Consider the following 54,087-nt stretch of genomic DNA (forward strand, 5'->3'; position numbering starts at 1 on the left):
CCCGGCCGCCGTCACCTGGACCGTGACGTCCAGTCTGCTCGACGGCATGGCCAACACCACCACCACCGTCATCTCCGAGAAGACCGTGGTGGGCGGCAAGACCCTGGCCCGGCCGAAGTACATGATCGCGCCGACCTCCGCCGCCACCCCTGCCGCCTGCGCGGCCGACCCGGCCACCAAGGGCTGCCGCGTCCTGCAGTTCGTCTACGCCAACACCACGACCGCGACCGGCTACAGCACCTCCAGCCAGTTCGGCGACTTCGCCGGCCAGGTCTCCACCATCAAACTGTGGGCCACCGCCCCCGGCGCGGCAAACGCCACCGCCACCGACGTCGCCACCTACCGCTATGACCTCGGCGGCTCGCTCCGCCAGACCTGGGACCCCCGGACCGGCCAGCCGACCCAGACCCAGTACTCGTACATTGCCGGTGGCGCCTCCGACGGCGCGCTGTACGCCATCCTGCCGCCCGGCATCAACGGCGGCTACCACATGGCCTACGGCAACATCGCGGCCAACCCGGCCGCCGGCGACGGCATGCTCACGAAGGTGTGGACCAACACCCTCGCCCCGGGCACCAACACCGTCAACGGCACCGCCAACACCACCATCGTGTACGGCGTTCCGACCAGCGGCAGCAAGGCGCCCGAGGAGTTGTCTGTCACCACCGGCGCGACCTGGGGCCAGACCGACCTGCCCACCGACGCCACCGCCGTCTTCCCCGCCGACCAGATCCCGGCCTCCAACAGCGGCACCGACCTGAACGCGGGCGACTACACCCGAGCCACCGTCAACTACCTGAACGCCTCCGGCCGCCAGGTCAACACCGCCGCCCCCGGGCACCGCATCACCACCACCGAGTACGACAAGTGGGGTAACAGCGTCCGCACGCTGGCCGCCGCCAACCGCGAACTGGCCCTCGGCACCACCGACGCCGCCAAGGCCCAGCTGGCCGACCTCGGCATCAACACCCTCCCCAGCGGTGAGCGCGCCCAACTGCTCTCCAGCGCCAGCCAGTTCAGCACCGACGGCCAGCGCGAGACGGAGAACTCCGGCCCGCTGCACCGCGTCACCCTTGCCGCCGACGTGGTGTCCGGCGGCGCGACCGTCGCCAAGGCCGGCACCCAGACGATCGCCCGCACCCGCACCGTGAAGACCTACGACGAGGGCCGCCCGACCGACGGCACCGCCAAGGTCAAGGACCAGGTCACCACCACCGTCACCGGCGGCGCCCTGCGCGCCTGGCCGGACGTCTTCGCCGAGACCCGCACCGACAAGACCGTCTTCGACTGGGCACTCGGCCTGGCCACCCAGCAGATCCAGGACGCCGGCGGGGTGAACCTCGTGACCAGCACCGGCTACGACAGCCAGGGCCGCACTATCTCCCAGTCACTGCCCAGGTCGAACGGTTCGGACGCGGGCACCCTCCGCACCACCTACTGGTCTGCCACCGGCACCGGCACCTGCGCGGGCCGCCCCGAGTGGGCCGACCTGGGCTGCCAGATCGGTCCGGCCGGCGATATCACCGGCGGCGGGACGAACCCGACCCAACTGCCCGTCAAGACCGTCCAGTACGGCCTGTTCGGGCAGACCGCGCAGACCGACGAGACCGCAAGCGGTGTCACCCGCACCGTCATAATCACTCCCGACGCCGCGGGCCGCCCCGTGACCACCACCGTCAGCGGGGGCCTCGGCGCCGCCGTCCCGGCGGTCACCACCACCTACGACTCCGTCACCGGCGCGGTCACCAAGCAGACCTCCACCACCGGCGGAACCATCACCAAGGCCTACGACGCGCTCGGTCGTCTGACCTCCTACACCGACGCCGACGGCGCGACCACCTCCACTCAGTACGACGCCCTGAACCGGCCCACCAAGGTCACCGACAGCGTCCCCTCCACCACCACCTACACCTACGACACCGCCATCGACCCGCGCGGCCTGGCCACCTCGGTCACCGACTCGATCGCCGGCACCTTCACCGCCCGCTACGACGCCGACGGCCGCGCCGTCACCCAGGGCCTGCCGGGCGGCTACACCACCACCGACACCTACGACCCGTCCGGCACCGCGGCCGTGCGGACGCACACCCGGGACAGCGACGGCACCGTTCTGGTCCGCGACAGCATCACCGAGACCGTCCACGGCCAGTGGGCCACCCACACCGGCACCCCCGGCGTCACCGCGGCCCAGACCTACGCCTACGACCGGACGGGTCGCCTGACGACCGTTCAGGACACCTCGCCCGACGCCGTCTGCACCACCCGCAGCTACGGCTTCGACAACAACACCAACCGCACCTCGCTGGCCACCGCGGTTGCCGCGCGCGGCACCGACTGCACCACCAACGGAGCCACCACCCAGACCAACACCTACGACACCGCCGACCGCCTGGTGAACCCCGGTTACACCTACGACGCGTTCGGCCGCACCATCGCACTGCCCGGCTCCACCGTCGCCTTCTACACCAGCGACCTGGTCCAGCAGCAGACCACCGGCGACAAGCGCCAGACCTGGACCCTCGACTCCAGCCAGCGCCTGCGCGCCTGGACCATCGAGACCAACAACGCCGGCACCTGGACCTCCACCGGCAGCAAGACCAACCACTACGACGGTGACACCGACAGTCCCCGTTGGATCGTCGAGGACGCCGCCGGAAACCTCACCCGCAACGTCGACAGCATGAACGGCAACCTGGGAGCGACCACCACCAAGACCGGTGGCACTGTCCTGCAGTTCGCCAACCTGCACGGCGACATCTCCCTCCAGCTTCCACTGGACACCGCCGCCGCTCCCACTGTCCTCGACAGCGACGAGTACGGCAGCCCGCGCGCCGGACAGGTGACCGTCCGCTACGGCTGGCTCGGAGGCAAGCAGCGCTCCGGTGAAACCGTCGGCGGCCTCACACTCATGGGCGTGCGCCTGTACAACCCGGCATCCGGGCGCTTTCTGTCCGTCGACCCGGTATATGGCGGAAACGCCAACGCATATGACTACACCTCGGGCAACCCCCTGACACGCTTCGACCTCGACGGCAAATGGAGTTGCGGTGCCTGCAAATACTTGAGGCGCAAGCATCTCGAAGCAACTGCGTGCGCTTCACTGGGACAGCGAGGGTGCCAGTGGGCGATGCAGCTCTCCAACATCCTGAAGAAGATCGCACCCGGAGGCCACGGCCGGGACAATGCCATTCGGCACTTCATGTGGCAGTCGGCCCTCACCCTCTACTTCGGCGCGGCCGCAGCCAAACGTCTGGGAGACGCCCACGAATACGGAGAGCATGGAGAGGACCACAATATCGACGTGTTCAACAACAATGTGGCCAGGAACTATGCGAGGAGCTATTGGTTCCGCAAGCGCATGAAGGCCGCAATCTCACGACGCCAGTTCTTCGAAGTTCTCTACCAACAGGCCGACCGGGTCTACAACTCCGGCGCCCTCCGCTAGTCGCGGGCCGCTCCACACGGATCCACCTCGCCCCCCACGAGGTGGATCCGTCCCCAACCGGGTCCTCTCTTTGAAATGAAGGGTGAAAATGAAGAAACTGTGGCGGGTCTATCTCCTCCTGGCTGCGACCGCGGCGGCAGGGATGGCCCTGCTCTCACTACCGGAGCTCCTGGCCGATAAGGGGTGCGACGCGGCCGTCGGACGCGCCGACTCCGAGCAAGCCCGGCAACTCCTGGCGGCACATCCGGACAGCGTCGCGGACGGGCGTTCCAGTAAGGCCTGCAACGTGGACGGCGGCTTCGGCCATGCCGAGACGGAATATCAGTACGCCGTGCCCGAGACGGACATTGTCGCCTTCTATCAGAAGCATGCCACCTCGATCGGATGGGCCGCTGACGACGAAGGCGCGACAGGCCATCCGGAGAATGTGGGGTTCTGCTTCACCGGGACGGTCTCCGACCGGCCGGTCCTGATCCGGGTCTCCTTCCGGAAGCCGGAGCACACCTACGTCGTCAAAGCCGAGTCGAGCCTGAAGGACGAGAAACCGGGCCGGTGCTGGGTGTCGTAGCCAACAGCAACGCCCGATATGACAACGATGCATGTCGCCAAAAACGGCCCCGCACGGCGTTGAGCGGACCTTCAGGAGCGACCGCGGCACACGGCACCGTCGGCGATGCAGAGGCGACTGCACAAGCGGCGGCCCTCTCCGCGTACGGCGCCTCGCTGTACTGATCGCGCACTCCGGCCCCTCCGCCCCCGTCGGGACGGAGGGGCCTCTGCATGCCGGCGGGACTTCTTCGCCGCCATGCTCGCCCCACCAAGCCGCTGAGTGGAACGACGCCACACCGCCACGATCAGTAGCCCCGCACCGAAGCCCACGGCGAGGAGCGGGCTCAACGTCGTGGTCTCCGCTCAGCGTTCTCGCTGCCTCGCATCGTCATCACCGTCGCGTGTGCACTGGTTGTGAAATGATCTTCCTCTAGAGCCATGATTCCGCAGGTCATAGGCATGTTCGATCAGAACTACGACCTGTAGGACTCCTCCGACCTGCGGAAGCGCTGTCTTCGAACCCGCCCACGACCGTCCGACGGCTCGCGATGCGGGATGGGCGCGAAACGGAGAACGGGCCTCCGGAGTGCCCCGGCCCGCCGGCTTACGGCCGAGGAGTCGCTACGGGTGCTGGGCGGTCGCTCGCCGTGGGCAGGTCCCGCAGGGGTTGGCCGGGTCGATGGCGTAGTAGAGGCAGCAGCCGCTGCGGGTGCGGGTCCAGGCGCCGTGCTCGTGGCGGAAGGCGGCGGGGCCGGTCCAGGGCGGGGTGCCGGCGGGGACGAGGGCGGTGGCGACGGCGACAGCCCGGTCCTCCTCGCCGAGCATCCGGCCGAGGTACTGGATGCCGGAGACCAGGTCGTCGGTGGCCATGCCCCACAGTGCGCGGGGACCGCGTCGGACGTAGGGCTGGAAGGCGGCGAGAACGGGCCCGACGTGGGCGGCGACGGTGTCGCGCAGGGTGGCTTCGTCGCCGAGCACCCAGCCGCCGGGGCGGAGCGCGAAGTCGCCGGTGTCGGCGTCGATCCACAGGTCGCGGGCGGGCAGGACCGGCACCCGCCGCTCCAGGTACCAGACGCCGCTGATCACCAGTGAGCCGGTCCACAGGTAGTGGTGGAGCAGCCGGGAGGCCGCGACGTGCGGCCGCGGGGTGATGCCGTGGCGGCTGTGGATCCGGGTGGCCTCACCGTCGATGAGCCGCTCGACGGACGAGGCGATCCGGTCGGCGGGGATCCACTGCCGGCCGTCCGCCGGGGCGTGGTCGACCAGGGTGAGGCTCAACACCGGGCAGTTCTCGCCAAGTTGACGGTACGTATCGGCCAGCCTGTCGGCCGTGCGCGCATACCCGGAGGGCAGGTGGAGCATGGTGACCCCCTGTCGGATTGAGGTGAGGCAAACCTTACACAGGCTCACCCCGGGCTTGACGAAATTAGGTAAGCCTCACCAAACTTTGATCTCGTGCTCAGTACCGAAACACCGGCGTCCACAGCCCCGGCGGCTCGGCACTCGGCGGTCCGGCGGCCTCTGCTGCTGGCGGCCGGTGTCGGTGTGCTGGTGATCTGCGCGGCGCTCAGCCTCGCCCTCGGATCGCGATCGATCCCGCTCTCCGCGGTGATTGACGCCCTGTCCGGAACGGCGCACGGCGGCGATGCCGATGTGGTGGTGGGTCTGCGGGTGCCGCGGACCGTCATCGGGGTGACCGTCGGCGCCGCCCTCGGGGTGGCCGGGGCTGTCGCCCAGGGCGTCACCCGCAACCCGCTGGCCTCGCCGACCACGCTGGGGATCAACGCCGGGGCGAGCTTCGCCGTGGTGATGGCGATCTTCGCGCTGGGTCTGACCCGACCGCTGGAGTTCGTCTGGTTCGCAGTCGCCGGTGCGGCGGGCGCCGCGCTGCTGGCGTACGGAATGGCCCGTCGCTCGGGCGACCTCGACCCGGTGCGGCTCGCGCTCGGCGGCACCGTGCTGTCGGCCGTCCTCGCTTCCTGGACCTCGGCGCTGATGCTGGCGAGCCGTCGGACGCTGGACGAGGCCCGGTTCTGGCTCGCGGGTTCGATCAGCGGGCGCAGCCTGGACGCGCTGTACCAGGTGCTGCCGCTGATCGTGATCGGCGTCCTGCTCGCGCTGCTGGTCTCCCCCGCGCTGAACGCGCTGGCGCTCGGCGACGAGACCGCGCAGGCGCTGGGCGTGCCGGTGGCGCGGATCCGCATGGTGGGCGGCCTGGCCGTGGTGCTGCTGGCGGCCGGTGCGGTCGCGGTGGCGGGGCCGGTGGCGTTCATCGGACTCGCGGCGCCGCACCTGGTGCGTCCGCTGCTGGGCAACGACCATCGGCTGCTGGTGCCGGGCTGTCTGGTCGCCGGTCCGGTGCTGCTGCTGGCAGCCGATGTGCTGGGCCGGCTGGTGGTGCGGCCCTCGGAGATCGAGGTCGGCATCGTCACCGCGTTCCTCGGCGCGCCGCTGCTCGCGGTGCTGGCGCGGAAGGTGGCGTCCCGATGAGCGCGGACACGTCGATCCACGGTCGGGCCGGCGCACCGGCCTCCGGTGCGTTGGCCGGGGCCCGCCGCCGGAGTCTGCTGCTGGTCGCCGGCGCCGCCGTGCTGCTGGTGCTGATGACCGGGGTGGCGCTGTCCACCGGCCAGGTCCGGATCCCGCTGCTGGACGCGCTGCGCGCGCTGTTCGGCTTCGGCACGGACGGGGACGTGCTGGTGGTGCGGGAGTTCCGCGCGCCGCGGGTGCTGTCGGCGCTGATCGCGGGGGCCGGCCTGGCCGTGGCGGGTTCGCTGCTGCAGCGCCTGTTCCGCAACCCGCTGGCATCCCCGGACGTCATCGGGGTGACCGGTGGTGCCTCGTTCGGCGCGGTCCTGCTGCTGGCCACCGGCGCCTCGCAGGCGTTGACCCCCCTGGCGGCGCTCGGCGGCGGGCTGCTGGCTGCGGCGCTGCTCGGGGCGTTCGCGTGGCGCTCCCGGCTGGCCGTGACCCGGCTGGTGCTGGTGGGCCTGGCGGTGCAGGCGGGCCTGGCGGCGGCGGTCAACCTGATGATCGTCCGATTCCCGGCGGAGCTGGCCGGCCAGGCGCTGCAGTGGACCACCGGTTCGCTGTACGGCCGCACCTGGCCCGAGGTGTGGGCGGCGGGCGGAGCCGTCGCGGTCGCGGTGACGGCGGTGTTCCTGCTGAACCGTCAGGTCGCGGTGCTCGACCTGGGCGACGACTCGGCCGGCGGGCTGGGCCTCGACCCGCACCGGATGCGGCTCGCCCTGCTGCTGCTCGCCGTGGTGCTGGCCTCGTTGGCCGCCGCGCTGACCGGACCGGTCGCCTTCGTGGCGCTGGCCGTACCGCATCTGGTGCGGCTGCTGGCCGGGCCGCCGACCCCGGCGACGCTGGCGCTGACCGCACTGACCGGCGCGCTGCTGCTGCTGACCGCCGACCACCTCGTCCTGCATGTCCTGCCGGTGCACGGCCTGCCCGTCGGCGCCGTCACCGCGACGCTCGGCGCCCCCTGGCTGCTGGCGCTGATGATCCGCCAGGGCCGACTGCCGCAGAGGAGTTCCCGATGACCACCGCCGCCACCACCGCCACCACCGGAGCCACCGGAGCCACCGCCGACCGGCTGGCCGCGCACGGCCTGCAGCTGCGGTACGGCGACCGCACGGTCGTCCGGGGCCTGGACCTGGAGCTTCCCGGCGGCGCGGTCACCGCCGTCGTCGGCCCGAACGCCTGCGGCAAGTCCACCCTGCTGCGCGGACTGGTCCGGCTGCTCGACCCGGCGGCCGGCACGGTCACCCTGGACGGCGCCGACATCCACCGGATGCCGGCCAAGGCGCTGGCCCGCCGGATGGGCCTGCTGCCGCAGCAGCCGGTCACCCCGGAGGCGGTCACCGTGGAGGCGCTGGTCCGGCTGGGCCGCTACCCGCACCAGCGGATGCTGACTCCCTGGTCGGCCGCCGACCAGGCCGCCGTCGAGGGGGCGCTGCGCCGCACCGGCACCGACGTGCTGCGCGACCGCCCGGTGGACCAGTTGTCCGGCGGCCAGCGGCAGCGCGCCTGGATCGCGCTGGCGCTGGCCCAGGACACCGACCTGCTGCTGCTGGACGAGCCGACCACCTTCCTGGACCTGCGGCACCAGCTGGACGTCCTGGACCTGGTCGCCGACCTGCACCGGGACGCCGGGCGGACGGTGGTGATGGTGCTGCACGACCTCGGCCAGGCGGCCCGCTACGCCGACCACCTGGTGGTGCTCGACGGCGGCGAACTGGCCGCAGCCGGCCCGCCGGGCGAGGTGCTGACGGCCGAACTGGTCGAGCAGGTCTTCCAGGTGCCCTGCCGGGTGATCCCCGACCCCGAAACCGGCACTCCACTGGTCGTTCCGCTGGCCCGCCGCTGACCCCGTCCCCCTGAGCTTCCGGTGATGCCACGAGAGAGCGCGCCACCGGGCGATGAACCCTGCCCGAAAATCCACCCCGCAAGGACAGAAACATGATCAACCGCAGACTCCCCGCCGCCGTGCTCGCCGCCGTCCTGTCCACCGCGCTGCTCGCCGCCTGCGGCAGCAACGGCTCCTCGGACGCCGAGCCGGCCGCGAGCCGGGCCGCGGGCGACAGCGCTGCGGTCTTCCCGCGCAGCGTCAAGCACGCGATGGGCACCGCCGAGATCAAGGCGCAGCCGAAGAAGGTCGTGGTGCTGGACTCGGGCGAGCTGGACGACGTCACCCTGCTCGGCATCACCCCGGTCGGAGCGGTCGCCCCGCACCTGAAGACCGAGGGCGGCTTCCCGGCGTACCTCAAGGGCAAGGTCGACGGCGCCAAGGACGTCGGCCCGATGAACGAGCCGAACCTGGAGCTGATCGCCTCCCTCAAGCCGGACCTGATCCTCACCTCCAAGGTCCGCCACCAGAAGGTGTACGACAAGCTCAACGCCATCGCGCCGACCGTGATGGCCGAGACCACCGGCGAGCCGTGGAAGGCGAACCTCAAGCTCTACGCCGAGGCGCTGGGCAAGGACGCCGAGGCGAAGAAGGCACTGGCCGACTACGAGGCGCGGGCCGCCGCGCTCGGCGAGGCGGTCAAGGCCAAGTACAGCGGCAAGGCGCCGACCGTGTCGGTGGTCCGCTTCGTGGCCGGCCCGACCCGTCTCTACCAGAACGCCTCGTTCAGCGGCGTGGTGCTCAAGGACGTCGGCATGGGTCGTGCGATCCAGGGGCCGGACGTCGACAAGTCGATGCTGGAGGTCGGCCCGGAGCAGATCAACCAGGCCGACGCCGACCTGGTGTTCGTCACCACCTCCGACGACCCGACCAGGACCAAGCAGGCCGAGGTCCAGCAGACCGCCGTCTGGCAGGGCCTGAACGCCGTGAAGAACGGCAAGGTCTTCACCGTGCCGGACGAGACCTGGATGTCCGGCATCGGGGTCCAGGCCGCCGACGAGATGCTCAAGGACGTCGCCAGGGCCGCCGGCGTCGACGCGCCCAAGTAACCCTTCCATTCCGCCACTTGTACCGGGGACTGATCACCATGCGGCTCTACCTGCTCGCCCTGAACCCCACCGACTCGGTGACCGACGGCTTCCTGCCGGCGGCGGCGAGGCTCGGACTCGACGTCACGGTGCTGACCGACAGCGTCGAGGACCACCGCCGGGCCTACGCGGACCGGGAGTTCAGACCGGAGCTGGTCGAGTGCGAGGTCCGCGACTTCCGCGCGGTGATCAGTACCGTCTCGCAACTGGCGGCCCCCGATGCGGTGTTCAGCAACAGCGACCACCTGCAGACCCAGACCGCGCTGGCCGCCGAGTACTTCGGGCTGCCGGCCAAGGACTGGAAGGCCGCGCTGCGTGCCAAGGACAAGGGCCTGCTGCGCCGCCACCTGGCGCTGACCGGCCTGGACACCGTCCGCTCCGCCGAGCTGCCGCCCGGCGCCGACCCGGCGGAGCTGGACGTGCCGTTCCCCTGCGTGGTCAAGCCGCGCGAGGGCGTCGCCAGCGAGGACGTCTCGCTGGTCTCCGACGCCGCCGAACTCGCCCGCCGCTGCGCGGAGATCCGCGCCCGGCGGGCGGGGGCGACGCTGGTGGTCGAGGAGTTCCTGACGGGCGAGCTGCACACCCTGGAGACCCTCGGCGACCGGCACACCCGGCACGTCCTCGGGGGCTTCCGGACTCGGCTCTCCCCACCGCCGGACTTCATCGAGGAGGTCCTGACCTTCGTGCCGGCGCACCCGCCGGAGGTCACCGCGCAGGTGCTGGCCCAGCTCGACGCGCTCGGCGTCGGCCTCGGCGCCTGCCACACCGAGTTCGTCGTCCAGCCGGACGGCCGGGCCCGGATCATCGAGGTCAACTACCGTGCCATCGGCGACCAGTGCGACCTGATGCTGGCGCGGATCCTCGACATCCCGCTCTTCGAACTGGTGCTGCGCGCCCACCTCGGCGAGCGACTGCCCGCCGACCTGGGGCTGCGCACCGACCGGCGGGCCCGCAACGAGGCAGTCCTCGCCGACCGGGCCGGCACCCTGGTGGCCGCGCCCGGCCCGTACGACAGCGAGGCCGACGGCGTCACCCTCTCCTACCGGCCGACCCGCCCGGTCGGCGAGCGCCACGAGCACTACCGGACCAACCGCGACTACCTCGGCGTGGTCTGGGCGACGGCCCCGAGCCAGCAGCGGGCGGACGCCGCCGTCGCCGCGTTCATCGCCGCCAACCGCTGGGAGATCGCCCAGTGACCGCCGCCGAGCAGTTGACGCTGCGGGTGCTCTCCGCGCTGCTGCGCGAGGACGTGCTCGGCCTGCGCACCGGCGCGGCGCTGGAGCAGCGGTCCGACGGGCCGTGGCTGCGCAGCGGCCGGTACGCGCTGCCAGTGGCGCCCGAGGGCTTCCAGTGCGAGTACGCCGCCCGGCTGCCGCTGCTGGAGGCCGACGACCGCAGGTTGACCGAACTCCCGGAGATCCTGGCCCGGTTGGCCGCGGACGCCGATCCGCTGGACCGGCCCGGACACCTGGCCTTCGCCGAGGAGTGCCGGCAGACCCTGGCCACCATGGAGCTGCACGACACCGTCCGGGACGAGGTGCACGGCCGGCTCGCCGAGGCGTACGGCAAGGACACGGCACAGTGGACCGGGCTCGGCGCCTCGCCGGCCTTCGACACCCTCGCCGCCTACCTCGACCACCCGGTGTACCCCACCGCGCGCGGCCGCTCCGGCCTCACCGACGGCCAACTGCGCGCCTACGCACCGGAGTTCCATCCCTCGTTCGAGCTGCGCTGGTTGGCCGTGCCGGCCGGCGAGCTGGACGTGCACGGGGTCGCGCCGCTCCCCCGCTGGTGGCCGAGCGCCCGCCGGTTCGGGGTGGCCGGCGACCACCTGACCATCCCGGTCCACCCGCTGACCGTCGGCCACCTCCCGGACCTGCCCGGGGCGGTCCTGATCGACGAGCCGTACCTGGAGGTGCTGCCGACCCTGTCGATGCGCACCGTCGCGGTCGCCCACGACCCGTCCCTGCACCTCAAACTGCCGCTCGCCACCGCGACCCTCGGCCTGCGCAACCGGCGCACCATCAAGCCGGGCACGCTCGCCGACGGGGCCGCCGGGCAGTTGCTGCTGCAGGCCGTCCTGGACCGCGAACCCCGGCTCGCCGGACGGATCCTGCACGCCGACGAGCAGTGCCACGCACAGGCCGCCGGCGACGAACTGCTCGCCGTGCTGCTGCGCCGCTACCCGGCCGGGCTCGACGACGCGGTGACCGTCCCGCTGGCCGCGCTGCTGGCCGCGGCACCCGGCGGCCGGCTGGTGGTCGACGACCTCGCGGACCGCTTCTACGCCGGCTCGGTGCTCGACCTGTACCGGGCCCTGCTGGAGCTGCTGCTGGACTGGCAGACCACACTGTTCGGGTACGGCATCGCACTGGAGTCGCACCAGCAGAACACCTCGCTGGTGCTGGACACCGAGGGCGGCCGGACCCGGCTGCGACTGCTCTACAAGGACAACGACGGCCCCCGGATCAACACCGCCCGGCTCGGCGAACTCGCCGACCACCGCAGCCTGTTCGACGACGCGCGGATCTTCGGCGACCAGGACCGGGCGCTGACCGACCTGTTCACCACCATCACCGGCCACCTGTGCACCGCCGCCCTGGCCTTCGGCCTCGCCGAGCACGGCCGCGCCCCGCTGGAGCAGACCCTCGGTCTGCTGCGCACCACGCTGAGCGAGGCGGTCGAGCGGCTCGGCCCGGTCGGCGCCCCGCTGCGCACCGACCTGCTGGACGCCGAACGGCTGCCGGTCAAGGCGATGGTGACCGCGGGCACCCTGCTGGCCAAGGACCGCTCGGGCGCCGCCGACATCAACAAGCACTACACCAGTGGGCCCAACTACCTGCTCCGCGCGGGGCGGTCGTGAGCAGCGGGGCGCTGGAACGCGACGCCCCGGCCGTCGACCGGCCCGCCGGCCTCGACCGGCGCCAGGTGCACGCGGTGGCCGCCTGCTACTTCGTCGCCTCGTTCGCGGCGCTCGGCCTGCCGCCGTACCTGACCCAAATCCTGCCGACCCTCGGCGACCGCGAGGGGCGCTGGGCCGGGGTGCTGTACATCGTGCCGACCGTGTTCAGCGCGCTCGGCGCCCCGCTCTGGGGCCGGCTGGCGGACCGGTTCGGCCGCAAGCGGCTGCTGCTGCGCGCCCAACTCGGGCTCACCGCCTCCTTCCTGCTGGCCGGCGCGGCCGACTCGCTGGCCGCCTTCACCGTCGCCCTGGTGCTGCAGGGCTTCCTCGGCGGCACCTTCGCCGCCACCAACGGCTACCTCGGGGCGGCGCTGCGCGGCTTCGAACTCTCCCGCGCCCTCACCCTGATGCAGGGCAGCGCCCGGGCCTCGCTGGTCGCCGCGCCGATCCTGGTCGGCGCGCTCTCCCCGTGGATCGCACCGCACCGGCAGTACCTGCTGATGGCCGTACTGCCGCTGGCCGCCGCCGCGCTGCTCGCCTTCCTGCCGGAGCCGGAGCAGCCGCACCGGACGGCGGCGACCACCGCCTCGGCACCCGCGCCGGTGACGCTGCTGCGCCTGCTCTACCTCTTCGAGTTCGCGTTCGTCTTCGCCACCATCGTCTCCTTCCCCTATCTGATCGCCCTGGTCGAACAGCGCCTGCCCGGTGTCTCCGGCACCGTCTCCGGCATGCTGTTCGCCCTGCCGCACCTGGTGTACCTGCTGACCGCGGGCCGGGTGCACCGGATGTTCCGACACCGGCCGCGCAGCGGCCTGTTCGCCGCCTTCGCGCTGGTCGCCCTCGGCCTCGCCGGGCACGGCGCCGCCCACTCCCTGCCTGCCTTCGTCCTCACCCGGGCGGTCCTCGGCGCCGGCGTCACGCTCGGCCTGGTCTGCCTGTCGGTCCTCGCCGCGGCCGCCGCCGAAGGGCGGGCGCCGGGGCGGATGTTCGGCACGCTGGAGCTGGTCTCCAAGGGCGGCGCGGTCGCCGCCGGCGCCGCTGCCGCCTTGGTCAACGGCGCCTTCGGTCCGACCGCCCCCGTGCTGGCCGGCACCGCCGCGGCCGCGCTCGCCGCCACCCTCGTCCTCCTGACCCGCTGGAGCCCCCGATGACCACCCAGACCGACCGCCATCCGCCGGCGGCGGGCCCGGACGCCCTGCCCACCGCCGACCATGTCGTCGCCCACACCCTGCTGAACTGCCTGCTCCGCGAGGTCTCCGGCCCCGAGCACCAGATCGCCGTCGCCGACGGCACCCTGCTGCTCCGTCTCCCCCGGCGCGGCGCCCTGCTCCGGGTCGCGCTGCGCCGCACCTCGCTGCTCGGCGCGCACCGCTTCACCGGCCCGGTCGGCGAGCAGACCCCGGACGGCTGGCGGGAGTTGGGCTGGCAGGAGCTTGCCGGGCACATCCGCGCCGAGCTCACCCTGCGCACCGGCGTGGCCAACGACGAGTTCCTGGACCAGGTCGCCTCCAGCCACCGCGGCGTCAGCGCCGCCCTCGCCGGCCGGCCCGCCGCCGCCGGCGACCGCTTCCTGGAGTCCGAGCAGGCCCTGCTCTTCGGCCACCGCTTCCACCCGACGCCCAAGTCCCGTTCCGCGGAGCGCGGTTCGTGGTCCGACTACGCCCCCGAGGCGCGCGCCGCGTTCCGCCTGCGTCACCTCGCCGTGCGGTCGGAGTACATCGCCCAGGACACCGCGGACCCGGGCGCGCTCGCCCACCTGGACGCGCTGCGCCCCGTCCCGAACGGCTACACCCTGCTGCCCGCCCATCCCTGGCAGTACCAGCTCCTCGCCGACCACCCGCTGTTCACCGCCGCCCTGGACCGCGGCGACGTCCTCGACCTCGGCGAGGGCGGCGCCCCGTACGCCGCCACCGCCTCGGTGCGCACCCTGTACGGCGAGGGCGCGTTCCTCAAGTTCAGCCTGAACGTGCGGATCACCAACTGCCTGCGGAAGAACTCGGCGTACGAGCTCACCGGCGCCGTCACCCTCACCCGGCTGCTCGCCGGACCGCTCGCCGACCTGGCGGAGCGCTTCCCCGACGCCGCGATGCTGCGCGAGCCCGCGTTCCGCACCCTCGCCCTGCCCGGCGCGGACGGCACGCCGGACACGGCGCTCTTCGAAGGCTTCGGACTGATCGTCCGGGAGGGGCTGGACCGGGTCGTCCGTCCCGGCCTGACCCCGCTGCTGGCCGCCGCCGTCGCCGACGAGTACCCGACCAGCCCCGCGCAGATCTCCGCCCTCCTGGCCGGCCACGACGCCGCGGACGCCCGCACCTGGTGGGCCGCCTACCTGCGGCTGGTCGTCCCGCCGGTGCTCGCCGCGTACTTCGACCACGGCGTCGTCCTCGAACCGCACCTGCAGAACGTCCTGGTCTGCGTGGATGCCGCCGGCCGGCCCGCGCAGGTGCTGTTCCGCGACCTGGAGGGCACCAAGCTGCTCCCCGAGCACAACGCCGCGCTGCTCGCCGGCCTGCCCGCCGAGGTGGCCGGCCCGATGACGTACGACGGCCGGCGCGGCTGGGACCGCGTCGTCTACTGCCTGCTCGTCAACCACCTCGCCGAACTGCTCGCCGCCCTCGCCGACCGGCACCCCGAGCTGGAGGCCGCGCTGTGGGACGACCTGCGCACGGTGCTCGGCGACTACGCCTCCGCCCACGGCTGCCCGCCGCGGCTCGCCGCCCTGCTCGCCGGCGTCCCGCTGCCCGCCAAGGCGAACCTGCTCACCCGCTGGACCCGCCGCCCCGACCGCGAGGCGGCCTACGTGCCGATCGCCTCGCCGCTGTCCCTCCCCGCCGGGGCGTGCGCGCCGCTCCCCGCCCCCGCCAAGGAGTACGTGTGACCGTCCGCACCGCGGCCGCCGAGCTGACCGAACTCCCGGCCTACCTGTACGACCTGGCAGCCCTGCGCACCCACGCGGCCGAGGTCCGGGCGGCCCTGCCCGGCCGGGTCGAGCTGTACTACGCCGCCAAGGCCAACCCCGAGGCACCGATCCTCGCCGCGCTGCACGGCCTGGTGGACGGCTACGAGGTCTCCTCCGGCGGCGAGTTGGCGCACGTCCACGCCACCGTCCCGGACGCGCCGCTGGCCTTCGGCGGCCCCGGCAAGTCCCCCGAGGAGATCGCCGCGGCCCTCCGGCTGCCCGCCGTCCGGCGCTGGCACGTGGAGAGCGAGCGCGAACTGCGCGTCCTCGCCGCGACCGCCGACCGGCCGGTGGACATCCTGCTGCGCGCCAACCTCCCGGTCGGCGACGGCACCCTCGACGGCGTGGCCCTCGCCATGGGCGGGCGCCCCACCCCGTTCGGCATGGACCCCGACCGGATCGAGGACTGCCTCGCGCTGCTCGCCTCCCCCGGCTTCGAGCGGCTGCGCCTGCGCGGCATCCACGCCCACCTGGCCAGCGGCCTGACCGCCGCCGAGCAGCTGCGCGTCGCCGAGCGGATCGTCAGCTGGTCCGCCGACCTGGCCGCCCGCCACCGCCTCCCGCTGCACGAGGTGAACGTCGGCGGCGGCATGGCCGTCGACTACGGCGACCCGGACGCCCGCTTCGACTGGACTGCCTTCGGCGAAGGCCTCGACAGGCTCCTGGCCCGCCACCCGGGGCTCACGACGCTCCGGATCGAACCCGGCCGCGCCCTCACCGCGCACTGCGGCTGGTACGCCACCGAGGTGCTGGACGTGAAGCACAGCCACGGCGAGGACTTCGCCGTGGTCCGCGGCGGCACCCACCACCTGCGCACCCCGGCCACCCGCGGCCACTCCCAGCCGTTCACCGTCCTCCCGGTCGAGGACTGGCCGCACCCCTGGCCCCGCCCGGCCGCCACTGACACCCGGGTCACCGTCTCCGGCCAGCTCTGCACCCCCAAGGACGTACTCGCCACCCGTGCCCCGGTCGCCGAGCTGCGGGCCGGCGACCGGGTGCTGTTCGCGACGGCCGGCGCGTACGCCTGGAACATCTCGCACCACGAGTTCCTGATGCACCCCCGGCCGGCCTTCCACTACCTCGACGGCGACCGGCGGTAGGCCGTCCGTCCGGCCGCCCCCGTGGGGAGTTCGCGTCGTCAGTCGGCGGACGGCGGGAGTCGGTCGGGGAGGAGGCGGCTGAGCAGCTCCCGCAGCCGGGCCGTCTCGTCGTGGGGCAGGGGCAGCAGCGGCGGGCGCGGCGGGCCGGACGGGCGGTTCTGGAGGTCGAGGCCCGCCTTGACGGCGCGGGGGAGGCCGTGGTCGACGATGAACCGCAGGAAGGGCAGCAGCTCCCGCAGCAGCTCATCGGCGCGGTCGTCGTGCCCGCCGACGGCTGCGGCGTGGAGCGCCAGCACCCACTCCGGTACGAGGCAGGGGGCGGCCGTGCACCAGCCGACGGCTCCGGCGCGGAAGGCGTCCAGGGCGACCGGGTTGCTGCCGTTGTAGACGGACAGCTCCCCGTCGGACCGCTCACGGATGGCGCGGAAGCGCGAAACCTCGCCCGAACTCTCCTTGACCATGGTGAGGTTGGGGATCTTCCGGGCGAGCGCGACCACCGCTTCCGGGTGCAGGTCCACGCCGCTGGTGCCGGGGTTGTTGTAGAGCATCATCGGCAGGTCGGTGGCACGGGCCACCTCGCCGTAGTGGCGGGCGAGTTCGTCCTCGGTCAGCTTCCAGTACACCTGGGGCAGCACCATGATCGCGGTGGCGCCGTGGCGGGCGGCCACCCGGGCACGGCGGACCGTGCCCGCGGTGCTCCAGTGGGAGACGCCGACGAGGGTCGGCACCCGGCCGGCCACGGTGTCGAGGGTGGTCTCGCAGACCGCGTCCCACTCCTTGTCCGTCAGGTAGGCGCTCTCGCCGGTGCTGCCCAGCGGGGCGACGGCGTGGCTGCCGGCGGCGACGAGGTCGCCGGTGAGGCTTCGCAGCGCGGGCAGGTCGACCTCGCCGGTGACGGCGTCGAAGGGGGTGACCGGGTAGGAGATGATGCCCTTCAGGGGCGGGTTGGCCATCAGAGTTCCACCTGTCCGGTCACACAGTCGGGGTGATTGCGCAGCGCCTTGCGCGCGTAGTACTCGAAGTTCGCCCTGCTGCGCCGGTCGGTGGAGGTCCAGTCGTGGGCCTCACGGGCCAGCGCCGGGTCCAGGGGTTGGATGGTCCCCGCCGACATCGCCAGCAGTTGCAGGCGGGCGGCCCGTTCGATGAGCAGCGCCAGGGTGCACGCCTCCTCGATCGTGGAGCCCGTCACCAGTTGGCCGTGGTGGGCCAGCAGGATGGCCCGCTTGTCGCCGAGGGCGGCGGAGATGATCCGGCCCTCCTCGTTGCCCACCGGCACGCCCGGCCAGTCCTTGAGGAAGGCGCAGTCGTCGTACAGCGGCGTCGTGTCCATCTGGGAGACCACCAGCGGCACTTCCAGCATGGCGAGTGCGGCCGTGTGCAACGGGTGCGTGTGGATGATGCAGTTGACGTCCGCGCGCTCCCGGTAGATCCAGGAGTGGAAGCGGTTGGCGGGGTTGGGCATGCCCTCCCCCTCCAGGACTTCCAGGTCCTCGTTCACCAGCAGCAGGTTGTCCTCGGTGATCTCGTCGAAGCCCAGCCCGAGGCGCTGGGTGTAGTAGGTGCCCGGCTCCCGCCCGCGGAAGCTGATCTGCCCGGCGAGGCCCGAGTCGTGGCCGCCGTCGTAGGCGATCCGGCAGGTGAGCGCCAGCTTCTGGCGCGTGGTCAGTTTCGAGTCCCCGAAGTGCCGGTCCATCTGCCGCTCGGCGCGGTCGACGAGGACGTCCTTCGAGTCCTGCAGTGTTTTCGCCATGTGTCTCTGCTCCCGCTCTCCGGCCCTGCCCCGGCGGCAAGGCCTGCGTCCGGAGCCGCAGCCCCGGAGGAAACTTTGTTCACCATAGGACACAAGGTTTCCTGTCGCAAGAGCCCCGGGGCAGGCGTCCGCAGCCCCGGCACACCACGGCGAAGTCCGCGACAGGCGCCGACGGGCCGCACCTCCCGGGCCTGCCGGTCGCGCCGCGGCGTAGCATGTGCTCGCCGTAGGACACGAGGTGTCATCAGGAGCGGACGGCACGCTCGGCACCGCACGGCCCCGTCGGTCCAGGGGCACGGGAGAGGAAGACGCCAGTGATCAACCGGGTACGCCGGCTGCGCAAGGAACGGCTGATGACCCTGGAGGCGCTGGCCGAGCGGTCCGGCGTCACCAAGAGCTACCTGTCGAAGGTCGAACGCGGGCAGAGCGTTCCCTCGATCGCCGTGTGCGCCTCCCTGGCCAAGGCCCTCGAAGTCCCCCTGGACAGCCTCTTCGCCGACGCCGACGAACTGAGCGAGGTCACCGTCACCCGGGCCGCGGAACGCCAGGCCCTGACCTCCCCGGACGAGCCCGGCACCCGCTACGAGGGCATGGCGCTCGGCGCCGGTGCCAAGGGCATGACCCCGTTCATGCTCTACCCGCCGCTCGACGACGGCCCCGCCGCCTTCCGGGACCACCCCGGCGAGGAGTTCGTCTTCGTCCACGCGGGACGGGTCGAACTGGTCCTCTCCTCGCGCGCGATCACGCTCGACCCCGGCGACTGCGCCTACTTCAAGGCCACCACGCCCCACCGGCTCCGCTCCCTGGGAACCACGCGCGCCACCGTCCTCCTCCTGGTCTCCAGCGACTACGGCGCTCCGGACGGCGCCTGGCCCCCGCACTCCCGCCTGCCCTGAGGCGCACCGGCGCTCGCCGCTCCGGACAGGCGTGCGGTGCCGGACGGATCGTCCGGCACCGCACGCCTGCGGAGGACCGGTCAGCAGGTGAGGACCGGACCCGCCCAGTCGGCGTGGTCACTGTTGTTGCCGTCGCCGCCGTCGGTGACGACGAGGTGCAGCTCGTCGGCGCCGGTGAGGTCGGCGGTGAGGTGCTTGACGCCGGCGGCGGCGTTCAGCACGCCGCTGTCGGCGACCTTGGCGCCGTCCTTCCAGATCTGGAAGGCGACGGTGCCGCGGCCCATGGCCTCGGCGTCGACGCCGACATCGGTGGTCAGCGAGGTGCAGGCGCCGCCGAGGTAGTAGACGATCTCGCTGAACGCGTTGGTGCCCAGGCCCTTGGCGTAGGTCGCGCCGTTGATGGTGATGGTGCGTCCGTCGCCGGACTGGTTGTCGCCGTTGCTCATGTCCTTCTCGACCTGGCCCCAGCCGTTGCTCGCGGAGGTCCAGGTGAGGTCGGAGAGCTGGTGGGCGCCGGCGGCGGGGCCGTTGCCGCAGGCGATCCTGGCTCCGGCCCAGTCGGCGTGGTCCCAGCTGGTGCCGTCGCCGCCGTCGGTGACCACCAGGCGCAGAACGGCGGCGCCCGTGAGGTCGACGGTGAGTTTCTTGGCCGCGTCCTTGCCGGTGAGCCTTCCGCTGTCGGCGGCGAGGGTTCCGTCCTTGAACACCTGGAAGACGGCGGAGCCGTTGCCGGACGTCTCGTCGTCGATGCCGACACTGGTCACCAGGTGCTTGCAGGTGCCGCCGAGGTTGAAGCTGATGTCACTGGGGGCGTTGGTGCCGATGCCCTTCGCGTACGTGGTGCCGCGGATGGCCAGGGTGCGGCCGTCGCCGGCTGCCCAGTCGCCGTTGCTGTGGTCGCGCTCGGCCGGGCCCCAACCGTTGGCCTGGGCGAGGAACGGCAGGTCGCTCAGGTGGCTCATGCCGGTGGGCGGCGGGACGGGCGTGCTCGGGGTGACCCGGAACATCGCGGTGCCGTGGCCGGGGACGGTGGCGCTGATCGCCCCGGTGCTGATGGTGCTCTTCTTCGACCACAGGTCCTTGACCGTGTACGAGGGCGCGCCGGCGATGCCGACGGCCTGCACGGTGGTGGTGATGGCGGCGTCGTAGGAGCCCTCGTTGGTGAGGGTGACCGCACGGCTGCCGTCGGCCAGCGGCTTCGACATGACGACCAGGCCGTTGTCGCTGGAGACCACCGAGCCCTGCTTGCCCAGTGGATCCTGGTCGATCGCGATGACGTCGGCGTTGGTGAGGATGTCGAACGTCTCCTGCTGGGCGGTGCGCAGGTCGGCGCCGATCAGCAGCGGTGCGGCCATCTCGGCCCAGAGGCTGAAGTGCGTGCGGTACTCGGTGCCGGTCATGCCGCCGTTGCCGACCTCCAGCATGTCCGGGTCGTTGAAGGCGCCGGCCTTGGCGTAGGCGGACAGTCCCTGGTTGGCGTGCGCGATGGAGATCATGCTCTGCCAGGTGTCGCTGATGTCGCCGGTGGTGCGCCAGGAGTTGCCGACCGGCTGCGCCCAGTTCCACGGGCCGCTGGAGCCCCAGTCGCAGATGCTGTAGAGGATCGGTCGGCCGGTCTTCTTCAGCGCGTCGCCCATGGTCTTGTAGCGGGTCTGCGCGTCGACGCCCGTGTTGTTGCAGTTGTCGTACTTGAGGTAGTCGACGCCCCAGGAGGCCCACAGGTCGGCGTCCTGCTGCTCGTGGCCGAGGCCGCCGGGGAAGCCCTTGACGTCGCAGGTGTGGATGCCGGCGCTCGAGTAGAGGCCGAACTTCAGGCCCTTGGCGTGGACGTAGTCCGCGAGCGCCTTGATGCCGTGCGGGAACCGGACCGGGTCGGGCACCAGGTTGCCGGACAGGTCCCGGGAGGGCAGCGCCCAGCAGTCGTCGAGGTTGACGTACTGGTAGCCGGCCGCCTTGAGGCCCTTGCTGACGAACAGGTCGGCCATCCCCTTGACCAGGTCCTCGTTGAACTGGGACCCGCACCAGGTGGTGTTCCAGTTGTTGAAGCCCATCTGGGGCGTCAGGTTGAGGCCGTTGTCGAGCGCCGACGCCGGTGGGGCGGTGGCGAGTTGGGCGCCGACGGCGAGCGCGCCGCCGCCGGCCAGCAGGGTGAGGGATGTCAACGCCGCACCGACGCGGCGGGACAGCTTTGCGCGTAAGGACTGCAAGGTTCCTCCTTGGGAACGGGACATGCGGAACTCGACCGCACGGAGACGCGGGTCGAGGAGGAGCCGTCGCGCGGTCCGCCGACGCCGTGGCGCGGACCGTGCGGAGTCGGGCGGCTCCTCGACGGAGGGTGCGGGGGCCCGAGGCGGCGCCGCCCCGCACTCTCCGGGCTGATGGGTCCGCCGCGTCAGGACACCAGGCTCCAGGACTGGCCTGCGGCCGATCCGTCGGGCCGGCTGAGGACGACGGCGGACGTGGGCGTGGACTGCGGGGCGTCCAGGGCGAGGCCGGTGGCCACGTTGGTGACGGTCAGCGCACCGGTGACGGTGTTCTGGACGACGCGCCACTTCTGGTAGGCGCTGTTGGGGTCGTAGCTGTTGAGGACCCACGCCGGGCCGCCGGGCGCGGCCGGTCCGGTCAGGGTGCCGTGGACCTGGGTGTCGGTGTAGCAGTCGTCGGTGATGTGCACCGTGCCGTCGCCGTTGGCGTCGAAGCGCCACCGCTCCGAGGTGTGCCAGTCCCACCAGGTGTTGATGTCGGTGGTCGAGCCGTCGGGGGCGCTGCACATGCCCCGGACCTCCAGGACCTGGCCGCCGGTGCCGCCGGCGCTGATGCCGTGGTAGCGGCCGTCGCCGATCACCGTCGCCGGGACGGTGACGGGCAGGGCCTTGAGCCGGTACATGGCCACGCCGTGCGGGGCGACCGAGGCGCCCAGCGTGCCGGTGATGTCGCCGGTGGCACCGGTCCACAGCTCCTTGGAGGAGTAGCCGGGGCCGGTCAGTCCCAGCGCGCTCAGGGTGGTGGAGACGGTCCGGGTGGAGTTCGGGTCCTGGTTGACCAGCAGGACGGCGGTGTCGCCGTTCGCCAGCTGCCGCTTGAGGACCAACGGGTCCGTGGGGCTGTTCGGCGGGCTGCCGACCAGGGTGGCGGGCTTGGCGAGGCTGTCCTGGTCGACGGCGATGACGTCGGCGTTCTTGTAGACGGCGAGCGCGGAGTCGCTGATGCCCGTGGACCAGGTGTAACCGCTGTCGCTGTGCTGGGAGTCGGCGGCGGTGCGCAGGTCGGCGCCGGAGATCAGCGGGGCGGCCGTCATGGCGAGGATCGACATCTCGCTGCGCGATTCGGTGTCGTTCATCGGCTTGTGGCAGGTGCAGGTGTCGGTGGTGCCGTAGAGGCCGTACGGATCGAGCCAGCCGGCGAACATCATGTCCATGTCGTTCCAGCTGCCCGGCCGGACATTGCCCGGATACTGCAGCGCGGTCTGCAACTGGCCGTTGTAGAGCACGCCTTCCAGGTCCGGGCCGCGGTCGCCGCCGATCCGGCAGAGGTTCGCGACCTGACCGCACCAGACGCCGGTCGGCGCGTAGCCGGGGGCCTGCCGGGCGGGGGTGCCGGCCGCGACGACCACCGGGTCGGTGCGGGCGGGGTCGTCACCGGCCAGCAGGTACGGGAGACCGGTGTGCACGGGCTGGGCGGACACGCTCAGCACGACGCGCGGTCGGCCCCGGGCGGCCGAGGCGGCGTCCAGAGCACGCTGGAAGTCCTGGGTGCGGGCGTAGATGGAGCGGGTCAACTCCCGCCCCTCGCCCTGGGTTCCGTAGCTGTACCCGTCCGGACCGGTGATCGGCGGGCCGTAGGGGCAGTCGTCGTACTTGACGAAGTCGACGCCCCAGGCGACGAAGTCGGCGGCGTCGGTCGACTCGTGCCCGAGGCTGCCCGGGTGCCCCTGGCAGGTGGTGTAGGTGCCGGTGGCGTAGAGGCCGAACTTCATGCCCTTGCTGTGGGCGTACCACGACAGGTACTGGATGCCGTTGAGGGTCTGCCCGTTGACGGTGTGCGCCGGGAAGTGGGCCGGGTCCGGTATCAGGTGTCCGGTCGTCAGGTCGAAGCCGGTGCCGTCGATGCCGCTGGTGGGGTTGCGGTCGGCGTCGTAGAGCTGCATCGCGCCGTAGGAGTTCTTGACGAGGTCAGTGGTCTGGCCGTCGCGGTGGGACAGCGACCAGCCGTCGTCGATGGTGACGGTGTCGTAGCCGGCCGCCACCAGGCCCTTGGACGACATGAAGTCGATGGTCTGGACGACCTGTTGCTGGGTCACCGCGGTGCCCAGGCTGTTCCAGGAGTTCCACCCCATGGGCGGAGTGCGGGCGAGGCCGTTGTCGAGGGCCACGGCGGGGGCGGAGGCGGCGGCGGGGGTGGAGGCGGCGGCGACGGCCGTGAGGCCGGAGGCCGCGAGGGACAACGCCGCCAGGGCGTGCAGCAGGGTGCGGGGCGTGGGTGGACGCATGGGGGCGCTCCAGGTGAGCACGCGGGGGAATGTGGCATGACCGTTCGGTTCTGTTGAATCCATCTCCAGAGATCGACGGCTGGAGGAATCTTCAAACAGAAAGCAACACATGGTAGCCAGACCGGAAACGCGCACTCAAGACCCCGAACGCGCCGTCTTCACGAAGCTTCAGGCCAAGCCGACACTTTGATCGCAACGGAGAACGTCACGAGCCGGCCGCGGAAACTGGCAGGCGCCCGCCATCTTGACATGCCCGCGCAATGGCACTGTGATATGTCGGGTCGCGTTCGAGCATGTTGGTTTCTGGTGGCTTGACGGGCCACCGGAGCCTGCGCGACGGAGTCAGGAGCCCTTCCCCTCTCGCGTCCGACGAAAAGGAGTCTCCCCTCATGTTCCGTGCCATCAACTATCGTGCCGCCGCAGGACTCCTGCTCGCCCTGGGCCTGACCACCGCCGCCTGCTCCACCGGCCGGGAGTCCACCTCCGGCGCCCCCTCGGTCGCCCCGGTCGGCGGACGGATCTCGATCACCTACCTACAGAAGCAGGGCGACCAGGAGTACTTCGTCGGCGAGGCGGCCGGCGCGAGAGCGAAAGCCGCCGAACTGGGCATCGACCTCAAGGTGGTGAACCTCGGCAACGACGCCAACAAGACCATCAGCGAGGTGCGGTCCGCGATCGCGCAGAAGACCAACGGCGTCATCGTGGTCGTGCCCGACCCGGCCGTCGGCCCGCAGGTCGCGCAGACCGCGAGGGACGCCAGGATCGCCCTGCTCACCTCGGACGACCAGGTCTGCGCCACCGGACCGGACCCGGCGAAGTGCGCCAAGTCCGACCTGGTGCCGCGGATCGGATTCTCCGGCGCGCAGATGGGCGGCGAGGTCGGCAAGCGCGCCGCCGAGGAGTTCAAGAAGGCCGGCTGGAACGCCGCCGACACCCGGATCATCTCCGCCTGGAAGCAGGACGTCACCGTCTGCGGCGACCGGGTCAAGGCCGCCAAGGAGGCCTTCGACTCCGCCGTCCCCGGGGTCCGGAACATCGACGTCGCCACCGACAACACCCCGACCGGCGCGCAGGACAAGGTCGCCGCGACGGTCACCGCCAATGCCGGGGTCAAGCACTGGGTGGTCTGGGGCTGCAACGACGAGAACGTCCAGGGCGGCGTCACCGCCCTGCAGAACGCCGGCGTCAGCCCCGACGACATCGACGGCGTGGGCCTCGGCGCCTACCTCGCCTGCAAGGACTGGACCGGCGGCAAGCCGTCCGGGATGAAGGCCGCCCTGTACATCAACGGCAAGGACGTCGGCGCACTCGCGGTCCGGACCATGTACGACCGGCTGAAGAACGACAAGGAGATGCCCGCCGAGGCGTTCGCCCCCACCACCATGGTCGACGCCGCCACCTGGAAGAGCGCCGGCGTCACCTGCAACTGACCATCCATGCCCCGTGGTCGCCCGGTGGGGCGGGCGGCCGCCACTCCTTCGCCCCAGGCCTGAGGTGACCCAGCAGTGAGCAGAGCACGCCCCTCAACCTCCGACTCCCCACCGCCCGCCGGCCGGCCCTCCACCGCCGGCGCGCGGGTCGAGGGGATCACCAAGCGATTCGGTGCGGTGCAGGCCCTGAACGACGTGACGCTCGACCTCCCCGGCGGCAGCGTCACCGCCCTCATGGGCGAGAACGGCGCCGGCAAGTCCACTCTCCTGAAGATCCTCACCGGCGACCACCGGCCCACCCGGGGACGCGTCCTGTTGGACGGGCGACCGGTCGACCTGCGCTCCCCGGCCGACGCACGGGCCGCCGGCATCCGGATCATCCCGCAGGAACCCGAGATCGTCCCGCACGTCCCGGTCGCCGAGAACGTCTACACCGGATCCCTGCCCCGCCGGGCCGGCCGCCGCCTCGACCGGGCCGAGCTGCGCCGCCGGATCACCGCGGACCTCGACCGGCTGGGTTTCGCCGACGTCCTGGAACCCGATCTGCTCGGATCACAACTGACCGCCGCCCAGCGCCAGTTGGTCGAGATCATGCGAGCGCTGACCGGCGGGAACGCCGCCCGGGTCATCGCCTTCGACGAGCCGACCTCCTCACTGTCCGAGCACGAGGTCGACGCGCTGTTCGCGCTGATCGACCGCTTGCGCGATCAGGGCGTCGCCGTCGTCTACGTGTCGCACCGGATGCAGGAGATCCTCCGGCTCGCCGACCGCATCGCCGTCCTGCGCGACGGAGCCCTGGTCGGCGTCCGGGATGCCAGGACCACCACCGAGGACGACCTGGTGCGTCTGATGGTCGGCCGCGACCTGTCGACGATGTTCGTCCGCCGGCCCGTCGTCGGCGACCGGGTCGTCCTGGACGTCCGCGGCCTGACGACGGACCGGGTCCGCGGCATCGACCTGCGGATCCACGCCGGCGAAGTGGTCGGCCTCGCCGGGCTGATCGGCGCCGGACGCTCCGAACTCGCTCTCGCGCTCGCCGGGGACCTGCCCGTCCGCTCCGGCAGCGTCACCCTGGACGGACGGCCGCTGCCGTCCGGCAACCCCGGGGCGGTGATCCGCGCCGGCCTCGGCCTGGCCCCGGAGGAGCGGAAGGCGCAGGCGCTGTTCCTGCACCGGACGATCCGCGACAACACGTCCATCGCGGTACTGGAGCGGCTGCGCCGCTTCCGCTTCGTCAAGCGAGGAGCGGAACGCGACCTCGCCCAGGAGTACATCGACCGCCTGCGGGTACGCACGCCGTCCATCGAGCACGAGGTCCGCACGCTCTCCGGCGGCAACCAGCAGAAGGTCGTCCTCGCCCGCTGGCTCGCCCGCAAGCCCAAGCTGCTGATCCTCGACGAGCCCACCCGCGGCATCGACGTCGGCGCCAAGGCCGAGATCTACCGGATCATCGCCGACCTCGCCGAACAGGGCGTCGCCCTGCTGGTGATCTCCTCCGAACTGCCCGAACTGCTCGGCCTCGCCGACCGGATCGTCGTCATGCAGAACGGCCGCACCACCGGCGAACTGAACCGTACGGAAGCCACCGAGGAGGCCGTCCTCGCCCTCGCCATGGCCGATGACATCAGCACCAGCGCCTCAGGAGCAGCCTCATGACAACCGCCGCCACACCGCCGGCCGTCCCGAACGACGGAGGCCGGCGCCGGCCCGCCGCGAGGATTCCCGTGCTGGGCGCCGTCGGCGGGCAGAACCTCGGCCTGATCGGCGCCCTGGTCGCGGTCCTCACCGTCTTCGGCCTCCTCAACGACAACTACCTCAGCCTCACCAACATGCAGGTGATCGCCGAGGCCGCCACCATCACCGGGCTGCTCGCCGTCGTCCAGACCGTCGTCATCATCTGCGGCGGACTCGACATCTCGGTCGGCTCCCAGGCGGGCGTCGCCTCCGTCGTCAGCGCCATGGCCTTCACCTCCGCCGGCTCCAACGCCTTCGCGGGCATGGCCGCCGCCGTCGCCGTCGGCCTGCTGATCGGCCTCCTCAACGGCGCGATCATCGTGTACGGCCGGGTCAACCCCACCATCGCCACCCTGGCCGGCCTCGCCGCCTACAAGGGCCTCGCCCAACTCCTCTCCGACGGCCGGGCCCAGGGCTACGTCCTCAACGACGCCGTCTTCGTCTTCCTCGGCCGGGGCCGGATCGCCGGACTCCCCGTCATGGTCTGGATCCTCATCGTCGTCGCCGTCGCCGTCCACGTCCTGCTCACCCGCACCGACATCGGCCGCAACATCTACGCCGTCGGCGGCAACGACACCGCCGCCCGCCTGGCCGGCATCAACATCAACAAGTACCTGGTCGCCGTCTACGCCCTCGTCGGCGCCGTCGCCGCCGTCGCCGGCATCCTGCTCACCGCCCGCACCGGCAGCGGACAGCCCACCTCCGGCAGTGAAGGCCTCGAACTCAAGGCCATCACCGCCTCCGCCCTCGGCGGCTGCGCACTCAGGGGCGGCAAGGGCACCATCGGCGGCACCCTCCTCGCCGTCGCACTCCTCGGCGCCCTCGACAACGGACTCACCGTCCAGGGCATCAACTCCTTCTGGCAGAACGTCGCCCAGGGCACGCTGCTCGTGGTCGCGGTCGTCGTCCAGCAACGCCGCACTGGGGAACGCGCCGTCGGCCTCCCCGCCTGACGCGGTGTCGGTGCACCGGCGACGGAAGCCATGGCGCGTGCTCAGCGGGGCAGCCGGGCGACGAGTTCCAGTTCGTCCGCCAGGAGGGCCGGGTCGCGCGGGCCGGCGTGCGGGGCGGGCAGCGAGCGGACGCGGAAGGGGTTGTGCGGGGTGGTGGCGTCCGCCTCGCGGATCATGAGGTCCTGGAGCGGGAGGGGGATGGTGCGGTCCTGGGTGTAGCGCAGGAAGGTGCGCGGCACCCGGCCCCACCCGGTCGGGAGGCCGCGGGCGTCCTCGCTCGCGCCGACGGCCGCGGACTCGTCCGGCTCCAGGATGTTCATCAACGCCCGGACTTCGGCGTCCGGGCGGTCGGCGGCGATCGACTCCTTGACGAGGGCGAAGAACGCGGGGTCGCCCGAGCGCCAGTTGACCCGGCTGACGCCCAGCTCGGGCGGGGTCTGGATCGCGGGGAGCCTGAACATGGAGCTGGTGGCCGCCTCGGGGGTCATCATCAGCCGCAGCACCGAGGGGTGTTCGGTCGGGCAGAACGCGGAGGCGTACACCAGGTGCGCGAGCAGGTCGGGCACCTGGTTGGCGACGGCGTTGAGGGTCACGCCGCCGAGGCTGCCGCCGACCAGCACGACCGGGCCGTTGCGGCGGGCCCGCCGCACCACGCCGATCACGTGCGCGGCGAAGTCGCCCAGCGTCACCCGGGATATCGGGGACGGCTCGGTGCGCAGCCGGTCGAGATCCTGCGGGAACTGGTAGGACTCGGGGAGGTACGCGCCGAGCCCGTGCCCGGGCAGGTCGACCGCGATCGCGCGGTGTCCGCGCAGGCCCAGTTCGCGCAGCAGGGGCTGCCAGTAGTAGGAGTTGCTGCCCGAGCCGTGGACGAGGACGAAGGTCGGCGCGCCGCGCCCGGACCCGTCCGCGTGCGCGACGGAGGCGGACGCGCCCAGTGCGGTGATCGCCCCCGCCCCGGCCACGGCCGCCTTCAGCGCGCTGCGCCGTGATGTTCCGCCGGTCTTCGTGCCGGCGCTCTCGACGCTGCGCTGTTCCTTGGTCATCGACGGCCCCCTCCTTGAGTGTTGAGTGAGTGTTGCACCCTTCACAGGAGGAGACGGGACAGCCCGCGGAGATGTGACACCGGCCGGGGCGCTATCGCTCGGCGACGACCTCCAGGACGGTCAGGGTGGGTTCGGCGCCCGCCTCGCGGAAGAGTCGCGGGGCGGCCGGCGGTTCCGGCTGTGCACGCATGGCGTCGAGCGCGGCGCGGTCCCGCCAGAGTGTCTGGATGCGCCAGTGGCCGCCCTCGGCGCGCAGCAGTCGGGTGTGCAGCAGCCCGTCGGGCAGTGGCCCGTCGACGAGTCTGCGGTAGGCGGATTCCAGCGCGGCCTGGCGGTCGGCGGGGACCACGGCGCCGACCTCGGTGAGGATCCTTCCGGACTCCACTGGCGTCTCCTTTCCCTGCGGTTCGCGGCCCGCCCGGTCGACGGGCCCCGGACGATTCCACCCGACGACCGGCCGAAATCGGGGGCCGACACCTCGGCATCGGGGGTGACGGTCGGCTGCCCGTACGTTCACCCTCCGGCCGCCGTGAACCGCCGGGCCGTCTCGCGCAGCGCGGCGGCGAAGCGGTCCAGGTCGGCGGTGCCGGTGAACAGGGCCGGGGTGACGCGGACGCAGTCGCCGGCGGGCGGGCCGGCGCGGCGGACGGTGAAGATGCGGTGGCGGTCCATCAGGTGTCGGGCGATCGCCTCGTTGTCCTGTTGCGTGGTGCGGCCGGTGATCCGGAAGGAGGTGAGCGCGCAGGTGGCGCAGCCGGGCCTGGGGCTGCGATCCACGTGTGCAGGCTGACGGCGGCGAATTCTGCGCCCAACTCGGGCAGGGTGAAGTCGAGTCGGCCGAAGGATCGGGCGGCGTCGAGGATCACGTCCGCGCCGGCGGCCCGGGCAGCCGTCTCCGGGCTCGGCATCACCCTCGGCAACCTCGCCGTCGGGGCCCTCTGGGACTACGCCGCCCGCCACGACGCCCGCTGCCTGCCCTGGCTCGCGCTCGCCGCCACCGGCCTGCTCTGCGCCGCCGCGGTGCACCGCCTCGCCCGGACCGGGCGGCTCCCCCACCCGGCCGAGGAGGCTGCCGCCTCGCCCGCCTGAAGACTGTTGCAAACTATGTGCAACTGCAATTGATACGCGAAAGTGGTGCGGGCCGATGCCGAAGTCGCCGGTGGTGCTGGGAATCGAGTCGTCCTGCGACGAGACGGGAGCGGGGCTGGTTCAGGACGGCGTGCTGCTCGGGCAGGCCGTGGCGTCGAGCATGGACGAGCACGCCCGGTACGGCGGGGTGGTGCCGGAGATCGCGGCCCGCGCGCACGTCCACGCGATGGCCCCGGTGGTGCGGGCGGCTCTGGACCGGGCGGGGCTGACGCTGCGGGACGTGGGAGCGGTCGCGGTCACCACCGGGCCGGGGCTGTCGGGGGCGCTCCAGGTCGGGGTGGCCGCCGCGAAGGGCTACGCGTTCTCGCTCGGGGTGCCGCTGTACGGCGTCCACCACCTGGCCGGGCACGTGGCCGCCGCCGGGCTGGCCGGCGGGCCGCTGCCGAACCCGTGCGTGGTGCTGATCGTCTCCGGCGGCCACACCTCGCTGCTGCTGGTCCGCGACCTGGCCCGCGACCCGATCGTGCACCTCGGCGACACCCTGGACGACGCGGCGGGCGAGTGCTTCGACAAGACCGCCCGCATCCTCGGCCTGCCCTACCCCGGCGGACCGGCGATCGACCGCGCCGCCCGCGACGGCGACCCGGGCGCGGTCCGGTTGCCGCGCCCGCTCACCGGGCCCGGCGACGCACCGTACGCCTTCTCCTTCTCCGGGCTGAAGACCGCCGCCGCCCGCTGGGTCGAGGGCCACCGCGCCGCCGGCGTCGAACCGCGGGTGCCGGACGCGGCGGCCTCGCTGCAGGAGGCGATCGCCGACACCCTCACCCGCAAGGCCGTCCGCGCCTGCACCGACCACGGCATCCGCACCCTGGTGGTGGTCGGCGGCGTCGCCGCCAACTCCCGGATCCGGGCCCTGACCGAACAGCGCTGCGCCGCCGCCGGCATCACCCTGCGGGTACCGCCCCTGCCCCTCTGCACGGACAACGGCGCGATGGTCGCCGCGATCGGCGACCTCCTGGCCCGCGCCGGCGCCGAGCCCGCCCCGCTGGACGTGTCGATCGACCCGTCCGCGCCACTGGAGTACGCGGCGCTGACGCCGCGCCCGCGGGCCCGGTCCGCCGCTTGATCCGAGGTCAGGACCCGGGCCGCCAGGAGCCGGACACACGGCAAAGCGCCGGCCGCGAGGGCCGGCGCTTCGGTGGTGCGGGAGGGAGGGCTGGGACGGCCCTCCCTCCCGGTCGAGCTCGGTGGGTCAGGATTACCAGCTCGCGCCCGAGTCGGTGGCCGAACCGGAGACACCCTCGTCGTCCGCGACGGCGAAGCCGCTGAAGTGCTCCACGCTGTTCGGGGTGACGAACGAGCCGGAGCCGGCGATGCCGGCGGTGGTCTCGTTGGCGATGAACTGGACCTCGACGAAGTGCGCCTCGGGGCTGCTGCCCTCGTGGGCGGCATCCATGTCGCCGCCCTCGTGGGCGGCGGCCAGGCCCGCGCAACCGAGCAGGACGGGGGCGGCGAGGCTGAGGGCAGCAACAGTGCGAGTAAGAGCACGCATGTGAAAACAATCCTTCCGAAAACGGAATCCGATTCGGGAAGCAGTGGGCTTCCCTGTACCCAAGACACACGACGTCAGCCGGGGCGGCCAGTCGGAAAAGTCCGATTGCTCCCCATGGCCGAGTGGCCCGATCCCCGGCCGGGACGGCCCGCCGGCCCGCCTTCCACTCCTTCGAACGGCCGCTCGACCGCCCACCCGCCCGCCCGCCCGATCGACCGTCAAGGCCGCGACTTTCCCGGGGAGTTGGCGGACTTCGCCATCCCCTGGCCGGATCGAAATCGCTTGGCGGAAACGACTGCCTAGGGTACCTTGGCGCAAAACTAGGGGCCCTAGGGAGACTGGAGGAGCCATGCGGCCACTGACCGAGGCGGAGATCCGGGCGTCGTTCGTCAACTGCACCAAGGGGGAGGCGAGTCGGGCCCGGCTGCCGCGCGATTTGGCGGAGCTGGACTGGGCCGGACTGGACTTTCTCGGCTGGCGGGAGCCAGGGGCACCCGACCGGGGGTACTTGGTGGCCGAGTTCGAGGGGCGGACGGTCGGGGTGGCCCTGCGACTGGCGCCGCAGCGACCGGGCGCGGGGCGCGGTGGGGCGATGTGCTCGATCTGCCTGACGGCGCATCCTGCCTCGGGAGTGGCGTTGATGACGGCGCGTCGGGCGGGCCGGGGCGCTGCGGTGGAGGAGTACGCCTCGGCGGGCGAGTACTTCTGCAGCGACCTGGCGTGCCCGCTGTACGTGCGGGGTCGAAAGCGGGTGGCCGCGGGCGGTGCGCGGATGACGGAGAGTCTGGACGCGGAGCAGCGGGCGGCCCGGATGCGGGCGAATCTCGCCGGATTCCTCGGGCGGGTCGTCCGATGACGGATCGTGCGGTGACGGACCGTCCGGCGACGGAGCGGGCGGCGGGCCGTGAGGCGCTCGGCGGGCCGGTGGTCCGGGCGGCGCTGCTGCTGGCAGCGGGCGCGTTCGTCGCACTGCTGGACACCACGGTGGTGGGGGTGGCGCTGGAGTCGTTCGCGCGGCGGTTCGACGCGGGCCTGGCGCAGGTGCAGTGGGTGGCGACGGCGTACCTGCTGGCGATGTCGGCGGTGATCCCCGCGACGGGGTGGGCGGCGCGGCGGTTCGGGGCGGTGACGTGCTGGACGGCTTCGCTGGCGGTGTTCCTGCTGGGGTCGGTGCTGTGCGGGCTGGCCTGGTCGCTGGGGTCGCTGGTGGCGTTCCGGGTGGTGCAGGGGTTGGGCGCGGGGATGCTGTTCCCGCTGATGCGGATCCTGGTGGTGCAGGTGGCCGGTCCGGCACGGATGGGCCGGACGATGGCGCTGATCGCGGTGCCGGTGCTGGTCGCTCCGGTGGCGGGGCCGGTGGTGGGCGGGGCGCTGGTCCAGGGCCACTCGTGGCGGTGGGTGTTCCTGTTGAACGTGCCGGTGTGCCTGGCGGTGGCGGTGCTGTCGCCGCTGCTGATGCGCAATCGGCGGGACGACGCGCCGGGCCGGCTGGACCTGGCGGGTCTGGCGACGGTGAGCGGCGGGCTGACGGCGGCCGTGCTCGGGTTCGTCCGGCTGGGCGGGGGCCGGCCGGTGGGCGACCTGCGGGTGCTGGGGCCGCTGCTGGCGGCCGCGGTGCTGCTGACGGCGCACGGACTGCTGTCGCGGCGTCGGCGGGAGCGGGCGCTGCTGGACTTCGGGCTGTTCCGGGACCGCGCGTTCGCCGCGTCGACCGCCGTCTCGCTGCTGAACAGCTTCGGCCTGTACGGGGCGGTGGTGCTGGTGCCGCTGTTCTTCCAGCAGGCGGGCGGCCGCGGGCCGTTGACCGCCGGCCTGGTGATGGTCGCGCAGGGGGCGGGCGCGGGCGTGGCGGTGCTGCTGGTGGGGCGGGTGATCGACGCCAGGAGCAATCCGCGGGCGCTGGTACTGACCGGGCTGGCTCTGGTCGCCGCGGGCCTGGCGGTGTTCGCCCGGGCCGGCGCCGCGGAACCGGGCGGACTGCTGCTGGTCGCCCTGTTCGCGCAGGGGGTCGGGCTGGCGCTGGCCGCCTCACCGGTGATGGTGACGCTCTACCACTCGCTGCCGCCGGCCGCGGTGCCCGCCGCGACCACCGTGAACGCGGTCGCGCAGCAGCTCGGCGCGGCGGCCGGCACGGCGGTGGTGGCGCTGGTGCTGCAGCACGCCTCGCCCGGCGGCGCGGGGACGGTCGCGGCGTTCCGTCCGGTGTTCGCGGTGGCGCTGGGGTTCGTGCTGCTGACGGCGGTTCCGGCCGCGTTCCTCCCGGCGCGACGGAAGAGCTAGGCCCGGCGGACGGGCTGGGCGGTGCGCGGCCAGTTCTCCAGCAGCCGGTGCAGGCCGGACACGATCCGCTGCCAGGAGCCGTCCACGCCGCGCGGGTGGTGGAAGCCGCCGTTGGCCTCGATGGCGATGAAGCCGTGGAAGGTGGAGCGCAGCAGCCGGACGGCGTCGGTCAGGTCGGGTTCGTCCAGCCGGTAGTGGCGCATCACCGCGTAGGTGAGTTCGACCGACCGGGCGAGGGCCTCGGTGTCGGCGAAGTCGGCGGGGTCCAGGCGCAGTTGGGTGGCGGCGTAGCGGCCGGGGTGCTGCTGGGCGTAGGTCCGCTGGGCGTCGGCGAAGGCGGTGAGGGCGTCGGCGCCGGAGCGGCCGGCGACGGCGCTCGCGATGCGGTCGTTGATCTCCTCGGTGGCGAGCAGGGCGACCCGGGTGCGGATCTCCTGGAGGCTCTTGACGTGCGAGTAGAGGCTGGCGTCCTTGACGCCGAAGCCGCGGGCGAGGGCGGAGGCGGTGACCTTGTCGATGCCGACCCGGTCGGCGAGTTCGGCGGCGGCGCGGGTGATCCGCTCGACCGTCAGTCCGGCGTGCGCGCCCATGTCTCCCGTTCCGAACCTTGCCTGCTGAAGCCCGCGTCAGTGTATCCGGGGTCGCTCCGGCCGCTCGGGGCGCGACGTTCCGGGGCGCCGGAGCGTATGGAAGTGGGGAGCCCGCGGAGTCCGGTCCGGGGAGCCCAAGGAGCCAGATATAAAGATCATCTGATTTCCCATCAGATGGTAATGTACCGGACAAACGGGGGCGTGGGTGACGCACGTTCCCCGGTCGATCCGCACCCTGGAGCCATCCGTGCCCGCACGTCCGTACCGCCGCACTCTGCCGCTGGCAGCCGCGGTCCTCGCCGCCTCCCTGCTCGCCGTCTCGGCGCAGGCCGACGACCCGAAGCCGGCCGACGCCACGCTGACCGCCGATCTGAACACCCTGCTCGCCGACCCGCGGCTGGCCAGCGCGCAGGCCGGCGTCGAGGTGCTGGACGCCACCACCGGCGAGGTGCTGTTCGCCCGGCAGCCGCAGTCGCTGTTCACCCCGGCGTCCACCCTGAAGACCGTGACCTCGACCGCGGCGCTCGACCTGCTCGGCGCGGACTACCGGTTCACCACCGAGGTCCGCACCACCGGCAACACCTACGGCGACACCCTGGTCGGCGACCTGGTGCTGCGCGGCGGCGGCGACCCCAGCCTGCTGGTGCAGGACCTCGACGACCTGGCCGCGAAGGTCGCGGCGACCGGCGTCACCACCGTCACCGGCCGGGTGCTGGCCGACGGCACCCGGTACGACTCGACGCCGTTCGGCCCGGGCTGGGCCTGGGAGGACGAGCCGTACTCGTACAACCCGCAGATCTCCGGACTGACCGTCGCCAACGACCCCGAGTACCTGATGGACACCGTCCAGGTGACGGTCACCCCGGGTGCGGCCGGCGAGGCCGCCAAGGTGACGCTGAACCCGGCCGAGGCGCCGATGAAGTTCGTCGGCACCGTCGCCACCGGCGCGGCCGGCAGCGGGTCGAGCGTGGGCGTGGACCGGCGCCGGGGCAGCAACGACGTCGCACTGTCCGGCAGCATCGCGGCCGGCGCCGCGCCGCAGACCTCCTGGCTGACGGTCGACGACCCCAGCACGTACACCGGGAAGGTGTTCGCGGGCGCGCTGGCCCGGCACGGCGTGCGGGTGGTGCGCGGGGTGCAGCCGGCCGCCGGCTCCGAGACCTCGCAGGCACTGGCCTCGCACCAGTCGAAGACCCTGTCCGAGCTGATCGTCCCGATGCTGAAGGTCAGCAACAACGGCATCGCCGAGCACCTGACCAAGGAGATCGGCAAGGTCAAGGGCGGCCGCGGCGACTGGGCGACCGGTATCAACCAGGTCAACGCCTTCCTGAAGGCGAACGGCATCACCGGCCCGACCACCCGTCAGGTGGACGGCTCCGGCCTGTCCCGCTACGACCTGACCACCCCCGCGAAGATGGCGGACCTGCTGAAGTTCGCGCAGACCAAGCCGTGGTTCGACGCCTGGTACAACGCGCTGCCGGTGGCGGGCAACCCGGAGCGGATGGTCGGCGGCACCCTGGCCGCCCGAATGCGCGGCACCAAGGCCGAGAACAACGTGCACGCCAAGAGCGGTTCGATGGGCGGCGTCGACAACCTGATGGGCTACGCGACCGCGCCCGACGGCCGCAAGCTGCTGTTCGTCGTGATGGTCAACAACTACGCCGGCACCAGCCCGCGCCCCGTGGTCGACGCGATAGCCGTCCGGCTCGCCGCCGGCCCCGCCGTCACGGCCCAGCTGAAGTCCAACAAGCTGGTCGCGCCCGGCGGTTCCGGTGACGAGTACACCGGCACCCGCTGGGAGGACTGCGAGACCCTGTCGCACTGCTGACGTCTCATCAGCACGGGCCCTGCCGCACCGCGGCGGGGCCCGTTGCCGTTCGCGGACGCTCGAAAATTTCTCTCCATCAAACGCTTGATCGGCGTCGGAGGGCGCGCGTACGCTCCCCCACCATGAGCCAGCACCGGACGGCCGCCGAGGCGAGCCGGGAACGGATCCTCGCGGTCGCCACCGACCTGTTCGCCGAACACGGTTACGACGGCACCACCACCCGGACGATCGCCGGCGCGGCCGGACTGAACGTCGCCACCGTCGCCTACCACGTGGGCACCAAGGCCGACCTGTACCGCGAGGTGATGCGGCGGGCCCACGAGGCCGAACGCGCCGCCGTCGACGCGGCGTTGGCGGAGTTCGCCCGGACCGCCCCGGACGATCCGGCCCGGGCGGCGGCCGAATTCGCCGACCGGTACCTGGACTTCTGCCTGGAACAGCCGCACGTCCCCGCCCTGTGGATGCGCCGCTGGATGGCCGACGCCGCCGAGTTCGCCGACCTGGAGGAGCGGTACGCCCAGCCACTGCTGGAGACCGTCCGGCGTGAACTCGTCGCCGCGCTGCCGCAGTTGACGGCCGACCGGGCCGAACTCGCGGTGTGGACGGTGCTGTGGACCACGCACGGGTTCTGCCGCTCGGTGATCCGCGCACAGGCGCCGCGCTTCCGCACCCACCTGCGGGCCCTGGTGCAGCGCGAACTCGGCCTGGACGGCGGCGCGTGGTGACGGGCCGCGAGGTATCGCGGCGGGAGCTCGCCCGGTACGCGGTGGGCTCGATCGGCACCGGCATCCACTCCACCGTCCCCGGCCTGCTGCTGCTCTACTTCATGACCGACGCACTGGGCGTCCCGGCCGGCCTGGCCGGCCTGGTGGTCGCCCTGCCGAAGGCCTGGGACGCGCTGTTCAACCCGCTGGTCGGCGCGGCCAGCGACCGCGAGGCGCTGCGCACCGGACGCCGCACCCGGATCCTGCTGGCCGGCACGCTCGCCCTGCCGGTCGCGTTCGCCGCGATGTTCCTCTCCCCGCTCACCGGCTCCGGCGCCGCCGCCTGGGTCGCCGCCACCTTCGTCCTCGCCTCCAGCGCGTTCGCGCTGTTCCAGGTCCCGTACGTGGCGCTGCCCGCCGAGATGTCGGAGCAGCCGCGGGTCCGCACCCGGATCACGGTGTGGCGGATCGTCTGCCTGACCGTCGGCATCCTGGTCGCGGGCGGCCTCGCCCCGGCCCTGGTCTCGCTGGCCGGCGGCGGGCGCGGCGGCTACGCCGTGATGGCCGTGGCGGTCGCCGCGCTGCTGCTGGTGACGCTGCTGGTCCCGACCCTCGGCGCCCGCACGGTGCCGGCCCGGCCCGGCGCGGAGCCGCTCGGGCTGCCCGCGGCGCTGCGCACCGCACGCGGCAACCGGGCGTTCTTCGCGCTGCTCGGCGCGTTCGTGCTGCAGGCCGCCGCGGTGGCGATCATGCTGGCGGCCGCGCCGTACGTCGCCGCCTACTGGCTCGGCGGGTACGGGCTGACCTCGGTGCTGTTCGTCTGCCTGGTCGCGCCGAGCGCCGTCGCCGTCCCGCTGTGGGGCCGGGCCGCCGCCCGCTGGGGCCGGCTGCGCTGCCTGACCGCCGCGACCGGTCTGTTCACCGTCGCCTCCGCCGCGCTCTGGCCCGCGGCGCACAGCGGCGCCCGGGTCGGGCCGGTGCTGGTCCTGTGCGCCCTGCTGGGCGTCGCGTACGCGGCCCTGCAGGTGCTGCCGCTCTCGCTGCTGCCCGACACCGTGCACGCGGACGCGGCGCGCACCGGCCGCCTCCAGTCGGGGGCGTTCACCGGGCTGTGGACCGCCGGGGAGACCGCCGGGCTGGCCGCCGGCCCCGGGCTGTTCTCGCTGGCGCTGGCCGCCGCCGGGTTCGTCTCCTCGACCACCGACCACCCCGTCGCGCAGACCGGCGCCGCCCGGGCCGGGGTGCTGCTCGGCTTCAGCCTGGTGCCCGCCGCCCTGATGCTGCTCTCGCTGCCCGCCCTGCGCGCGTACGGCCGACGCCGCTCCGCCGTGCCGAACGTCGCCAACTCCCCCCTTGGAGCCGAATCATGACCACCGCCCACCCCGGGCTGCCGCAATTCGGCCGCCCCGCCGAGGAGTTGCCCGACGAGCTGCGGGCGATGACCGCCCACGACCTGCCCACCCGCGGCGGGCGCACCACCGCCTACACCTACGACGCGGGACGGCCCGACGTCCGGGAGGCCGCGGAGCGCGCCTACCTGGCCATGCTGGACGTCAACGGCCTCGACCCGACGGCCTTCCCGAGCATCGTCGCGCTGGAACGCCAGGTGGTCGGCGCGGTCGCCACCCGGCTCGGCGGGGACGACGGCACACCGGGGATCTTCACCAGCGGCGGCACCGAATCGATCCTGCTCGCCGTGAAGGCCGCGCGGGACTGCCGCCCCGAGATCGCCGAGCCGGAGATCGTCGTCCCCGCCACCGCGCACGCCGCCTTCTTCAAGGCAGGACGCTACCTGAAGGTCAAGGTGGTGGCGGTGCCGGTCGACCCCGGGACGTTCCGGGCGGTGCCGGCGGCGATGGCCGCCGCCTGCACCTCGAACACCGTGCTGGTGGTGGCCTCCGCGCCCTCGTACGCGCACGGGGTGGTCGACCCGATCACCGAGATAGCCGCCGACGCGGCCGGACGCGGACTGCCCTGCCACGTGGACGCCTGCGTCGGCGGCTGGCTGCTGCCGTGGCTCGCCGAAGCGGGCGCCGCCGTCCCCGAGTTCGACCTGTCGGTGCCCGGGGTGACCTCGCTCTCCTGCGACCTGCACAAGTTCGGGTACGCCCCCAAGGGCGCCTCCGTCCTGCTGTTCCGGGACCGGCCGATGCGGCTCGCCGCGTACTTCGCCTGCGCGCAGTGGCCCGGATACCCGGTGGTCAACTCGACCGTGCAGAGCAGCAAGGGCGCCGGCCCGCTGGCCGCCGCCTGGGCCACCCTGCAAGTCCTCGGGGCGGACGGCTACCGGGAGTTGGGGCGCGCCGCACTCACCGCGACCCGCCGACTGATCGCCGGCGTCGACACGATCGACGGGCTCCGGGTGCTCGGCTCGCCGGACGCGACGCTGGTCGCGCTCGGCACGGACGACGCCGCCCTCGACCTGTGGGAGCTGGCCGACGAGACCCGCGCCCACGGGTTCTTCCTGCAACCCCAGTTGAGCGTGGCCGGCCTGCCCGCCAGCCTGCACCTCACCCTCACCGGCGTCAGCGAACTCGGCGTGGACGGGCTGCTCGACGCCCTCCGCGAAGCGGTCGCGGCCGTCCGCGCCCGCGGGCCCGTCGCCCCACCGACCGAACTGCTCGCCCTCCTCGACCAGTTCGACCTCACCGACCTCGACGACGCGACGCTCGCCACGCTCCTGCCTGCCGCCGGCTTCGGCCCCGCCCGCATGGCCGGCGTCAACCGACTCCTCGACGCGCTGCCCCCGGAGCTGCGCGACCAGCTGGCGACGCGGTTCCTGTCGGTGCTGTACAGCCCGTACCTGGAGAGCTGAAGGCGCCGAACGCGGGCGGGCGCGCCTGCCGTTATGCAGGAAGCAGCGCCGCCAGCCCGTCCGCGAGGCGTTGGAGGCCGAATTCGAAGCGGGTTTCCATGTCGGGGTCGGTGAGGTCGTCGGCGAGGGCGACCAGGTTGGGGTAGGTCTCGGCGGGAAGGGTGCGGAAGGTCTCGCCGGCCGCTCGGGCGGCCTCGCCGCGGGTCGCGCCGGCGGCTTCGGCGGCGGAGAGCGGGGACTGCTCCTGGAGGACGAAGCCCTGGACGTACGCGGAGAGCAGGTAGGAGGCCATCGCGGCGTCGGCGTCGCTGAAGCCCGCGGCGCGCAGGCGGTCGAGCTGGTCCTCCAGGACGGCGAGGATGTGCGGGCCCGGGGCGAGGCGGCCGGCGACGACCTTGGCGGCGTCGCGGCGGGCGAGCAGCAGGGCGCGGTGGCGGCGGCCGTACTCCAGGAACTGGTCGCGCCAACTGCCTTCGCGGGGCGGGAGTTCCGCGTCGGCGACGAGTGCGTCGCTGAGCAGGTCGAGCAGCTCTTCCTTGTTGCGGACGTGCCAGTAGAGCGAGGCGGCCTTGACGCCGACCTCGGCGGCGACCTTGCGCATGGACAGGCCGGCCAGGCCGTCGCGTTCGAGGATGCGCAGGGCGGCGGCGGTCAGGGCCTGCCGGGTGAGGGCCTGCCCGGGGGTGTCGGACGCAGCGGCGTCGGGGGTGGTCTCGGCCATGCGGGGTTCCTCAGGGTGGGTGGTCCGGGGCACTGATCGCGCTTGCAATCTAACACTGTTAGGGCCATCCTGGGTGCGCACCAACGGCCCCTAACACCGTTAGGGGCTATCTCGACACGCCCGGAGGGGGACGGTCCCGGTGGAAGGTTCGGTCAGCGCGCGCCACAAGTGGCAGGCGCTCGGCACGCTCTGCGTCACGATGTTCATGGCGATGCTGGACAACGTCATCGTCAACATCGCCCTGCCCCGGATCGGCCGGGACCTGGACGCGGGCATCAGCGGCCTGCAGTGGGTGGCCGAGGGCTACAGCCTGGTGTACGCGGCGCTGCTGCTCACCGGCGGCACGCTCGGCGACCGGTACGGCCGGACCGGGGTGTTCCGGTTCGGGCTGGCGCTGTTCACGCTCGGGTCGGCGGCCGCGGCGCTGGCCGGCGACATCGGGGTGCTGGTCGCCGCGCGGATGCTGCAGGGCGTCGGTGCGGCGCTGCTGACGCCGGGCAGCCTGGCGATCCTGCGGCAGGTGTTCACCGACGAGAAGGAGCGGGCCCGGGCGATCGGCCTGTGGTCGGGGGTCTCGGCGCTCGGCCTGTCGATCGGTCCGGTGATCGGCGGCCCGATGGTGGACGCGTTCGGCTGGGCCAGCGTGTTCTGGATCAACGTCCCGGTCGGGCTGCTGGCCATGGTGCTCGCGTACCGGGTGCTGCCGGTGATCGCGCCGCGCGAGCGCCGGATCGACCTCGGCGGGCTCGCGCTGTCCGCCGCCGGCCTGGGCGCGCTGGTCTACGGTCTGGTCGAGGGCCCGGGCCGGGGCTGGGCCGACCCGGTCGTGCTGGCCTGCGGGGCCGCCGCGGTCGTGCTGCTCACCGTCTTCGTGCTGGTCGAACTGCGGGTCGCGGAGCCGATGCTGGAGCTGCGGCTGTTCCGCGACCGGGTGCTCGCCGGGGCGCTGCTGAGCGGGCTGACGGTCAGTTTCGGGATGTTCGGCGCGCTGTTCTTCCTGCCGTTGATGCTGCAGGGCGTGATGCGCTGGGCCCCGACCGACGCCGGGTACGCCGGCCTGCCGATGACAGCCGTGATCATGCTGGCCGCGCCGCTGTCCGGTCGGCTGACCTCCCGTCACGGGGCTCGCCTGCCCCTGGTGCTGGGCATCGCACTGTGCGCGGCCGGTCTCGGCGGGCTGTCGCTGTACGGCGGGCACGCGCACTACTGGTCGTACGTGTGGACGCTGGTGGTGCTGGGCTTCGGCATGGGCCTGACGTTCACGCCGGTATCGATCGCGGTGCTCCAGCGGGTCGCCCCCGCGCAGACCGGCATGGCCTCGGCGACCATCAACACGCTGCGCGAACTCGGCGGCGTGCTCGGCATCGCGGTCCTCGGCGCCGTCCTCACCAACCGCCTGACCGACTCGCTCACCACCGCCCTGCCGCGGCTCGGCCTGCCCGTCGACCACGTCTCCCGCGCGGTGTCCGCCCTCACCGGCCACGGCGCCGGCCCCGCCGCGGCGCCCACCCCCGCCCCCGTCCAGGCCGCCGTCGACACCGCCTTCGTCGACGCCCTCCACCTGGCCCTGCGCTGCGGCTCCGCGGCCCTCGCCGCCACCGCCGTCCTGGTCGCCGTCCTGCTCCACCGCCCGGCCGTCCGACGACCGGTCGCCGAACCGGCCCCGGTCGGCGGGTCGGCGCGGCGACGGACCGCCGACCACTCGGCCGGGTGACGGCCGCGGTCCGGGACGACTGTTCACCCCTTCAGGTAAAGCATCGTCAAAGTACGCACCAAGTAGGGTGACGAACGGTATGCGGGGATGTGGTGAACGGCCCTGGGTTCGGCGGCCGGGTTTCGCTAGCATGACCCGCTCAAGTGGTCGGACCGACACCGGTGTTGGGGGATGGCGTGCGCGACGTGGGCCCAGGCGGCAGTGGCGGCGGGTTCCAAGTGGATCCGGACGAGCTGGACGGGGCGGGGCAGACCGCGAGGATCGTCGCGGAGCGGGTCCCGGACGCGGCCGGGCGGGTGCTGGGTCCGTCCGACAACGCGGAGGGCGGGCTGCGCGGCTGGCTGACGGGCAGTGAGCTGGACGCCTGCACCACCGCGTGGAAGTCGATGCTGGACCGGCTGTCCGCGGAGATGGACCAGCAGGGCGAGAAGCTCCGGCAGACCGCGGCCAACTACCGCAGCGCCGAGCAGGCCGCGGGCAACGCCGTCGCCACGGCCGGTGGGCGGTGACCATGGACGTCCCCACGCTCCGCGACGCGGACCCGCAGCGGCTGTTCGGCGCCGCCGACGCGTACCAGGCGCTCGCCGAGGCCGTCGCCGACGACGGCCGGCAGTGGCGGGCCGGGGTGGACGACCGGGTGCGGAACTCCGGGTGGACCGGCAACGCGGCCGACGGCGCCCGGCAGTCACTGTCCCGGACCACCGGCAAACTGGCCGCCGCGCAGCTGGAGTTGGCCCGGATCGCGCCCGTCCTGCGGGAGGGCGCGGAGGCGTTCGTGCTGGCCCAGGCGGACCTGCGCCGGGCCCTGCAGGAGGCACAGGCCGGCGGCTACCAGGTCTCCGACGACGGCGGGATCTCCTGGCCGCCGCCGAGCGCCGCCGAACGGCACGACCCGGACGCGCCCGACCGCGCCCGGCAGGGCACCGACCTGCGCGACCGGATCGGCGAGGCGCTGTCCAAGGCCGCGCACGCCGACCAGGTGACGGCGGAGCGGCTGCGCCAGTACACCACCGACGCCCGCACCGGCGCCGGCCTCGACCCGGGCACCGCCGCGATGCGGCTGAACAGCACGCTGCTGCGCGCGTTCACCGGCAGTGAGGACCTGGTCCTGGCGGGCATGCCGGACCAGAACGCCTCGCCGACCGAGGTGAACTCCTGGTGGAAGTCGCTGCCGGCGGACGAACAGCAGCGGCTGATCAGCCAGCACCCGGGCGAGATCGGCAACCGCAACGGCATCCCCACCCCGGCCCGCGACCAGGCCAACCGGATCCGGCTCGACCAGCTGGTGAACGACCTGTCGTCCCGTCAGAACCTTTCGGAGTGGGACCAGAAGAAGCTGGAGGGCTTCCGTTCCATCCAGGGCCGGCTGAAGGACGACCAGGGCAAGCAGCCGCCCGCCTACCTGCTGGTGATCGGCGACCAGGGCCAAGGCCGGGCCGCACTCGCGTACGGCAACCCGGACACCGCGGACGACGTGGTGGCGTACGTTCCGGGCCTGAACACCGAGATCAAGAACATGGGCGGCGGCGACGCCAACCGGGCCCGCGACCTGTGGCAGTCCGCGCACGACATCGACCCGAGCCGGTCCACCGCCTCGATCGCCTGGCTGGGCTACGACGCCCCGCAGGCCAAGGGGATCAGCCCGGACGCGCTGGCGGTGGCCGGCGACGAGCGGGCCAAGCAGGGCGGCGAGGCCTACCAGGGCTTCCTGCAGGGCCTGCGGGCCTCGCACGAGGGCCAACCGGCGCACCTGACGGCGCTCGGCCACAGCTACGGCTCGTTCACCGTCGGGCAGGCGGCGCAGCGGCCGGGCGGCATACCGGCGGACGACATCATCCTGGTCGGCTCGCCCGGCACCGGTGCGCAGAAGGCCGGGCAGCTGGGCGTGGACGGCTCGCACGTCTGGGTGGGCGCGGCCGAGCACGACCCGGTCTCGCACCTGCCGAGCCACGCCGAGGCGAAGGGCATCGGCATCGGCGCGGGCATCGGCGGTCTGGTCGGCGGCGTGCCGGGCGCGGTGCTCGGCGGCTTCATCGGTGACAAGATCGCGGGGCACGGTGATCCGCACGAGCTCTGGTTCGGGCAGGACCCGGCGAGTTCCGAGTTCGGCGCGCGCCGTTTCGACGTGGCGGACGGCCCGCTGGGCTTCCAGTCGCACTCGGACTACTGGAATCAGGGCGACGGCCGGGACGGCCACTCGCTGCGCAACATGGGCATGATCGTCTCCGGTCACGGTGACCGGGTGATCGGACAGGACCGGCGATGAACGACTTCGCGGCACCCCACCCGTCGGCCGCGCTGCTGGCCGCGAAGGCGGCGGTGGACGAGCTGCTGGACTCCGCCCCGGCGGCGCTGAACCCGCCCGCCGACTGGGCGGACGGCCCGTACGTGGCGGTGGAGCACGAGCACCCGTACACCCGGGAGCCGGACGGCACCGCGCACCTGGAGAAGCGGCGCTACCTGATGACCCGGCTGTCGGCGGACCGCTACCCGGAGCTGCTCGCCCAGCTGGGCCGGGCCTGGCGGGCCCGCGGCTGGCAGCTGAGCGGCGAGAACGATCCGGTGCTGCCGCTGCTGCGGGCCGAATCACCGCTCGGGACGGTCGAGTTGAGGATCGGCATCCCGGGCAACGCGACGCTGCTGGCGCGGGTGCAGGACGTGCCGCCGAGCGGCACCTCGTACCCGTTCGGCGGCGACTCCACCGTCCCGCTGGGGCCGGACGGCGTGATGGACACCATGCCGCGCCGGCACGACCCGTTCTGGTCGGTGTGACGCCGATGAGCGGTCGGACGAGGCTGCGGGTGGCGGGCGCCGTCGCGGCGCTGCTGCTGGGGCCGGCGCTGGCGGGCTGCGGCTCCTCCGGCGCGGCCGCGGGCGGCGGTTCGGCGCAGGCTGCGGACCTGGCCCGGGGGCGGCTCCAGGAGCTGGTGGACGGCACCACCTCGGCGCTGACGCCCGCGGTGCGGTTCGCCGACGACGCCTTCCGTGCGGTGCCGCACGAGAACGCCCGCCGGGACAACGACGGCACCGCGCAGTTGACGCTCCGTCGGTACGTGCTGACGAAGGTCTCCGAGGCCAACCGGCCCCGACTGCTGGAGCAGGTCCGGGCGTACTGGACCGGCCGCGGCTGGACGCTGACCGAGAACTCCGCCTTCGCGGCGGGCGCGCGCACCTCCGACGGGACGGGCGTGACCGTCACCGTCGGCGTGCCCGGCAACGTGACGGTCGCCGCCACCGCGCGGGTGAAGGACCCGGGCGCCACCGAGCCGTTCGGGCCTGCCCCGAGCCCGCTGCCGACCGGCCCCGACGGGGGCCCCGACACCCTGCCGCGGTTCACCGACCCGGGGTGGTCCTGACGTCCGTCCCGACGGGCCCGCCCGACCTTTGACCTGGACGAACCGGGCCGGACCGGGTCTGATCGGACGTCAGCACAGGTGACGTGGGCGGCATTTGCCGGGGCGCTCTAGGGCTGGCGTGGCCATGCTGGTTATAGTCGCCCATGATTTAGCCGGAACGGCGGCCGGCCGAGGGGTTCCCTCGGTATTGCCATTGCCGTTCGTCGGCCATGTCGCCATGCCGTCCGCAGCTCCGGGCCGTCGTGTGTTCCGCCGTTGACCACGGGGAGAGACGACGACCATGGCACACACGACCGGGCGGGGGCGCACCGCGCTCGTCGCCGTCATCGGCGGGACGCTGCTGCTGGGCGGCTGCGGCACCGGCTCCGGCGAGAAGAAGGTGGACCTGCACGCACTGCTGCCGGAGGCGGTGCGCAAGGCGGGGGTGCTGAAGGTCGGCACCTCGTTCACCGCGGCGCCGGTGGTGTACCGCAACGACCGCAACGAGCCGGACGGCCTCGACCCGCACCTGGCGGACAAGCTGGGCGCGGCGCTCGGCATCCGGATGGAGCTCCACGACGCCGGGCCGTTCGCGAACGTGCTGCCGGGCCTGATGAGCCGCCAGTACGACATCGCGATGTCCGGCATCACCGACACCCGCGAGCGCGAGGAGGGCCTGGACAAGGACGGCAAGCCGACCGGTCCGGGCGTGGACTTCGTCGACTACTTCATGGCGGGCATCGGCATCGCCGTCGACAAGGGCAACCCGCAGAACATCGCCGACATCGACCAGCTGTGCGGGCACACCGTGGTGGTCAAGAAGGGCACCACCCACGACGACCTGGTGCAGCGCCAGGTGAAGGCCTGCGAGCACGAGTCGAAGCCGCTGAAGGTGGTGCAGACCGACACCGACACCGCCGCGCTGGAGAAGCTGAAGGGCCAGGCGGACGCGTTCGTCACCGACTACCCGAAGGCCAAGTACGCGGCGCAGACCGTGGACAACGGCAACGCCTTCCAGATGGGCGGCCCGCAGATCCAGCCCCGGCCGTTCGGCATCGCGGTGCGCAAGGAGGATGCGGCGCTGCGCGACGCGCTGATGCGGGCGATGAACCGGCTGATCACCGACGGCACCTACGACCAGGTGCTGGCCGACCACGACATGGCGGTCGGGGCGATCCAGAACTCGGTGATCAACGGCTCGACCTGATCGGGGCCTTCGCCCGGGTCAGTGCGCGCGCAGGGCCAGCACGGCGACGTCGTCGGTGAGGGCGCCGGCGTGGCGGCGGACGTCCTGGGCGAGGAAGGCGACCAGGGTGTCCGGGTCGGTGATGGGCAGCGTGCCGAGCCGGGCGGCCAGCGGGTAGAACTCGCCGTCGCCGTCCCGGGCCTCGGTGACGCCGTCGGTGTGCAGCAGCAGGCTGTGCCCGGCCGGCAGCGACACGGCGGTGGGCCCGGCGGCCGGACCGGCGGCGAGGTGGCCGAGGCCGAGCGGGAGGTCCTCGGCGCAGCGGACGGCGGCGACCGTGCCGGGGCCGACCACCAGCGGGTCCAGGTGGCCGCGGTTGACCAGCTCGAACCGGCCGGTGAAACGGTCGTGCTGGACCAGCACGGCGGTGACGAACAGCTCGCCGTCGCCGCGGTCCTCGGCCGCCCGCCGCACCTGGCGGTCGAGCTGGGCGGCGAGTTCGCCGAGGTCGGCGGTCTCGTGGGCAGCGATCCGGAACGCGCCGACCACGTCGGCGACGGTGCGCACCGCCTCCAGGCCCTTGCCGCGCACGTCGCCCAGCAGGATCCGGGTGCCGTACCGGGTCTCGCACACGTCGTACAGGTCGCCGCCGATGCCGACGTCGGCCTCCGCGGGCCGGTACAGCCCGGCGGCGCGCAGCCCCCCGACCCGGGCGGGGACGGGGTGCAGCACGGTGTGCTGGAGGGTGTCGGCGACGGCCCGCATCCGGACCAGGTCGCGGGCCTGGCAGCGGCGCTGCCGGGCCAGCCCGGCGCCCATCACACCGGCCAGCACGGTGCCCAGGTACGTCCACAGGTGGTGCTGCTCGTAGAGGTGCCCGGCCCGCAGGGCGAGCAGCGCCTGGAGGCCCACGGTGAGGGCGGTGGCGCCGGCCACCACGGCGGGGCCGGCGCTGAACGCGACGACCACCGGCAGCACGGTCAGCAGGAAGCCCGCGGCGACGGACCGGGGGACGGACTCCTCCAGCGCCAGGTCGGCGACCAGCAGCAGGATCGGCATGACGCGCACCCAGGTCGGGGTGCGCAGCGCCTCCGCCATGGCGGCCTCCCACCGGGCGGTGGCCTGACGGCCGTGCTGGCCGTGCTGGCCGTGGGCCGCCTCGCCGGGGGCGACGCGAACGGGAGCGGCGGTGGGCGCGGGCATGCTGACCTCCTCGGCGGGCGTCCGGATCCGGGTGCGATGTCGCTTTCAATCGTCCCGTGCCGTCGGTCGGGGCCACCCCTTACCAAAGTCCCGACGAGTTGGGCCCTTGGACCCGATTCGATCATATTTCAACCACTTCGGTGACCTGTGTCACCCCCGGGTTCACGACGCCTCGGCGGCTGGACGGCTGGACGGCTGGACGGCTCGACGGCTCGGCCGGTGAGGGTGACGGGCAGGGTGCGGTAGCCGCGCAGCACCAGCCGCTCCCGCCAGACGGCCGGACCGGCGGCGGCCAGGTCCGGGAAGCGGCGCAGCAGCGCGGGCAGCGCGGCGGTGGCCTCCAGCCGGGCGAGCTGCGCGCCGAGGCAGTAGTGCGGGCCGCCGCCGAAGCTGAGCGGCCGGCCGGCGGCGCGGTCCGGGTCGAAGCGCCCGGGGTCGGCGTAGCGCCGCGGGTCGCGGTTGGCGGCGCCGATCAGCAGCAGCACGCCGGTGTGCAGGGGGACGGGCATGCCGCCGACCGTGAGGCCGTCGGTGAGCGCGATCCGGGAGGTGAGCTGGACGGGCGAGTCGAACCGCAGCACCTCGTCCACCAGGGCGGCCGGATCGAGGTCGCCCTCACGCAGCCGCGCGGCGGTGTCGGGGTGCCCGAGCAGCAGGGCGAGGGCGTTGCCGAGCAGGTTGCCGGTGGTCTCGAAGCCGGCCACCAGCAGCAGCGCCAGGTTGGCCAGCAGCTCGGTGTCGGACAGCCGCTGCGGGTCGGCGTCGGCGGTCGCGACCAGCGCGCTGACCAGGTCGTCCTTCGGGTCGGCGCGCCGGAGGGCGGCCAGCTCGGCGAAGTACTGCGAGAGTTCCCCGGCGGCGCGGTCGGCGGCGACCAGTTCCGCGTCCTCGACCAGCGCCTCCAGCGTCACGGTGAGGTCGGCGGCCAGTGGCCGGAACAGGTGCCGGTCCTGCTCGGGCACGCCGAGCAGCTCGCAGATCACGCCGATCGGCAGCCGGAACGCGAAGGCGTCCAGGAAGTCCACCGGGCCGTCGCCGTGCTCGGCGAGCTCGTCGAGCAGCGCGTCGACGGCGGCGGTGACGGCGGGCTCCAGGGCCGCGACCCGGCGCGGGGTGAACACCGAGGAGATCAGCGAGCGCATCCGGCCGTGGTCGGGCGCGTTGCGCTGCAGGATCGAATCGCCCAGCAGGGTCTGGCCCGGGTGTTCGAGGTAGTCCGGCTCGAACCGGGTGGCCAGCTCCGGGTCGATCACCCCGAAGGCGGGGGTCCGCAGGACCTCGTCGGCCTCCTCGTGGCCGGTGACCATCACCATGTACTCGTCGGTCTGCACGACGGGCCCGAGTGCGCGCAGCTCCTCGTACAGCGGGTACGGCTCGCGGCGGCCCTCCGGGCCCAGCAGCCCGTTGACGATCGCGGCGATGTCCATGCGACTCCCCCAAGCAGCAGTCGTGTTCCTTCGTTCGGAGCGGGAACGGCCGGACGGCGCACCGGGGTTCCCGGCGGGCCGGACCGGACGGGCGGTCGGCGGGCGGGCGGCGGCGAGCGGCGGGCCGGACCGGACGGGCGGCCGACGGGCGGGCGGCGGCGAGCGGCGGGCCGGACCGGGCGGCCCGGGGTCGGTGGGTAGGCTGGCCGGTCATGGAGATCTGGATCAACCCGCGGTGCAGCAAGTGCCGCACCGCCCTGGGCGAGCTCGACGCGGCGGGCGCGGAGTACACGGTGCGCCGCTACCTGGAGGAGCCGCCGACGGCCGCCGAACTGACCGAGGTGCTGGGCCGCCTCGGCCTGGAGCCGTGGGACGTGGCCCGCGTCGACGAGCCGGTCGGCAAGGAGCTGGGCCTGCGGTCCTGGGGCCGCGAGGACGCCGACCGGGCCCGCTGGGTCGAGGCGATGGCCGCGCACCCGGCGCTGATCCAGCGCCCGATCATCACCGCCGACGACGGCTACACGGTGATCGGCCGCACCGAGGAAGCCCTCAAGGACGTGCTCTCGCACTGACCTCGCGGCGCTGACAGCCCGCTGACAGCGTGCTGTGAGCGGGCCCCGGCAGGCTGGCCCGGCCACCTCCGATCCGACAGGAGCCCGCCGTGCCCGACCTGCCGATCCGCCGACTGACCGTCACCGCCGTCCACCGCCCCACCCCGCGCACCGCCCGGGTGAGCTTCGCCCTGCCGCCCGGCGAGTTCGCCCTGGCCGGGCCCGACCAGCAGGTCAAGCTGTACTTCCCGCGCCCCGGGCAGGACCGCCCCGACCTGCCCGCGGCGGCCCCCGGGCAGGACCTGATGGACTGGTACCGGGCCTGCCACGCCGTCCCCGAACACCGCCGCCCGTGGATGCGGTCCTTCACCGTCCGCGCCCACGACGCCGAACGGCACACCGTGGACGTCGACTTCGTGCTGCACGGCGACGGCCCGGCGGCCGACTGGGCGGCCCGCGCCCGGCCCGGGCAGGAGCTGGCCATGTTCGGCCCCTCCCCCGAGTTCGCCCGCCCGTTCCCGCTGGACGGCGGCCGGCCGCTGCTGTTCGCCTGCGACGAGTCGGCGCTGCCCGCGCTCGCCACCCTGGTGGAGGCCCTGCCGGCCGGCGCCCGGGCCCACGCCTGGATCGAGACGGCCGGCCCCGAGGAGCAGCAACCCCTGCTCGGCTTCGGCGAGTTGACCGCCCACTGGATCCACCGCGAGGACGCCGCCCCCGGCGAGCGACTGCTCGCCGCCGTCCGCTCCGCCGACCTGCCCGCCGGCCTCGACCACGCCTGGCTGGCCGGCGAGGCCGGCACCGTCCGCGAGCTCCGCCGCCATCTGCTGACCGAGCGTCACCTCGACCGCGCGAACGTCCACTTCACCGGCTACTGGCGCCACCGCCTCACCCAGGACGACGCACCCACCGCCGAGGACCTCGCCGACGCCCGGGAACTGCTGGCGCAGTACGGCGGCTGACCGACTGCTACCGTTCCGGCCGGTGACCACCAGCCTGCTCCAACCACCCCTGCTCACCCGCCTGCTGGCCGCCGAACGGATCCTGATCGCCGGCGCGGGCGGCGGCTTCGACGTCTACGCCGGGCTGCCGCTCGCCCTCGCCCTGCGCGCCGCCGGGCGCGAAGTGCACCTGGCGAACCTCTCCTTCAGCAACCTGTACGGCCTCGGCCTGGACGTCTGGCAGGCCCCGGACCTGGCCCGGATCACCCCCGACACCCGCTCCGCCGACGCCTACTTCCCCGAACGCTCCCTCGCCCGCTGGCTGCGCGAGCACCAACAGCCGGACACCGTCTGGGCGTTCCCCTCCACCGGCGTCCAACCGCTGCGCGACGCCTACCGGGCGCTGGTCGAGCTGTTCGACATCGACGCGATCCTGCTGGTCGACGGCGGCACCGACATCCTGCTGCGCGGCGACGAAGCCGGACTCGGCACCCCCGAGGAGGACATGGCCTCGCTCGCCGCCGTCGCCGGCCTCACCGACGTCCCGACCCGACTGGTCGCCTGCCTGGGCTTCGGCATCGACGCCCACCACGGCGTCAACCACGCCCTGGTACTGGAGAACCTCGCCGCCCTGCACCGAGACGGCGGCTACCTCGGCGCGTTCTCACTCCCCGCCGACGCCCCCGAGGCCGCCCACTACCTGGACGCGGTGGCCCACGCCCGCGAGGAGTGCCCCGAGCACCCGAGCATCGTCCACGGCTCCGTCGCGGCCGCACTGCGCGGCGAGTTCGGCGACGTCCGCTTCACCGAACGCACCGGCAACAGCGCCCTGTTCATCAACCCCCTGATGACGCTGTACTTCGGCGTCACCGTCGAAGCCCTCGCCGCCCGCAACCTCTACCTCGACCGGCTGGAACACACCGTCCTGATGCGCCAGATCGCCACCGCCATCGCCGCCTTCCAGGACTCCCTCCCCCGCCAGCGCCCGCCCCGGGCCTACCCGCACTGAAAACCCGGGTGCCGCGCCGACCGGCCCCTGTTACCGTCCGCCCGATGACCACCAGCCTGCTCCAACCCCCGCTGATCACCCGCCTGCTGGCCGCCGAACGGATCCTGATCGCCGGCGCGGGCGGCGGCCACGACATCTACGCCGGGCTGCCGCTCGCCCTCGCGCTGCGCGCCGCCGGACGCGAAGTGCACCTGGCGAACCTGGCGTTCACCCACCACTACGGGCTGGACGCGACCGCCTGGGAGGGCCCTCAGCTGGCCCGGATCACACCCGACACCCGCTCCGCCGAGCCGAAGTTCCCCGAGCGTTCGCTGGCCCGGTGGCTGCGCGATCACCGACAGCCGGACACCGTCTGGGCGTTCGCCTCCACCGGGGTGAAACCGCTGCGGGCCGCGTACCGGGCGCTGGTGCGCCGGCTCGGCGTCGACGCGATCCTGCTGGTCGACGGCGGCACCGACATCCTGCTGCGCGGCGACGAAGCCGGACTCGGCACCCCCGAGGAGGACATGGCCTCGCTCGCCGCCGTCGCCGGGCTGCGGTCGGTGCCGACCCGGCTGGTCGCCTGCCTGGGCTTCGGCATCGACGCCCACCACGGCGTCAACCACGCCCTGGTGCTGGAGAACCTCGCCGCCCTGCACCGCGACGGCGGCTACCTCGGCGCGTTCTCACTCCCCGCCGACGCGCCGGAGACCGCGCTCTACCTGGACGCCGTCGAGCACGCCCCGGCCGCCGCGCCGGAGCGGCCGAGCATCGTGCAGGGGTCCGTCGCAGCGGCGCTGCGCGGCGGGTTCGGCGACGTCGGGCCCGCCGAGCGGGTGGTCGGCAGCGAACCGTTCGTCAACCCGCTGATGACGCTGTACTTCGGCGTCACCGTCGAGGCCCTCGCCGCCCGCAACCTCTACCTCGACCGGCTGGAGGGCACCGTGCAGACCCGGCAGATCGCCTCCGTCATCGCCGACTTCCGCGAGGAACTGCCCCGGCTGCGCCCCGCCCGGGCCTACCCGCACTGACCGGGCGTCAGCCCTTGCGGGCCGCGGCGGCGATCTTCGCGGTGGTGTGGAAGAACCGCGAAGTCGCCTGCCCCTGGTACGACTTGGGGAAGCAGGTGGCCGGGTTGCCGTTCATCCGCCCGCCGCGCAGGTGCATCACCACGAACGCCGCGCCCTCGTTCGCGCCGATCATCTCCCAGTCGCCCTTCGGCGAGGCCGTCGGCAGCTCCACCTCCGGCGGCATCGGCTCGGAGAGGAACAGCACGCACAGCCGGACGTCCTCGGTGACCTCCACGCCCGCGAACGGGTCCGACTCGACGACGGCCTCCACCTCCTCGACCGTCCGCAGCATCACCGGCACCGGGTACCCCAGGCCCTCGGCGAGCCCCGCCTCGATCCGGGCCGTCAGCGCCGCGCGGTCGGTCTCCGCGGTGCGGAAGAACACGTTGCCGCTCTGGATGTACGTCCGCACGCCGTCGAGACCGAGGCCCTCGAACAGCTCCCGCAACCGGTCCATCTTCACGGTGCGGCCACCGACGTTGATCGCCCGCAGGAAGGCAATGTAGGTCTCCATGGGCGGAGTCTAGGACGGGCCGCCGACAATCCGCGGTTCGGTCGGTGCGGCGGCCTACACTCGCGCGCATGACGACCTGGCAGGACTTCGAGCAGCAGGCTCCCGACCTCGCCCCGCGCATCCGCGCCCGCTTCGAGGCGCACCGGCACCATGTGCTCGCCACCTTGGCCAGGGACGGCTCGCCCCGGGTGAGCGGCATCGAGGTGGACTTCATCGGCGCCGACCTGTTCCTCGGTTCGATGGCGGGCGCGGTCAAGGCCCTCGACCTGCGTCACGACCCGCGCTGCGCCCTGCACTCGAACCCGGGGCCGGACACCAGCATGACCGGCGGGGACGCGAAACTCGCCCTGTCCGCCGTCGAGTTGACCGATCCGGTGGACATCGCCGGCTACCTGGCGGGCCTGCCCGAGCCGCCGCCCGGCCCGTTCCACGCGTTCCGGCTGGAACTGCGGCGGGCCACCCTGACCGAGGTGGCGGACGACCGGCTGGTGATCAGCACCTGGCAGCCGGGCGAGCAGGTCAAGGTGATCGAACGCCAGTAGCGGCCTCCCCCGGTCGCCACGGGGAGGCCGCTCCCGACGGGCCGTCAGCCGTTCGGCAGGATCACCGCCCGGCCGTCGATCCTCCCGGCGTGCAGGCGCTCGTACGCGAGCGGCGCCTCGTCGATGCCGTACGTCTCGACGTGGACGTCGATCGCCCCGGCGCGGGCCAGGTCCAGGACCTCGATCAGCTCGGAGCGGCTGCCCCAGTACGGGGAGCTGACGCGGACGTCGTAGGGCAGCGCGCCGAAGCCGACGGCCAGCGTGCCGCCGCCCAGGCCGACGACG

49 protein-coding genes and 1 pseudogene are annotated in these 54,087 nt (G+C 73.1%); 34 read left to right on the forward strand and 16 right to left on the reverse strand.

Going from position 1 to position 54,087, the window contains the following annotated elements:
* Both IEZ12_RS37470 and IEZ12_RS00605 read left to right on the forward strand, forming a co-directional pair.
* The coding region (locus tag IEZ12_RS37470) for an RHS repeat-associated core domain-containing protein (RefSeq protein WP_308430975.1) at nt 1–3,445 on the forward strand (3,445 nt) is incomplete at its 5' end.
* Nucleotides 3,446–3,533: 88 nt separating this feature from the next.
* Complete coding sequence (locus IEZ12_RS00605) at nt 3,534–4,013, forward strand: hypothetical protein (protein ID WP_189270255.1); 480 nt, start codon at nt 3,534–3,536, stop codon at nt 4,011–4,013.
* A 602-nt stretch (nt 4,014–4,615) separates the two neighbouring features.
* On the opposite strand, the gene IEZ12_RS00610 is transcribed toward IEZ12_RS00605, so the two are convergent.
* On the reverse strand, nt 4,616–5,356 hold the full coding sequence (locus IEZ12_RS00610; protein WP_189270256.1) for a (2Fe-2S)-binding protein: 741 nt from the start codon (nt 5,354–5,356) through the stop codon (nt 4,616–4,618).
* A gap of 159 nt (nt 5,357–5,515) precedes the next feature.
* Between IEZ12_RS00610 and IEZ12_RS00615 the strand changes: the two genes are divergently transcribed.
* From IEZ12_RS00615 to IEZ12_RS00655, 9 genes are all read left to right on the forward strand, one after another.
* Nucleotides 5,516–6,484: a FecCD family ABC transporter permease gene (locus IEZ12_RS00615; RefSeq protein WP_229847160.1), complete on the forward strand. Its 969-nt coding sequence runs from the start codon at nt 5,516–5,518 to the stop codon at nt 6,482–6,484.
* The gene (locus IEZ12_RS00620; RefSeq protein ID WP_043913590.1) at nt 6,481–7,542 is read left to right on the forward strand and encodes a FecCD family ABC transporter permease; all 1,062 of its coding nucleotides are present in this window, start codon (nt 6,481–6,483) and stop codon (nt 7,540–7,542) included. Before IEZ12_RS00615 ends, IEZ12_RS00620 begins: the two co-directional genes overlap by 4 nt.
* The gene (locus IEZ12_RS00625) at nt 7,539–8,369 is read left to right on the forward strand and encodes an ABC transporter ATP-binding protein (RefSeq protein WP_189270257.1); all 831 of its coding nucleotides are present in this window, start codon (nt 7,539–7,541) and stop codon (nt 8,367–8,369) included. The genes IEZ12_RS00620 and IEZ12_RS00625 overlap by 4 nt, the downstream gene beginning before the upstream one ends.
* A gap of 92 nt (nt 8,370–8,461) precedes the next feature.
* Entirely contained in the window at nt 8,462–9,457 is a 996-nt protein-coding gene (locus tag IEZ12_RS00630; protein ID WP_189270258.1) for an ABC transporter substrate-binding protein, read from the forward strand.
* Nucleotides 9,458–9,495: 38 nt separating this feature from the next.
* Nucleotides 9,496–10,692, forward strand: coding sequence for an ATP-grasp domain-containing protein (locus IEZ12_RS00635; protein ID WP_189270512.1), 1,197 nt, complete (start codon nt 9,496–9,498; stop codon nt 10,690–10,692).
* On the forward strand, nt 10,689–12,359 hold the full coding sequence (locus IEZ12_RS00640; protein WP_189270259.1) for an IucA/IucC family protein: 1,671 nt from the start codon (nt 10,689–10,691) through the stop codon (nt 12,357–12,359). The genes IEZ12_RS00635 and IEZ12_RS00640 overlap by 4 nt, the downstream gene beginning before the upstream one ends.
* Nucleotides 12,356–13,549 carry an MFS transporter gene (locus IEZ12_RS00645; RefSeq protein WP_229847114.1) on the forward strand — a complete coding sequence of 398 codons (1,194 nt, stop codon included), beginning with the start codon at nt 12,356–12,358 and terminating at the stop codon, nt 13,547–13,549. Before IEZ12_RS00640 ends, IEZ12_RS00645 begins: the two co-directional genes overlap by 4 nt.
* Nucleotides 13,546–15,276 carry an IucA/IucC family protein gene (locus tag IEZ12_RS00650; protein ID WP_189270260.1) on the forward strand — a complete coding sequence of 577 codons (1,731 nt, stop codon included), beginning with the start codon at nt 13,546–13,548 and terminating at the stop codon, nt 15,274–15,276. The genes IEZ12_RS00645 and IEZ12_RS00650 overlap by 4 nt, the downstream gene beginning before the upstream one ends.
* Complete coding sequence (locus IEZ12_RS00655) at nt 15,273–16,457, forward strand: type III PLP-dependent enzyme (protein ID WP_189270261.1); 1,185 nt, start codon at nt 15,273–15,275, stop codon at nt 16,455–16,457. Before IEZ12_RS00650 ends, IEZ12_RS00655 begins: the two co-directional genes overlap by 4 nt.
* A 38-nt stretch (nt 16,458–16,495) precedes the next feature.
* Here IEZ12_RS00655 and IEZ12_RS00660 read toward each other — a convergent pair whose 3' ends face one another.
* Entirely contained in the window at nt 16,496–17,410 is a 915-nt protein-coding gene (locus tag IEZ12_RS00660) for a dihydrodipicolinate synthase family protein (RefSeq protein ID WP_189270262.1), read from the reverse strand.
* Nucleotides 17,410–18,207 (reverse strand): aldolase, encoded by a 798-nt coding sequence (locus IEZ12_RS00665; RefSeq protein ID WP_043913598.1) that lies wholly within the window; start codon nt 18,205–18,207, stop codon nt 17,410–17,412. Before IEZ12_RS00665 ends, IEZ12_RS00660 begins: the two co-directional genes overlap by 1 nt.
* 314 nt (nt 18,208–18,521) lie before the next feature.
* On the opposite strand from IEZ12_RS00665, the gene IEZ12_RS00670 reads away from it, so the two are divergent.
* Nucleotides 18,522–19,103 (forward strand): helix-turn-helix domain-containing protein, encoded by a 582-nt coding sequence (locus IEZ12_RS00670; RefSeq protein ID WP_189270263.1) that lies wholly within the window; start codon nt 18,522–18,524, stop codon nt 19,101–19,103.
* An 80-nt stretch (nt 19,104–19,183) separates the two neighbouring features.
* Here the strand turns inward: IEZ12_RS00670 and IEZ12_RS40780 are convergent, their stop codons facing one another.
* The 3 genes and pseudogenes from IEZ12_RS40780 to IEZ12_RS00680 form a co-directional block, all read right to left on the reverse strand.
* Nucleotides 19,184–19,645: an NPCBM/NEW2 domain-containing protein gene (locus tag IEZ12_RS40780; protein WP_435872065.1), complete on the reverse strand. Its 462-nt coding sequence runs from the start codon at nt 19,643–19,645 to the stop codon at nt 19,184–19,186.
* Nucleotides 19,637–21,334 (reverse strand): annotated as a pseudogene (locus tag IEZ12_RS00675) (NPCBM/NEW2 domain-containing protein); the annotation flags it as partial. The gene IEZ12_RS40780 and the pseudogene IEZ12_RS00675, both read right to left, overlap by 9 nt.
* Nucleotides 21,335–21,495: 161 nt before the next feature.
* The gene (locus IEZ12_RS00680) at nt 21,496–23,592 is read right to left on the reverse strand and encodes an alpha-galactosidase (protein ID WP_189270265.1); all 2,097 of its coding nucleotides are present in this window, start codon (nt 23,590–23,592) and stop codon (nt 21,496–21,498) included.
* Nucleotides 23,593–23,981: 389 nt separating this feature from the next.
* On the opposite strand from IEZ12_RS00680, the gene IEZ12_RS00685 reads away from it, so the two are divergent.
* The 3 genes from IEZ12_RS00685 to IEZ12_RS00695 all read left to right on the forward strand — a co-directional run bounded on the left by IEZ12_RS00685 (nt 23,982) and on the right by IEZ12_RS00695 (nt 27,709).
* Nucleotides 23,982–25,022: a substrate-binding domain-containing protein gene (locus tag IEZ12_RS00685; protein WP_189270266.1), complete on the forward strand. Its 1,041-nt coding sequence runs from the start codon at nt 23,982–23,984 to the stop codon at nt 25,020–25,022.
* Nucleotides 25,023–25,178: 156 nt separating this feature from the next.
* A complete protein-coding gene (locus tag IEZ12_RS00690; protein ID WP_229847161.1) occupies nt 25,179–26,678 on the forward strand; it encodes a sugar ABC transporter ATP-binding protein in 1,500 nt (499 codons plus the stop codon).
* Nucleotides 26,675–27,709, forward strand: coding sequence for an ABC transporter permease (locus IEZ12_RS00695; protein ID WP_189270268.1), 1,035 nt, complete (start codon nt 26,675–26,677; stop codon nt 27,707–27,709). The genes IEZ12_RS00690 and IEZ12_RS00695 overlap by 4 nt, the downstream gene beginning before the upstream one ends.
* Nucleotides 27,710–27,750: 41 nt before the next feature.
* Here IEZ12_RS00695 and IEZ12_RS00700 read toward each other — a convergent pair whose 3' ends face one another.
* The 3 genes from IEZ12_RS00700 to IEZ12_RS00710 all read right to left on the reverse strand — a co-directional run bounded on the left by IEZ12_RS00700 (nt 27,751) and on the right by IEZ12_RS00710 (nt 29,532).
* Nucleotides 27,751–28,755: an alpha/beta fold hydrolase gene (locus IEZ12_RS00700; RefSeq protein ID WP_189270269.1), complete on the reverse strand. Its 1,005-nt coding sequence runs from the start codon at nt 28,753–28,755 to the stop codon at nt 27,751–27,753.
* A gap of 91 nt (nt 28,756–28,846) precedes the next feature.
* Nucleotides 28,847–29,140: an antibiotic biosynthesis monooxygenase gene (locus tag IEZ12_RS00705; RefSeq protein WP_189270270.1), complete on the reverse strand. Its 294-nt coding sequence runs from the start codon at nt 29,138–29,140 to the stop codon at nt 28,847–28,849.
* Between the two features lie 128 nt (nt 29,141–29,268).
* On the reverse strand, nt 29,269–29,532 hold the full coding sequence (locus tag IEZ12_RS00710; protein WP_189270271.1) for a hypothetical protein: 264 nt from the start codon (nt 29,530–29,532) through the stop codon (nt 29,269–29,271).
* A gap of 45 nt (nt 29,533–29,577) precedes the next feature.
* Between IEZ12_RS00710 and IEZ12_RS00715 the strand changes: the two genes are divergently transcribed.
* Nucleotides 29,578–29,844 (forward strand): hypothetical protein, encoded by a 267-nt coding sequence (locus IEZ12_RS00715; protein ID WP_373295425.1) that lies wholly within the window; start codon nt 29,578–29,580, stop codon nt 29,842–29,844.
* Nucleotides 29,845–29,899: 55 nt separating this feature from the next.
* On the forward strand, nt 29,900–30,970 hold the full coding sequence (gene tsaD, locus IEZ12_RS00720) for a tRNA (adenosine(37)-N6)-threonylcarbamoyltransferase complex transferase subunit TsaD (RefSeq protein WP_189270272.1): 1,071 nt from the start codon (nt 29,900–29,902) through the stop codon (nt 30,968–30,970).
* A gap of 132 nt (nt 30,971–31,102) precedes the next feature.
* Here tsaD and IEZ12_RS00725 read toward each other — a convergent pair whose 3' ends face one another.
* Complete coding sequence (locus tag IEZ12_RS00725) at nt 31,103–31,396, reverse strand: hypothetical protein (RefSeq protein ID WP_189270273.1); 294 nt, start codon at nt 31,394–31,396, stop codon at nt 31,103–31,105.
* 349 nt (nt 31,397–31,745) lie between these two features.
* Here IEZ12_RS00725 and IEZ12_RS00730 point away from each other — a divergent pair, with 349 nt between their 5' ends.
* Together IEZ12_RS00730 and IEZ12_RS00735 are read left to right on the forward strand one after the other, a co-directional pair.
* Nucleotides 31,746–32,252 carry an FBP domain-containing protein gene (locus tag IEZ12_RS00730; RefSeq protein ID WP_189270274.1) on the forward strand — a complete coding sequence of 169 codons (507 nt, stop codon included), beginning with the start codon at nt 31,746–31,748 and terminating at the stop codon, nt 32,250–32,252.
* An 11-nt stretch (nt 32,253–32,263) separates the two neighbouring features.
* Nucleotides 32,264–33,676, forward strand: a complete 1,413-nt coding sequence (locus IEZ12_RS00735) for a DHA2 family efflux MFS transporter permease subunit (protein WP_229847116.1) — start codon at nt 32,264–32,266, stop codon at nt 33,674–33,676.
* Here IEZ12_RS00735 and IEZ12_RS00740 read toward each other — a convergent pair.
* The gene (locus IEZ12_RS00740; RefSeq protein WP_189270276.1) at nt 33,673–34,266 is read right to left on the reverse strand and encodes a TetR/AcrR family transcriptional regulator; all 594 of its coding nucleotides are present in this window, start codon (nt 34,264–34,266) and stop codon (nt 33,673–33,675) included. The two genes, IEZ12_RS00735 and IEZ12_RS00740, sit on opposite strands and share 4 nt — an antisense overlap.
* Nucleotides 34,267–34,513: 247 nt before the next feature.
* Between IEZ12_RS00740 and dacB the strand changes: the two genes are divergently transcribed.
* The 4 genes from dacB to IEZ12_RS00760 all read left to right on the forward strand — a co-directional run bounded on the left by dacB (nt 34,514) and on the right by IEZ12_RS00760 (nt 39,613).
* Entirely contained in the window at nt 34,514–36,094 is a 1,581-nt protein-coding gene (dacB, locus tag IEZ12_RS00745) for a D-alanyl-D-alanine carboxypeptidase/D-alanyl-D-alanine endopeptidase (protein WP_189270277.1), read from the forward strand.
* A gap of 122 nt (nt 36,095–36,216) precedes the next feature.
* Nucleotides 36,217–36,819, forward strand: coding sequence for a TetR/AcrR family transcriptional regulator (locus IEZ12_RS00750; RefSeq protein ID WP_189270278.1), 603 nt, complete (start codon nt 36,217–36,219; stop codon nt 36,817–36,819).
* The gene (locus IEZ12_RS00755) at nt 36,816–38,168 is read left to right on the forward strand and encodes an MFS transporter (RefSeq protein WP_229847117.1); all 1,353 of its coding nucleotides are present in this window, start codon (nt 36,816–36,818) and stop codon (nt 38,166–38,168) included. Before IEZ12_RS00750 ends, IEZ12_RS00755 begins: the two co-directional genes overlap by 4 nt.
* Nucleotides 38,165–39,613, forward strand: a complete 1,449-nt coding sequence (locus IEZ12_RS00760; RefSeq protein WP_189270280.1) for a pyridoxal phosphate-dependent decarboxylase family protein — start codon at nt 38,165–38,167, stop codon at nt 39,611–39,613. Before IEZ12_RS00755 ends, IEZ12_RS00760 begins: the two co-directional genes overlap by 4 nt.
* Nucleotides 39,614–39,644: 31 nt before the next feature.
* Here the strand turns inward: IEZ12_RS00760 and IEZ12_RS00765 are convergent, their stop codons facing one another.
* Nucleotides 39,645–40,334, reverse strand: coding sequence for a TetR/AcrR family transcriptional regulator (locus tag IEZ12_RS00765; RefSeq protein WP_189270281.1), 690 nt, complete (start codon nt 40,332–40,334; stop codon nt 39,645–39,647).
* A 139-nt stretch (nt 40,335–40,473) separates the two neighbouring features.
* Between IEZ12_RS00765 and IEZ12_RS00770 the strand changes: the two genes are divergently transcribed.
* The 6 genes from IEZ12_RS00770 to IEZ12_RS00795 all read left to right on the forward strand — a co-directional run bounded on the left by IEZ12_RS00770 (nt 40,474) and on the right by IEZ12_RS00795 (nt 46,590).
* Complete coding sequence (locus IEZ12_RS00770; RefSeq protein ID WP_229847118.1) at nt 40,474–42,048, forward strand: MFS transporter; 1,575 nt, start codon at nt 40,474–40,476, stop codon at nt 42,046–42,048.
* 218 nt (nt 42,049–42,266) lie between these two features.
* A complete protein-coding gene (locus IEZ12_RS00775; RefSeq protein WP_189270282.1) occupies nt 42,267–42,557 on the forward strand; it encodes a WXG100 family type VII secretion target in 291 nt (96 codons plus the stop codon).
* Nucleotides 42,558–42,559: 2 nt separating this feature from the next.
* Nucleotides 42,560–44,314 (forward strand): alpha/beta hydrolase, encoded by a 1,755-nt coding sequence (locus IEZ12_RS00780; RefSeq protein ID WP_189270283.1) that lies wholly within the window; start codon nt 42,560–42,562, stop codon nt 44,312–44,314.
* Entirely contained in the window at nt 44,311–44,820 is a 510-nt protein-coding gene (locus IEZ12_RS00785; RefSeq protein ID WP_043913617.1) for a hypothetical protein, read from the forward strand. The genes IEZ12_RS00780 and IEZ12_RS00785 overlap by 4 nt, the downstream gene beginning before the upstream one ends.
* 5 nt (nt 44,821–44,825) lie before the next feature.
* Nucleotides 44,826–45,404 carry a hypothetical protein gene (locus IEZ12_RS00790; protein WP_189270284.1) on the forward strand — a complete coding sequence of 193 codons (579 nt, stop codon included), beginning with the start codon at nt 44,826–44,828 and terminating at the stop codon, nt 45,402–45,404.
* A gap of 280 nt (nt 45,405–45,684) precedes the next feature.
* Nucleotides 45,685–46,590 (forward strand): ABC transporter substrate-binding protein, encoded by a 906-nt coding sequence (locus IEZ12_RS00795; protein WP_189270285.1) that lies wholly within the window; start codon nt 45,685–45,687, stop codon nt 46,588–46,590.
* Nucleotides 46,591–46,608: 18 nt separating this feature from the next.
* Here IEZ12_RS00795 and IEZ12_RS00800 read toward each other — a convergent pair whose 3' ends face one another.
* Both IEZ12_RS00800 and IEZ12_RS00805 read right to left on the reverse strand, forming a co-directional pair.
* Complete coding sequence (locus IEZ12_RS00800) at nt 46,609–47,772, reverse strand: PP2C family protein-serine/threonine phosphatase (RefSeq protein ID WP_189270286.1); 1,164 nt, start codon at nt 47,770–47,772, stop codon at nt 46,609–46,611.
* 128 nt (nt 47,773–47,900) lie between these two features.
* Nucleotides 47,901–49,199, reverse strand: coding sequence for a cytochrome P450 (locus tag IEZ12_RS00805; protein WP_189270287.1), 1,299 nt, complete (start codon nt 49,197–49,199; stop codon nt 47,901–47,903).
* Between the two features lie 212 nt (nt 49,200–49,411).
* Between IEZ12_RS00805 and IEZ12_RS00810 the strand changes: the two genes are divergently transcribed.
* From IEZ12_RS00810 to IEZ12_RS00825, 4 genes are all read left to right on the forward strand, one after another.
* Complete coding sequence (locus IEZ12_RS00810; RefSeq protein WP_189270288.1) at nt 49,412–49,771, forward strand: arsenate reductase family protein; 360 nt, start codon at nt 49,412–49,414, stop codon at nt 49,769–49,771.
* Nucleotides 49,772–49,860: 89 nt separating this feature from the next.
* A complete protein-coding gene (locus tag IEZ12_RS00815) occupies nt 49,861–50,709 on the forward strand; it encodes a siderophore-interacting protein (RefSeq protein ID WP_189270289.1) in 849 nt (282 codons plus the stop codon).
* Nucleotides 50,710–50,731: 22 nt separating this feature from the next.
* On the forward strand, nt 50,732–51,697 hold the full coding sequence (locus tag IEZ12_RS00820; protein WP_229847119.1) for a DUF1152 domain-containing protein: 966 nt from the start codon (nt 50,732–50,734) through the stop codon (nt 51,695–51,697).
* Nucleotides 51,698–51,741: 44 nt separating this feature from the next.
* The gene (locus IEZ12_RS00825; RefSeq protein WP_189270290.1) at nt 51,742–52,707 is read left to right on the forward strand and encodes a DUF1152 domain-containing protein; all 966 of its coding nucleotides are present in this window, start codon (nt 51,742–51,744) and stop codon (nt 52,705–52,707) included.
* Nucleotides 52,708–52,714: 7 nt separating this feature from the next.
* Here the strand turns inward: IEZ12_RS00825 and IEZ12_RS00830 are convergent, their stop codons facing one another.
* Nucleotides 52,715–53,260 carry a DUF1697 domain-containing protein gene (locus IEZ12_RS00830; protein ID WP_189270291.1) on the reverse strand — a complete coding sequence of 182 codons (546 nt, stop codon included), beginning with the start codon at nt 53,258–53,260 and terminating at the stop codon, nt 52,715–52,717.
* Between the two features lie 68 nt (nt 53,261–53,328).
* On the opposite strand from IEZ12_RS00830, the gene IEZ12_RS00835 reads away from it, so the two are divergent.
* The gene (locus IEZ12_RS00835; protein WP_189270292.1) at nt 53,329–53,802 is read left to right on the forward strand and encodes a pyridoxamine 5'-phosphate oxidase family protein; all 474 of its coding nucleotides are present in this window, start codon (nt 53,329–53,331) and stop codon (nt 53,800–53,802) included.
* Nucleotides 53,803–53,846: 44 nt separating this feature from the next.
* On the opposite strand, the gene IEZ12_RS37475 is transcribed toward IEZ12_RS00835, so the two are convergent.
* Nucleotides 53,847–54,087, reverse strand: a 241-nt coding sequence (locus tag IEZ12_RS37475; protein WP_229847120.1) for a zinc-binding dehydrogenase, incomplete at its 5' end; no start/stop codon positions are given.

The sequence above is a fragment of the Kitasatospora griseola genome (assembly GCF_014648555.1).
Lineage (GTDB): Bacteria > Actinomycetota > Actinomycetes > Streptomycetales > Streptomycetaceae > Kitasatospora > Kitasatospora griseola.

What these genes read in the sequence shown, in the direction of transcription:
- IEZ12_RS00605 (WP_189270255.1), top strand. Translation starts at nt 3,534, where the DNA reads ATGAAGAAACTGTGGCGGGTCTATCTCCTCCTGGCTGCGACCGCGGCG.
- IEZ12_RS00610 (WP_189270256.1), bottom strand. Translation starts at nt 5,356, where the DNA reads ATGCTCCACCTGCCCTCCGGGTATGCGCGCACGGCCGACAGGCTGGCC.
- IEZ12_RS00620 (WP_043913590.1), top strand. Translation starts at nt 6,481, where the DNA reads ATGAGCGCGGACACGTCGATCCACGGTCGGGCCGGCGCACCGGCCTCC.
- IEZ12_RS00625 (WP_189270257.1), top strand. Translation starts at nt 7,539, where the DNA reads ATGACCACCGCCGCCACCACCGCCACCACCGGAGCCACCGGAGCCACC.
- IEZ12_RS00630 (WP_189270258.1), top strand. Translation starts at nt 8,462, where the DNA reads ATGATCAACCGCAGACTCCCCGCCGCCGTGCTCGCCGCCGTCCTGTCC.
- IEZ12_RS00635 (WP_189270512.1), top strand. Translation starts at nt 9,496, where the DNA reads ATGCGGCTCTACCTGCTCGCCCTGAACCCCACCGACTCGGTGACCGAC.
- IEZ12_RS00650 (WP_189270260.1), top strand. Translation starts at nt 13,546, where the DNA reads ATGACCACCCAGACCGACCGCCATCCGCCGGCGGCGGGCCCGGACGCC.
- IEZ12_RS00660 (WP_189270262.1), bottom strand. Translation starts at nt 17,410, where the DNA reads ATGGCCAACCCGCCCCTGAAGGGCATCATCTCCTACCCGGTCACCCCC.
- IEZ12_RS00665 (WP_043913598.1), bottom strand. Translation starts at nt 18,207, where the DNA reads ATGGCGAAAACACTGCAGGACTCGAAGGACGTCCTCGTCGACCGCGCC.
- IEZ12_RS00680 (WP_189270265.1), bottom strand. Translation starts at nt 23,592, where the DNA reads ATGCGTCCACCCACGCCCCGCACCCTGCTGCACGCCCTGGCGGCGTTG.
- IEZ12_RS00685 (WP_189270266.1), top strand. Translation starts at nt 23,982, where the DNA reads ATGTTCCGTGCCATCAACTATCGTGCCGCCGCAGGACTCCTGCTCGCC.
- IEZ12_RS00695 (WP_189270268.1), top strand. Translation starts at nt 26,675, where the DNA reads ATGACAACCGCCGCCACACCGCCGGCCGTCCCGAACGACGGAGGCCGG.
- IEZ12_RS00700 (WP_189270269.1), bottom strand. Translation starts at nt 28,755, where the DNA reads ATGACCAAGGAACAGCGCAGCGTCGAGAGCGCCGGCACGAAGACCGGC.
- tsaD (WP_189270272.1), top strand. Translation starts at nt 29,900, where the DNA reads ATGCCGAAGTCGCCGGTGGTGCTGGGAATCGAGTCGTCCTGCGACGAG.
- IEZ12_RS00725 (WP_189270273.1), bottom strand. Translation starts at nt 31,396, where the DNA reads ATGCGTGCTCTTACTCGCACTGTTGCTGCCCTCAGCCTCGCCGCCCCC.
- IEZ12_RS00730 (WP_189270274.1), top strand. Translation starts at nt 31,746, where the DNA reads ATGCGGCCACTGACCGAGGCGGAGATCCGGGCGTCGTTCGTCAACTGC.
- IEZ12_RS00740 (WP_189270276.1), bottom strand. Translation starts at nt 34,266, where the DNA reads ATGGGCGCGCACGCCGGACTGACGGTCGAGCGGATCACCCGCGCCGCC.
- IEZ12_RS00750 (WP_189270278.1), top strand. Translation starts at nt 36,217, where the DNA reads ATGAGCCAGCACCGGACGGCCGCCGAGGCGAGCCGGGAACGGATCCTC.
- IEZ12_RS00760 (WP_189270280.1), top strand. Translation starts at nt 38,165, where the DNA reads ATGACCACCGCCCACCCCGGGCTGCCGCAATTCGGCCGCCCCGCCGAG.
- IEZ12_RS00765 (WP_189270281.1), bottom strand. Translation starts at nt 40,334, where the DNA reads ATGGCCGAGACCACCCCCGACGCCGCTGCGTCCGACACCCCCGGGCAG.
- IEZ12_RS00780 (WP_189270283.1), top strand. Translation starts at nt 42,560, where the DNA reads ATGGACGTCCCCACGCTCCGCGACGCGGACCCGCAGCGGCTGTTCGGC.
- IEZ12_RS00785 (WP_043913617.1), top strand. Translation starts at nt 44,311, where the DNA reads ATGAACGACTTCGCGGCACCCCACCCGTCGGCCGCGCTGCTGGCCGCG.
- IEZ12_RS00790 (WP_189270284.1), top strand. Translation starts at nt 44,826, where the DNA reads ATGAGCGGTCGGACGAGGCTGCGGGTGGCGGGCGCCGTCGCGGCGCTG.
- IEZ12_RS00795 (WP_189270285.1), top strand. Translation starts at nt 45,685, where the DNA reads ATGGCACACACGACCGGGCGGGGGCGCACCGCGCTCGTCGCCGTCATC.
- IEZ12_RS00800 (WP_189270286.1), bottom strand. Translation starts at nt 47,772, where the DNA reads ATGCCCGCGCCCACCGCCGCTCCCGTTCGCGTCGCCCCCGGCGAGGCG.
- IEZ12_RS00805 (WP_189270287.1), bottom strand. Translation starts at nt 49,199, where the DNA reads ATGGACATCGCCGCGATCGTCAACGGGCTGCTGGGCCCGGAGGGCCGC.
- IEZ12_RS00810 (WP_189270288.1), top strand. Translation starts at nt 49,412, where the DNA reads ATGGAGATCTGGATCAACCCGCGGTGCAGCAAGTGCCGCACCGCCCTG.
- IEZ12_RS00825 (WP_189270290.1), top strand. Translation starts at nt 51,742, where the DNA reads ATGACCACCAGCCTGCTCCAACCCCCGCTGATCACCCGCCTGCTGGCC.
- IEZ12_RS00830 (WP_189270291.1), bottom strand. Translation starts at nt 53,260, where the DNA reads ATGGAGACCTACATTGCCTTCCTGCGGGCGATCAACGTCGGTGGCCGC.
- IEZ12_RS00835 (WP_189270292.1), top strand. Translation starts at nt 53,329, where the DNA reads ATGACGACCTGGCAGGACTTCGAGCAGCAGGCTCCCGACCTCGCCCCG.